The organism is Alteromonas sp. S167, assembly GCF_036864375.1.
GTDB lineage: Bacteria > Pseudomonadota > Gammaproteobacteria > Enterobacterales > Alteromonadaceae > Alteromonas.
Genome location: NZ_JAZETR010000002.1, coordinates 519,044 through 576,714, shown reverse-complemented (window position 1 = coordinate 576,714; position 57,671 = coordinate 519,044). Strand labels below are relative to the sequence as shown.

Sequence of the window (57,671 nt, the reverse complement as noted above, 5' to 3'; positions counted from 1 at the left end):
GAGTCTCTTGCTAAACCTGCTATTGAAGCGGTTGAAAGTGGCGAAATTCGCTTTGTGCCAGAGAACTGGAACAAGACGTACTATCAGTGGATGCACAACATTCAAGATTGGTGTATTTCGCGTCAGCTGTGGTGGGGACACCGCATTCCAGCGTGGTATGACGAAAACGGTAACGTTTTTGTTGGCCGTACCGAGGAAGATGTACGTGAAAAACACGGCCTTGGCAGTGATGTAACGCTTTCACAAGACGACGATGTATTAGATACGTGGTTCTCAAGCGCACTATGGCCGTTCGCGACCATGGGCTGGCCAGAAGAAACGCCAGATCTAGAAACCTTTGTACCGTCTTCAGTGCTAGTAACCGGCTTCGACATTATTTTCTTCTGGGTTGCCAGAATGATCATGATGACCAAGAAGTTCACGGGCAAAATTCCGTTTAAAGACATCTACATTACAGGTCTTATCCGCGATGAGAACGGCGATAAAATGTCAAAGTCGAAGGGCAATGTGCTTGACCCAATCGATTTGATTGACGGTATTGATATTGAATCGCTTGTGACTAAACGTACCGCCGGCATGATGCAGCCTCAGCTTGCTGAAAAGATTGCCAAGCGCACTCGCAAGCAATTCCCTGATGGTATTCAAGCTTACGGTACGGACGCACTGCGCTTTACTTTTGCAGCTATGGCGTCAACCAGCCGTGATATCAACTTTGATATGGCCCGTGTTGAAGGCTATCGCAACTTCTGCAACAAGATTTGGAACGCATCACGTTTCGTATTGATGAACACAGAAGAGCACGATACAGGTCGTGACGGTGGCGAAATGGTACTTAGCATGGCCGATCGCTGGATTTGGGCTAAGTTCCAACAAACGCTGGTTGAGTTTGAAAAAGCGCTTGAAGACTACCGATTCGATATCGCTGCACAAACGGTTTACGAGTTTACGTGGAACCAATTCTGTGACTGGTATCTAGAGCTTACTAAACCTGTGCTTAACAATGACGCCAGCACTGAAGCTGAAAAGCGTGGTACTCGTCATACGCTTATTAACGTGCTTGAAAGCCTGCTTCGCTTGTTGCACCCGCTTATGCCATTTATCACCGACACTATTTGGCAGCGTGTTGTGCCACTAAGTGCGCTTAAGATAGAAGAGGGCGCAAGCATTATGGTTCAGGCATTCCCTGAAGTTGATGCAGCGAAACAAGATAACAAAGTGCTTGCCGACATTGAGTGGGTGAAAAAGTTTATCGTGGGTATTCGTAATATCCGTGGTGAAATGGATATCTCGCCAAACAAACCGCTTAATGCGCTACTTAAAAACGTAAGCGACGAAGACGCGCGTCGTCTTGATGCGGCTAAGGCATTCCTAGATAAGCTTTCTAAGCTTGAAACCGTTACTGTATTGAAAGAAGGTGAAGAAGCGCCGGCCAGTGCGACAGCGCTTGTAGGTGAGATGGAAATTCTTATTCCAATGGCAGGGCTTATCGACAAAGACGCAGAGCTTGCTCGTATCACTAAAGCCATGGAGAAAATCGACAAAGATGTCTCTCGTACTCGTGGCAAGCTAGGAAACGAGAAGTTTGTAAGCAATGCGCCTGAAGCGGTTATTGAAAAAGAACGTGCTAAGTTAGAAGAGGGTGAAAAAGCCCTCGCTAAGCTTAAAGAGCAGTTCGAGACTATTCAGGCTCTGTAGCCATTTCTACTTACCAATAATAGCTAAAACAAAAACGCTGCCATTTGGCAGCGTTTTTTTATGCTTTGTTGTTAAGTGGTCTAGTGTGACTTGAGTCTTGTGCGCTAGGCCAATTTTGTCTCTGCAACAAATTCAGGAGAAACTTTATTTCTACCGCCTTTTTTGGCGTTGTAAAGTTCTTTATCGGCACGATCAAACAACGTATTCCAGGTATCTTCAACGTTATTGGATGAAGACATGCCAACGCTAATGGTTACGTTAATAGACTCTGAACCACTAAGAATCGACAGCGCCGATACTGATTCGCGAAGTCTATCGGCAATAGCATAAGCGTGATGAGGCTGTTGGTGAGAAATAATAACGCCAAACTCTTCGCCACCTAAGCGGCCTATAATGTCACCCTCACGCAACTGTTCTTGTAGGCACTGCGCTACGCTTTTTAGCACCTTATCGCCTTCTGGATGCCCGTAGTTGTCGTTAATGGCTTTAAAAAAATCGATATCTATAACCAGTAAAGTGAATGGGCGTCTACTTTTTGATTTTAATCTTTTCAATACCGTACGTATAAAGGCCCGACGCCCAAATACACCGGTAAGTTCATCGAAGTTTGCCATTGCCTCCCATTCGCCTTTTTCTTTTGACAAAATAATAAATGGAAGTAGTGCGGAAGTTGCCAAGCAAAGAAGGACATGTAGCCCAACACAAATCGTAATGAAAAGCTGTAAGTTAGAGGCTAAGCCGTAATGAGTCGCGCCTGTGGTCAGTCCTGCCCGTGCCATCATAATAATAAAATGAATAAATAATATGCCCCGCAGTAGTACAGAAACACCCTGAATGGTTTTCCATTGCTGCGATTGAAAGCTCTGAAAGCAAAACAAGAACATTAGCGCAATAAAAAAGGAGGTAGCCGGTTCGACCAAATCGGGATACCAAGACACCCCAACTATAAAGAGAACTGCGAATACAAAAACGCGATTTCCCGTGCGTTTAACGGTAGAACGAACACATTGAATGTTAAAACTTAAAAAGCCATGAAGCAGCAGAAAACTAGCTGTTAAGTAAAGAAGGCCTGCAACTGCGCCAAGGGCACTTATGCCTGGCGCTGATATAGCAAGCGCACTGCCAAGCAATCCTAAGCAATAAACGAAACACGAAGACGCCCAAAAGTTAAACGCAACAGGCTCGTATTGGTTTTTCGCCAAGATGCGAAAATAGCCGCCAACCGTAATATTAATAGCAAGCGATAGAAGCAGAACGATTAAAACGGAATTTGTCATCTTTACGCCAACAAAATTAGACAAAAGTAGTAATAATAATGGCGTGAAAAATAAAATTTACGTAATGATAAAGGTATTATTTTAAATAACTAAGTACTTTTTAATATACCAATGGTGTTGGCGCATTTTGAGCTAAGACCACCTAACTTTCTGTAAAAAGCGAGTATTTTCTTCTTTATATAATAATTTTAGAATGTTAACGCTAAGTTAAAAATTTACTTAAAATTGCAATGAGCGATTTCTGCTTAATAGGTTTAGTTAAATAATCATTCATACCCGAATTAATAGCATTCTGCTTATCCTCTTTCATGGCATTGGCAGACAGGCCAATTATAGGAATTTGGGTAAAGCCGTTTTCTCGAAGTTTTGTTGTCGCATCAAAACCATCCATTACCGGCATCTGAACATCCATTAAAATCAGGTCGTAATGCGGGGCGTTTTCCATTTTTTGCACGGCTTGCTTCCCATCCTCGGCGATATCAAAAGTAAGCCCCAAATTAGTAAGCATTTCGCCAGTTACTAACTGGTTAATATTATTATCTTCAACAAGTAATACGTGACCTTCTAATGCAACATTATGATGCGTTTCTTTAGGTTTAACTGTGTCATTCTCAGTGCCTCCATGAACAACGTTGTTTATGAAGCTTTCGAATTGCGCCGGTGTAAACGGGTGCATGATGAACGGGCCGTGCCACAGCGAATCGTATTTGGCCAAAAGTGCGTCACCTGCTGTTTCCATTACCAAACCAACCGAGTGCCCGTTCTTAAGCAAATGCTTAAACCACTGAATGTGTTCTCTGAATACGCTGAAATCTGGCACATCGATAATGATATGTGTGGGTAAACTTGCAATTGCCTTTGCTTCAGTAATTGACCTATGGGAGGCCGCTGAAATATTAATTTGTTCACAATAGGCGTCGGGAATAAGCGGTGAACTGGTAACGTAAATGCTTCGTTTGGGCATGCCTGTAAGCGACTCTAGCACGCCACTTTGACGTTTGAAGGTTTTAAGTGGCAGCGACACAGTAAACGTACTGCCTTTTCCCTGAGTGGAAGTGGCATTTATCGTTCCGCTCATCAGTTCGGTTAGCTGGTTTACAATGGCGAGGCCCAATCCTGTACCGCCGTACTTTCTGTTGGTTGAACCGTCTGCTTGAGTAAATGGGTTAAAAATTTTATTTAACTGTGATTCGCTCATGCCAATGCCCGAGTCTTTTATTTTCATGGTTAGCTGCAGTAAATTTCCAGGCTCTGAAACTTCGCCGTCGAACTCGATATAAATTTGCCCTTGCTCGGTAAATTTCACCGCATTGTTGCCTATATTCATAATTATTTGCGCAATACGCAGAGGATCGCCAATCACTTTAGGTGGTATTTTGGGGTTTACTATAAACCGCACCGAAAGGTTCTTTTCTTTAGCTCTTAAAGCAATAACAGCAATTAGGTTGTCGAACAGCGAGTGAAGTGAGAAGCTGACTTCTTCAATTTTCAGTTTGCCTGCTTCAATTTTCGAGAAGTCTAAAATATCGTTGATTACACTCAGCAATATCTGGCCAGAGTAAGCTGCCTTATCTAAATAACCTCTAACGGTAGGCGATACGTCATGCTGTTGAGCCAGTTCGATTAAGCCCGTGATACCATTCATCGGTGTACGAATTTCATGGCTCATATTGGCCAGAAATATACTCTTAGAGGCAGTGGCCTGTTCTGCCTTAATCTTCGACTCAGTAAGCGCTTTATTCAAGTCCTCTAATTGCGTATTCATGTTTTGAGCTTCAATTAGCAATTTCTCGGTTTGACGGTTTTTGTCACTGAAAACCAATGCTGCCTTGGCCAGTTTACCAATCTCGTCCTTACGAGTGCTGGCTGGAATATTGTCAATTTGTACGCCTTCTGACAGCTTGTTGAATACCTCGGTTATCGACCGTATAGGCTCCAAAATTCGTAGTATTGAATAAAGTGCCGCAATAAGTGCAAGTAAGATTGCAATAAAAGAAAAAATCTCACCGTTTCGCTGCGTTTGCTCTGCAAGTAGGTAGGTTTGCTTGGTGACTTCTTCGGAATTTGCCGACACTTTGTTAGCAAGCTCGCCGCTAAGATAAAGAAATTCGTTTGCAGAGCCCGCCATAACCACATTAACTAAAAATAAATTTCCCTGCGTGATTTGTGTAAGCTTGAGAAAACCGGTTTTAGAAGCAATAGCTAACCCTTCAAGAGAGCGCTGTGTTGTAAGGTCGCTTGATAACGACATTTCAAGAAAGGCGTCAATTGCTGCATTGAATGAACGAATAAGCACAACATCGGGTTTCGCAAAATACTTAAGCATGGTGTTTTCTGCTTTAAGTAAATGGGCTAACGCTTCGTTTGCGTCTTTCTGTTGAACTAAACCTTTCTCAGTACTTTTCCTTAGTAAAGCTTCTAGCTGAGTAATATCAGACAGTGAACCTGCCGTTACTAAATTGTCTCGCTCTGAGCGCGCATCGACCACCTGAGTGAAATTTTCTTGGTAAGAGCTTAAATGCTCCCGCATACGCGTAAGAATGTAGTCGTCGTTACTAATACTGACAGATGAGCCATCACCGGCTAATCTGTCCAGCTTTTCATTAATGCTTACCATTAAACGCGAAAATCGTGTAATTGCAGATTTACTCGCATTTTCTTTGAAAATCAGAACGTTTCGCTGTAAGTCTATAACGTCGCGCTCAAGCTCTTTTACCAGCCCAACTTCAATAACGGTTTTAGAGGCTGAAGCAACACCAGTATTCAAAATATCCTGATTTTCACGCGCAACGTAGCCTTGTATAAGAATTAACGCAATTAATGCAACTAATACAGAAATAAGTTGTGCACGTATTGATGAGAACATACTGGTTTTGTTTGCCTTTATTATTCAAAGAGGTTGTTGTGTGCTAACACACTGTAATTTAAGAAGTAATAAATTCATACCACTTTTGAAGGCTATACGCATAGGTTGGCATAACGGTGTTCCATACGGCCACGTTACTAAATCTCTGCTCGTAGCTACCACCAGTACGCTGTGACCCTTTTTCGACACTTATTTTCCCGTCAGTACCTTTAAGTGACTCAGACGCTACTTTTCCTTTATACCAGTAGTTCCACTCGGCTTCTGATAGGTATGATGCGGAACGTTGAGGGTTCGAAATATAATATCCCTGTCGCGCAATAAACGCGCCAGGCCAACCAGATAGCCACCAGTTCATGTATTCATAGGCCACGTCTTTATTGCGCCCTTGGCTTGCCGACGACAAGCACATAACACCATGCCAACCTCTATACCCTTCTTTTGGGGCGGCAAAAGTGACGGGAATATTTTGCCCATTGAGTGCAGAAACAGCGGGAGAGAACATACTCTCTATGGTTGCTCTACCGCTTTTCATAAATTGCACAGATTCAGGTACCGAAGTCCAAAAACCGCTGAAGTGATTGAGTTGGCTAAGCTCGATAAGCAAATTAAAAAGGTCATCGAGTTCGTCTTCGGTCATGGCACCTATGTCATTGAAGCGTATAAACCCTTTTGCTTCAGCAGCTAACGCAAGGTCGAAAAGCCCGATGGTAGGGTCGTTAACTATGGCAACTTTCCCTGAATAGCGACTGTCTAACAGCCATCCCCAGCTTTCTTCCTGACCTTGAAGCTCATTAGGTAAATGGTTTCGGTTATACCCAAAGGAATCAACATTATGTACATAGGGCAAAAAGCTAATTTCACCCGTGTGCCGTTCACCAAGTGTGCCATCTTCTTGTACATTTATGATTTTATGGGGTGCATCTCCTGCTCCCATTCTTGCGTTTTCTGTTAACTTTCCCGTCTTACACAGGTTATTCACCTCGTCCCAATACTGTAATCGCTTTTTTTCAATGGGCTGAATGGCCTGCGCTTGCCACAACACATTAATACTGTTCGACCACTGTTCATATAAGTCGAAAGACGATGGGTTCATTGACGCTTTTTGAAGTACTGTAGCGCTGCCACCTGGTTCAAAAGTAATGTTAATGCCTAAATCTTCCATGGCGCGCTGGCGTAATGATTCTTGTAACGTTACGTGTGTGCCTAACACGCGCAACGTTGGTTTTGACTTGCCAATGGCGAAAGGTGTAACGCCTGCTGTAAGTGCAAAAGCCATCCCGCCTTTAAGAAGCGTTCGTCGCTGTGTTGATGCAGATTTATGCTTTTGGGTGGTATTTTGCATTAACTCGAATCCGTGGCAAACCAAGTCTTTACATCATTTTGGCAGTTAAATGCACTTATACCAAATAAAGTTAATTTATTTGTGAAAATAAGAAAGTGTTTGTGAAATTGGACGTTATAAATAGAGCGCGTTTGGGTAAGTAATGAAGTTTACTGAACCCAAACGCTTTTGATGAAAGTCAGTAAATGCTAGTGTTTTTTTGTGGCTCTATATACCACACCGCCAAGAATGAAAAGCAATGACAAGAACGACCAGCTACCGCCATGTTCCTCAACAATAACGACCGTTTCTTCTACCACATATTCGTTATTTCTACTTTCAAGTGGAAGCAGCGTGAGGGCTACATCATCGTTTCCATCGGTAAACGCTACTAATGCTTCTGTATCAGCGTCGTAAAGCTCTAGCAGTAAGTCGTAGTCGTTTGTTGGGAAGCCAGATACCAACGTACTTTCAATGGTAAAGCTATCGGTGGCGTCTTCACCGTAGATAAAAAACTCTGATGAAACGTGAATAGCATCGTAAAGTCCGTTGTTACCTATATACAGTACAGCATAGACTGGGGCGCTGGTGAAAATAGTGTCTGCGTCGAATTCAAAAGAAAACGTAGAATGGTAGCCGTCGTAATCTATATCGTTGTCTAGCGTGACAAAGCTTTCGTAAATCCAAAATTCATTAATGCTGCTAATTGTTGTTTCACGCGCATTTTTAACGGTGCCAATGTGTTTTTGTTGGCGCTGTTGTTTGTTCAGTTTTACGTTTTGCGAACCTTTTTCTATAGCGGTCAGCTTGGCCTGAGTACGTGAATTTTCTGTAACCGTAGAAGATGGTTCTGGTGAAAAGGGCTTATCGTAACGAAATTCATTCGATTCAACCGCAATTGTGCGCTCGCTCGTATCGGCATATACGCTGTTTGGCGTAAACACTTGAATGAATGCAAGTGCAGTAAATGTAGCGAAAGAGAAAGTGGGTATGTTCATTTGTGCATCCTTTTCCAATCGGTTATGACAGTGTCATTGTCGATGGAAAAAGATGAACAAAACCTGAAGCGTTACTTAACGCGAATTATTAAGTGTTATTGAGGGCCTAGAAAGAGGCTAATTAGTCGTCTAAAAAGTCACCGTCTTGTTCAAAATCGCCGTCTTCACGTGGTTCGAAGTACGTTCCCCATCCGTCGTAGGTAACGTCGTGTTTATCTGCGATTTTCAAAAGTGTGTCAGAATCGGCATTCAGTTTTTCAATATCGAGTTTGCGTTCAACAACGGCATCAAAACAAAAAATAGTTTCACCATCATCAAGCATCAGCTCTTCGGCATCAGTTACTTCAAAACCTGCCTTAAAAGCATCTACAGCAGCTTTTTCTAATACGTCAAAGTCGGTGCTGGCGAAATGGTGTTCAATAGTGTAATCAGCATCGGCTTGGCTACCGTCTTCTAAGAGGGCATCTATGGTTTCTTGGTTAAACTCGTACCACTCTTCTCTTTCATCAAACTGGTTCATAATTAACACTCACTGTAAAATTTGCGGCAAGTTTACCTGCTTTTTTCCAGTTCATCGACCTGTGCATTCAGTTCATCAAACTTTTGTTTCATTTGTTCGTTGAAATGCGCCATCCATTCTTTTACATCGCGACCATCATTCAAAGGTACTGGCGCTGAAATGTCGATAAGCAATGTGCCGTTGTTCCAGCGGTTCCATTTTACTTTTTTGTGAAGATTACTGGCCGTTACCATGACAATAGGCTCGTTTGTGGTTTTTGCTAGTCGAAACGCGCCTTGTTTGAACGGCAATATACCGCGCCCATAGCTACGTGTGCCCTCGGGAAATAGCCATACCGATGTTTTCTTTTTAGCTATTTTATTGGCTGCGATATCCAGCGTATTTCGGGCTTTCCCAGAGTTTTTTCTATCTATTAAAATGTTACCTGACAGCCAATAAATTTGGCCGAAAATAGGGATCCAGATAAGGCTTTTCTTACCGATAGTGACCACGCCGGGCAGAGCAGCTTTACATATCGTAATAACGTCAAAGCTATTTTGATGATTCGCAATGAATACATAGGGCTCATTGTCTTTAACGGCAGGGTCTTTTCTGATGACTATTTTCAATCCAACCACTTTTGCCATTAACGAATACATTTGCCCAGCAATATGCACGTTGTCTCGGTGAAACGGGCGTAAAAGACACACCACGTAAAGCGCTATATTGATAAGTAAAAAGGCAATAAAAAGAGCGGGAACGCGGAATAAAGCTATCAAAACAACTCCTAGATATAAATGACGCGCGCAGTATAGTTGAAGTTTCAGCGTACACTTGTCCGATGAGTTTTTGTAGCAATGAATTGATTATCGCAAGGTTTGCAAATGCGCTTGCTGAATTTTAAAACAAAGTGGTGAATAAATAAGAAGTTTTTAATGGGCTACGCCACTTTATCTTCTTTAGTATGAGGAAATTTTGCCGATACCCCATTACACTTATAAAAAGCCTAAACGGATATTAACTCGGTAATTTGTATGCAAACATTTACTCCAGACGACTTAGAAGAAGATATTCTTGCCGATTTAATGGAGGAGATAAACGAGCTTTATGAGTCAAGCGAGCAGACGCTGATAGAACTAGAGCTTCGCCCGGAAGACAACGAGCTTCAGCGGGCATTATTCCGTTCAATACACACTATAAAAGGTGATCTTGGGCTAGTTAATTTTTCGCCTATGATCCCGCTTTTACAGCATGTTGAAGACTTGCTGGATTATCTACGTAAAGGCCAAGTGGCGTACACCAGCACAATGAGTGACTTGGTATTGCTTACCATGGATAGAGTTAAAGCGTTTGTCGAAAGCGTGATGAGCAATGGCAAAGCGGAGTATGACGATAATTTACATGGTCAGTTGGTGCTTGCAATAAGCCGAATTTCCCCTGATAACAGCGCAGAGCACGAAAAACGCTTAACCGAAGCGGTATTATTGCTAAATCCGGCGCTGGACGTGGTTGTTGACGATGACGACCCTGATAGTGTTCAAATAAAACCGCCTAAAATTTCAGCTACAGGTATTCCAAAATATATTAGCAGCGAGAAGAAGCAAGACATCTTGTTCTTTCGCGACCTTATGCAAACCATTGAACGCCGCTCTGACTACTGGCAGGGCAGGGGCGATCGTATAGCAAAGTTGGCTATGTATATTAACGATGTAGCTGAAAAGCCCATTGATGAAGATCAGCTTGCTGTGGCTAGTTACGTGCACGACTTCGGTATGGCTTTTATGCCATTAAAGCTGCTGCATAAGGGCGAGGAATTAACGGAAATAGAGTTCAACTTGATGCGTTCTCACGTGTATAAGAGTGCACGATTATTAGAGCATTTAGATCAGTGGGATGTTGCACGCAAAATAGTGATGCAACACCATGAAAGAACAGACGGTACAGGCTACCCCCTTGGCATTAAAGAGGACGATATATGCGAAGGGGCAAAGCTATTAGCCATTGTTGATACCTACGACGCTATGACCCATCCAAGGGCCCATAATCAAGACAACGTATTGTCAAAGAAAGACGCCGTTCTTCGCATTAATAAGATTGCGAAAGGACAATTCAGTATGAAATGGGTGCGCACCTTCAACAAAGCGATGACTGTGCTATTAACGAAAGGGCCTTAAATACCTGATTTGAGCTTGAAAGCGAATAACGCTTTTTAACAATCATAAAAAAAAGGCAGTGCTTATTATGAGCCTGCCTTTTTTGTTGGACGGTAAATTCACGCTACCTATATGACGTGACGTTACTTAACGTTAGCTAACTCCCAGTTCCTTCAACTTACGGGTCAGCGTGTTCCTTCCCCATCCTAAGCGTTTTGCTGCATCCTGCTTATGGCCGTGAGTGTGTTGCAAAGCACGCTCAAGCATTATGCGTTCAAAGGTGTGCATAGCATCATTCAATATATTGTGGTTACCATCGCGTAGCTGTTGGTCGGTCCAACTTGCTAGCAGTTCCGGCCAGCCGCCTTCTTGTGTGGCAACATTTGGGGCGCTGCTGTCGCCGTGTATTTCAGGCGGTAAGTCGCTAGGTAGTACTTCTTGACCACTTGCCATAACCGTTAGCCATCGGCACACGTTTTCCAGTTGCCTAACGTTGCCCGGCCATGGCAGTTGAGACATAACGCGTTCAGCATCTTTTGAAATACTTTTTGCTTCTACATCAAGCTCCTTCGCGGCGCGCCGCAAAAAGTGGCGGGTTAACAAAGGAATATCTTCTCGACGCTCTGCAAGTGAGGGAAGGTGTACTCGAATTACATTTAAACGGTGAAATAAATCTTCTCGGAATTTACCGTCTGCTACACGTTGTTCTAAATTTTGGTGTGTTGCCGCAATAATCCGAACGTCGACACTTACTGACTGATGGCCACCTACACGATAAAATTGGCCGTCTGCTAAGACGCGTAACAAACGTGTTTGTACATCAAGCGGCATATCACCAATTTCATCTAAGAATAGGGTACCACCATCGGCCTGTTCAAAGCGTCCTTGTCTTGCCGCTTGTGCTCCGGTAAACGCGCCTTTCTCATGACCAAAAAGCTCAGACTCAACCAAGTCGGCGGGGATTGCCGCCATGTTCAACGCAATAAATGGTTTGCTAGCGCGTGGACTGTGTCGATGTAGTGCTTGAGCTACTAGTTCTTTACCGGTACCCGACTGCCCATTAATGAGTACGCTAATTGATGAACGAGAAAGTCGGCCAATCGCGCGAAATACTTCCTGCATAGCAGGGGCTTCACCAATGATTTCGGTGACAGCATCTTCTGGCGTCACTTTTGGTACGTTAGATTGTTCTCGGGCATGCGCAATAGCGCGCTGTGTTAAAGTCACAGCTTCGTCTATATCAAAAGGCTTTGGCAAATATTCAAATGCCCCCTTTTGATAAGCGTTTACTGCACTGTCTAAATCGCTGTGCGCGGTCATTATGATAACCGGAAGCAGTGGATGTGAACTGTGCACTTCGTTAAGAAGCGTCATACCATCCATCTGAGGCATTCGAATGTCAGATATAATGACTTCCGGTGCCTGACCACTTTGCAGCTGTAGTAGCAAGTCTTCTGGGTTCTCAAAGCTAAGACAACTAATATTTGCTGCTTGCAAGGCCTTTTGCAGCACCCAACGAATTGAACTATCGTCGTCGACGATCCATACAGATTCATTCGTCATCGTCTGTCTCCTTACGATTTATTGGTATGTAAATTACGAATTCGGTGTGTCCTGGGTAGCTATCTACATCAATTTTACCGCCGTGATGATTAATCAGGGTTTGTGATATTGATAGCCCTAAACCAGAGCCGTTTTGCTTGCTGGTTACCATGGGATAGAACAAGGTGTCTTTGATTTCAGCAGGAATCCCCGGGCCGTTATCAACAATTTTAATTTTTGCTACCAAGGGGTGTCGTTTGGTTTGAATAGTCATTTGGCGCTCAATACGCGTCACTAGCCGAATTTCTGGATATGGCGTATTGCTCTCATGCAATGCTTGCACACTGTTACGCACAATATTAAGCACTGCTTGCTGAATCATGTCTGGGTCAAGCATGAGAGGCGGAATACTGGGGTCGTAGTCGCGCACAATGGTAATGGGGTTTTCAGAATCTACGCGCATAAGACTGCGTACTTTCTCTAGCGCTTGATGTACATTACTCCACTCAAAACGCGGTAGAGAGTTCGGACCTAACAGCCTATCAACTAAACTTCGTAAACGGTCTGACTGCTCGATGATCATGCGGGTGAACTCTTTATGTTCGTCGCTTAGTTCTTTTTCAAGAAGCTGTGCCGCCCCGCGAATGCCGCCAAGCGGGTTCTTAATTTCATGGGCTAAACCGCGAACTAACTCTCTTGCAGCATAGTGCTGTGCGTTTTGTAAATTCTCACGAGAAATACGCTTTTGTTGGTCAATTTTCTTTACTTCAAACAGAAGCCGTGGCGCGCCATCAATTTGAATATTGGTAACGGTTAAATCGGCAGATACATAGCGATTATCTCTAAAGGCTAATTTAATTTCGTTTTCTGTGAAATCTTCACCTTTGCGGATAGCGGCTTTCAAACGCGTTGTTTCAATAGTGCCAGGTAAGAAGAATTCAGGTAGAGGATGTCCGACAAGCTGTTTGCGCCCCGTTTCAAACAGCGCTTCACCAGCATGATTGGCGTAAACAATCACCAGCTTGCTGTCTACCATTACCAGCGCGGTATTAAGGCTATTGATAAGTTGTAATGTGTCTAACTCGGTGGATTGCATCCGAGTTTATCTCCTTTGCACCAATATTGTGCATTGTAGCGTGCAATCCTTCGAATCGCGACAAAACAGCCTATTTATTTAATGTGACTGAACTGCCATGGTGCGCCTTCGGCGCTGGTGTTGCACGCTATTAGTTATTAATTAACGCCGATGCCTGATGAAGGTAAAGGGTTTGAGTAGGAGACGATGCAAGAGTCTTGCCCGTATTGTCGGTAAGTTCAATTTTGAACGTGTGTGCACCACGATGTATACCTTCAAGCTTAAACAAGCCTGATGAATTGCTTTTGTATGGTGCACCGTCAAACACTAATCTAAAAAGCGGAGCTTTAGGCGTGCCAGTTTGTTTTGCGGATATCGTTACTTCGCCTAAGTTGTTACGAACTGTCGCTTCTGGCTGAGGGCTAACAATGGAAACGCGATATTGTGGTTTTGCTTTGTTAGGTGCTGGTGGCGGCAGCACAGGCGCTTTTGCTGCATTCACTACGTTTAACGTTTTGTCATCGAATGCCATAGGCTGTGCTTGTGATGCGGGCTTATCGGTATAGGTTACGGTGCCGTCGCTATTCACTATTTTGTATATAGCTTTGTTGCCCGCTGTGTTTTGGGCTTTGCTTTCAGTGGCTTTGGTTCCACTATTTTCGTTTTGCGTAGTCTGCGTAGTTTGCGCTAAGGATACATTGCAACACAGAACACCTAGTGAAAGTAACAGCGAAAGTAGTTGTTTTTTATTTAGCACCAGATTTACCTCTATCATGCCCATTACAACATAGTAGATAATCGCTAGGCATAAAAAAAGCCCGCTAGGCGGGCTTTCGTATGTTTCTTAATACCGCGTAAATTAAACGCTGTAGTACATGTCGAACTCAACTGGGTGAGTAGTCATGTTAAGAGTAGTCACTTCTTCAGACTTAAGGTTGATATATGCATCAATCATGTCGTCAGTCATAACGCCACCCGCTTTAAGGAAGTCACGGTCGTTATCAAGTGCTTCAAGCGCCATTTCTAGCGAGCTTGCAACCGTTGGAATTTCCGCCGCTTCTTCAGCAGGTAGGTCGTACAAGTCTTTATCCATTGCGTCGCCAGGGTGGATCTTGTTCTTAATTCCGTCAAGACCAGCCATAAGCATTGCAGTAAATGCTAGGTATGGGTTAGCTGTTGGGTCAGGGAAACGAACTTCGATACGGCGCGCTTTATCACTAGTAACGTGAGGGATACGGATTGAAGCAGAACGGTTACGTGCAGAGTAAGCAAGCATAACTGGTGCTTCGAAGCCTGGTACAAGACGCTTGTAAGAGTTTGTTGAAGCGTTAGCAAATGCGTTAATTGCGCGCGCGTGCTTAATGATACCACCAATGTAGTAAAGCGCTTCTTCAGAAAGACCAGCATACTTGTCGCCAGCAAAGATGTTAACGCCATCTTTAGAAATTGATTGGTGACAGTGCATACCAGAACCGTTGTCGCCTACAAGTGGCTTAGGCATAAACGTAGCTGTTTGGCCGTATGCGTGTGCAACGTTGTGAACAACATACTTGTAAATTTGGATTTCGTCAGCTTTGTTAACCAGCGTGTTGAATTGACATGCAATTTCGTTCTGGCCAGCAGTAGCAACTTCGTGGTGGTGCGCTTCAATTACAAGGCCCATCTCTTCCATAACAAGACACATAGCAGCACGAATATCGTGTGCAGAATCTACTGGAGGTACTGGGAAGTAGCCGCCTTTCACACCTGGACGGTGCGCCATGTTGCCGCCTTCAAACTCTTCGCCTGAATTCCACTTCGCTTCTGATGAGTCGATTTTGTAGAAAGAACCAGCCATGTCAGTATGGAAACGAACGTCGTCAAAAAGGAAGAACTCTGGCTCAGGACCGAAGAAACATGTGTCGCCGATACCTGTAGACTTAAGGTATTCTTCTGCGCGACGTGCAACAGAACGTGGGTCACGCTCGTAACCTTCCATCGTTGAAGGCTCTACGATGTCACAGCGAATGTTTACTTGAGTTTCCTCTGCAAACGGGTCTACTACAGCGCTTGCTGCATCTGGAAGAAGTACCATGTCAGACTCGTTAATGCCCTTCCAACCAGCAATTGAAGAGCCGTCAAACATTTTTCCTTCTTCGAAGAAATCTTCGTCAACTTGGCTAGCAGGAATTGATACGTGTTGCTCTTTACCTTTTGTATCGGTAAAACGTAAATCTACAAACTTCGCTTCACTTTCTTTAATCAGCTCTAATGCCTTTTCTACTGACATCGTGTCCTCCAGGTTTAATGTAAAAATGCGGAATGATCAGCTTCACCCCAACAGTGAAAAAAGTGAAAGCGATTATCATGCCATCTATATGCATACCGTTTTCTGCGGCATAGGGCAGGGCAAATCACTCTCTAGTAAAGTGTTGCGCACCATTTTGGTGCGCAAGTGCGCCAAAATGGTTCAATAGTTGCGAATTGTTGATCATTAGCCTAGATGACTTTTTGTACACTTACCACCCAAATCGGTTTTTGGCTTGTAATTAATTTGGGCAATCATCGTGATAAGAGAGGGTCTAGAATAATAGCGATAACTTTATTTCGTTTGGGATCAAAAAAAGATGCGCAAATGCCGTGTTTTTTCTGTACAATCCGCGCAAATTTTTCTATCTGCATTTTTTTGCAACAAATCTCGTGCACACTTATTTCATTGTGAAAGGGGTAGGCACCGATTTACACAGGCTCTATATAAGCATGAATACCACTGATATTAGTAAATTGCGTAACATCGCAATTATCGCTCACGTTGACCACGGTAAAACAACCCTGGTAGACAAACTGTTACAACAGTCTGGCACCCTTGAATCTCGAGGCGAGCAAGAAGACCGTGTAATGGACTCGAACGACATCGAGAAAGAACGTGGCATTACCATCCTTGCGAAAAACACGGCAATTAACTGGAATGACTACCGCATTAACATCGTAGATACTCCAGGACACGCCGACTTCGGTGGTGAAGTAGAGCGTGTTATGTCAATGGCCGACTCTGTACTTCTACTTGTAGACGCTCAAGAAGGTCCAATGCCGCAAACGCGTTTCGTAACGCAAAAAGCATTCGCACAGGGTCTTAAGCCAATTGTTGTTATCAACAAAATTGACAAGCCAGGCGCACGTCCTGATTGGGTTATGGATCAAGTGTTCGACCTTTTCGACAACCTAGGTGCAACTGATGAGCAACTAGACTTCCAAGTTGTTTACGCTTCAGCGCTTAACGGCTGGGCATCGCACGATGCAGATGAAAAGGCAGAGGATATGACTGCACTTTTCGAAACTATCGTTGAGCAGGTTTCTGCACCTGACGCCGATGTAGATGGCGCATTCCAAATGCAAATCTCACAGCTTGATTACAACTCGTATGTAGGTGTAATTGGTGTTGGTCGTGTTAAACGCGGTTCAGTTAAGCCTAACCAGCAAGTTACTGTTGTAACTGCTGACGGTCAAAAGCGTAACGGTAAAGTTGGCCTAGTATATGGCTACCTTGGTCTTGCACGTCACGAAGTTGAATCTGCACACGCTGGTGACATCATTGCAATCACAGGTCTTGGCGAGCTTAAGATTTCTGACACTATTTGTGATGTTAACACTGTTGAAGCGCTTCCTCCGCTAACGGTTGACGAGCCAACAGTTACGATGACTTTCCAAGTAAACACGTCTCCGTTTGCTGGTAAAGAAGGTAAGTACGTAACGTCGCGTAACATTCTTGAGCGCTTGAACGATGAGCTTGTTCACAACGTTGCGCTACGTGTAGAAGAAACACAAGATCCGGACAAGTTCCGCGTATCTGGCCGTGGTGAACTTCACCTTGGTATTCTTATTGAAAACATGCGTCGTGAAGGTTACGAACTTGCTGTATCTCGTCCAGAAGTAATTCTGAAAGAGGTAGACGGTGAAACACAAGAACCTTACGAAACGCTAACTATCGACTGTGAAGAGCAACACCAAGGCTCAATCATGGAACAGTTAGGTCTTCGTAAAGCTGAAATGACCGACATGTCTCCAGACGGTAAAGGTCGTGTACGTATCGACTTCGTAATTCCAAGCCGTGGTCTAATTGGTTTCCAAACAGACTTTATGACAATGACGTCGGGCTCTGGTCTTCTTTATCATACGTTCGATCACTATGGCCCTTACAAAGGCGGTATTATTGGTAAGCGTAAGAATGGTGTACTAATTGCGAACGCAAACGGTAAAGCACTAACTAACGCCCTGTTTAACTTGCAAGAGCGTGGTCGCCTATTTATCGGTCACGGTGTTGAAGTTTACGAAGGTATGGTTATTGGTATTCACAGCCGTGACAACGACCTAACGGTAAACGCGCTTAAAGGTAAGCAGCTTACTAACGTTCGTGCATCGGGGACTGATGAAGCACAAACACTTGTTCCACCAATCAAGATGTCTCTTGAGCAAGCGCTTGAGTTTATCGACGATGACGAACTAGTAGAAGTAACACCTGAGTCTATTCGTATTCGTAAGAAGCTTCTTACTGAAAACGAGCGTAAGCGTGCATCTCGCGCACCTAAGTCGTAAACGACTTAAACGCAAAAACGTTGAAAAATGCCAACCTCGTGTTGGCATTTTTTTTGTTTTATCGGCAGATTATTTGTAAGCAACTGACAGTAAAATGAAATAATACCTTTTGATAACTTATCCGAAAGGTGAGTGGAGAAATTACTTGCTACCTTCTATGCTTAGAAATAGTAAAGGTGTGTGATCTTGCACTTAGCGCCAGGTTGTTTAATGCAGTGTGTTGAGTTTCATATTTCTAATTTATAAAGAAGTTTGTAGTGAGGAAGTAAGCCGTGTTCTCAGTTGCTGTTGTTGAAGATGACCCTATTACGTTAGACCTTATTACCGATGCATTAGAGACCAAGCTTAACGCTACGGTATACCCTTTCAGTCGCAGTAAGTTTGCTCGTGACTTCCTCCTTCAACAAACGTCTAATTCTATTAGCTTAGTGATAAGCGATCAGGTAATGCCTGAATTTGACGGTCTTAGTTTACTTAAAACCATTCAAGCGAAAGGGTTGGTTATTCCCTTTCTGCTGATCACTGCCGACCCGCATAAAGACCTTGTTGTTGAGGCTAAAAAGCTCAAGGTTTCAGGGTTTCTGGCGAAACCACTTGATATGAAAGACCTCATCAACAAGTCACAAAAAGTAATGAAGGCACTGGCCTAGAAAGAACTAGCATTCCTAATTAAGTTGATTTCGATATAGTAAAACTGCATTTGCGCCTAGTTTCTTGAAAACGAAACTTCTACACTGGTATCTGAATTTTTATAGAAATGAGATACGGGACTTCACGTGAGCGCGCTATTCGATAATACCCCAGACAGAAAAGACACCTTTTCATTCAAATGGAAAAAATACCAAGGCAAAGACATTATTCCGGCCTGGGTTGCTGATACTGAATTTCGTTGTGCACAGCCTATTCTTGATGCGTTATCCTCACAGATTGAGCACGGTAATATGGGCTACATACTGCCAGCACATCACGAAGGCGCAATAAACGCTGTAGTTCGCTGGCTTAAAGATAAACACCATTGGCATATTGAACCCGAATGGTTGGTATGGACACCGGGTGTGGTGCCTGCCTTTAACGTTGCTTGCAAAGCATATTGTGAAGCGGGTGATAAAGTACTTGTACAAACGCCAAACTATCCTCCACTGTTAGCTGCCCCCAAGTTAAATGGCCTTGAGCGTGTTGATATTGGTACCGTTATTCAACCTGCTACCGACGACACACCAGAACGCTACACGCTAGATTTTGAAGCATTAGAGCGTGAGGCGGCCGACCCTAAGTGTAAGTTGTTTATAGTATGTAACCCGATGAACCCTGTTGGTTCGGTGTTAACACAAGACGAGCTAGACCGTATTGCGGACATCTGCAATAAAAACAACGTAAAGCTTTGCTCTGATGAAATTCACTGCGACCTAATATTAGAGCCAGGTAAAAAACATATTCCCGCAGGACGAGAAGCAGACCTAGCTGAAAACAGCATTACCTTAATGGCTGCCAGTAAAACCTTTAATATTGCAGGTTTAGGCACTTCGTTTGCAATCATCCCTAACCGCAAGTTACGCCAAGCATTCACCCAAGCTGCGGCAGGTATTGTGCCGTGGGTTACCGTATTAGGTCTTGCAGCCACTGAAGCTGCGTTTACTCAATGTGACGACTGGCATCAGGCCCAGTTAGCTTATTTGAAGTCAAATCGCGACAAAGTATTTAACGCCATTAATGAAATAGAAGGGTTAAGCATGATTAAAAATGATGCTACTTTCTTGGCATGGATAGATGCGAGTAAGCTAGGTGTTGAGAATGTTTTAACGTGGGCTGAAGAGAAGGGCGTTGGGCCATCACCTGGTGTCGATTTCCACAAAGCAGATCACTTTAGGATTAACTTTGGCTGTAGTAGTGCTATGTTAGATGATATTTTGTCTCGTCTAGCACGCTAATAGGTCTACAACTATTTAATTCAAGTTTAACGGCTTCTGCTTACTTTTCGCGAATCAGAAGCCGTTTTATTAAGTGAGGGGTTAAAAGAAAACCCCAGAAAGCTTGTAAAGCCCTAAACCAACCACGGTTGTTACCACAACGCCGCCAGCAATATTGCTTTTCCACGTGTTTCTAAATTCACCCAATGCATTACTTTTGTTCATAACAATGAGCAAGAATATGGCAATAATAGGCAACAGAAGGGCATTGGTGGCTTGTGCAAACAAAATTGCTGGTAAAGGTTTAAAACCCAATGCAGCCACACTTACGCCAATGATAATAATTACCAGCCACACAGCCTTGAATGGCTTGCTGTGCATATCATCAGATAGTCCTAACGCACCTGTCACTGCATAGGCTGCGGCAAGAGGTGCAGTAATGGCACTTGTTAGCCCTGCAGCGAATAAACCAAGCGCAAAGAACCATTGTGCTTTATCGCCCAATACTGGTTTAAGTTGTGCGCCCATATTACTGGCATCCATGGTGGCCGCTTGATTGAAAAACGCCATCATTGCTGTTGCCATGACCACAAGGGTTATTAATCCACCCATGCTGATTGCTTTAGCCGACTGTGCTCTGCAGGCCTTCACGGCTGCAGTTTTATCTTGTCCTTTCGATGACTTTGCCACTAGGCTGGCGTGAAGAAACAGATTGTAAGGAACAATAGTGGTACCAATAAGTGCCAGCACGGTTGTGATGGTATCGATATTTAATTGTGGAGAAAGCAGTTGGTTAAACATAGCTGCAAGGTCGGGCTTGGCAACCAGCAACGTAATAAAGAATACCCCAGCCATAATGAAGACGAGGTACACCAATACACTTTCTATCCATTTATAACTGCCAGAATAAAGTAGCGCGATGGCAAGTGCGCCTAGAACTGCCGCCCATGCGCCAATACCAATATCAATAAAGGCGTCTAAACCTATTGCGGCACCGGTTAAATTACCCGACTCGTAAGCTGCATTGCCAATACCGATAGCGCTAACAATTAGTAAAATAAACGCATTTTTAAGCCATGGTTTGTACGCCATTTCCTTCATTGCGCTGGCTAAGCCTTGGCCACTTGCAACACCTAAGCGGGCGGCCATGTCTTGCAGCACAATGGTTGCAAAAACTGAGAACAGCAATGCCCAAACTAAGTGAAAGCCAAAATTTGCCCCTGCCAAGCTAGCAGTAGTAACGGTGCCGGGCCCAATGAATGCGGCAGCGATGATATATCCTGATTTATCTTTTGCCATTGCAACGACTCTTGGTTAAGTTTTGCTATCATGACAATAGGAAAGCAAGCACGCAACAATACCGTTCAATTCTAATCAGAACGTGCTGATTTCCTCATTGTCGCGTGCCAAATTTGAAACTCACTCGTTTGACTTCGTCAGCGGTTGTTAAGTTGACGCTAAACAGGCAGTATCAGAAAAAGGGACGCGAAGCCTAACGTGTCGAGAAAAAGAACGCAAACATATACAGGATTCACCGGTGAGCGAAGCATTACCCATTACATATATACAGGACGTTGTGCAAAAGCACGCTGCTAGCAATGTGCTTCCGCCACCCATGCAAGCCGATGGAATGATATTCGCGGTTGCCGCAACTCCTGAAATTCCTATGCCTGAGCAGTGGATGCCTTGGTTTATTCAGCAAAGCGGCAGCAGGTTAATAGACAGTGATGTTGATGAGCTTGCCGATACACTTATGAATGGATTACGCGCGCATTTAGACTTTATGCGCCAGGGTAGAGGGCCACTTGATAGCGCATTGTTTGTGGCTGTTGATACTCCCTCAGGAGCAAGACCTTCTGAGTCGCTAGTGCTATGGCTGAACGGGCTTTTACAAGTGCATAAAATGGTTGAGCCAGTGTGGCAAAGTGCATGGCGACATTTAGAACAAAAGCGGGATACAAAATCAGATAAAAAGTTATATGAACAGGCAAGCGAAGATAAAGGTAGGGCTCACCAAGGCACACGCGATGATGCTCAAGAGACGCCCGAAGTACGACTGTCACGTTGTCTTAAAATGTTTTCAACACTAGCCAATGTTGAGCTGGCACTAAAACACAGAACTGACGAACAAGCAGCACAGTTAAACGATAATCTAACGCTGTTAATTAAACAACTTCCTGCTGTGCTTCAAGATTATATCAAGCTTGCCGGCGAGCTCGCAGACGCTTTACCTAATCAGTTTGAAATGTTTAATAAGGTGACTTAAGCCAATTTTTGCCTGCGCGCCAACGCAAGCATTTTAGCGCTGCCGCTGCTGGTGATGCCTTTGATCAAGCGTATGTTTTAACGATGCCGTGTAGCTATCAAGCTCAAGCTTTGCCTTTTCATACTCTTCGTTGAGATGCAACGACGATGGCTCGCGCATGAGCGCTTTGAAAGCGAGGTCAGTCTGTTTGAGCAAGTGTTTTAGGTGTTGGTTACTGTCATCCATGTGCTTATCTCGTGTTTAACAAATCAATGTAATCAAACCAAGGTCACCCCTGGCTTGGTCTCCTTTGCAGCACTTGTTCCTTGAGTGCTGTCTTTCATACTACATTGTTTTTTCTTGCTTGATAGTGCAGTTTTTGTAAATTATTACAATGGCTTCACTACAGCCAAACACACAATGGCAAGTACAACCAGAACAGGCGCTTCGTTTAGGAAGCGATAAAAACGGGATGAGTGTCTGTTCTCATCTCGCGCAAACTGCTTTAGTAACTTAAACAAATAGAAGTGGTAGCCATAAAGTGCAAGTAAAAGTAATAACTTTAGGTGTAACCACCCAGACATTTTAAACCATGTTTCTCCGTAACTAACAATAAGCGCTACGCCAAAGACAAGTGTGAGTAAGGCGAATGGCGTTACAAAGAACCATAATCGACGCTCCATTACTTTAAACTCATCTTTAACCACTTGAGACTGTGTAGATGCGTGATAGACGAACAGTCTTGGTAGATAAAAAATACCTGCCATCCATGCGAGCATGAAAAAGATGTGTAATGCCTTAAACCATAAAATGTACATGTTAATAATGCGCCTTCTGTAGGAAGCTTTGTAAGATATTCCAAGTAACTACACCCACAATATCATTTAGCTCCTGATCGTAAATATACACCGCGCCTGAACGCGAATTTTTTAAATGCTCATAAACTTCATGAAGCGTCGACTGTGCACTAATGCCTTCCATTTCATGATAAGTGAGCGCCGATGCATCATGATCTAAACTGACATTGTATTGGACCAGCTTATACTGCACATCTATTTCAAATTTTAATTTTTGAACCACAATTTTAGTTGGATTCTTTTCAAGATGATTGCGTAGAGCGATTTCTGGCGCATCGTGAAATAGTTTGTAGTCTGTGTTCATCGCTGCCAGTACGCCAGTTTTTTCTAACGCTTCTCGGATTGACGATATGGCATACGGCAGGTTTTGGTAATCAAGCTGTCTGATAAATATAGAGCGGTTACCAAAAAACTGAGTAGACGTTACATAAGCAGGCACAATAACCAGCATAGCGGGTAAAATGATTTGTGGGCTGTAGGACAGTTCCATTACAGCAGATAAAGCGGCTAAGGGCGCATGCAGCACCGCAGTTAGCATGCCGGCAATGCCGAGAAGCGCAAAACTACTAGTGAACTCGGGTACGTCGATAAAATAGGACAGTGGCAGAAGTAGCACGGCGCCAGCTAACATACCGATTACCATTACAGGGCCTATAATCCCTCCAGGTATACCTAGCCCAATAGCAAAAACCGCTAAAATTACTTTAAATACCAAAGTGGATATCAGTAACAACGTGCCTGGCGAACTTGCAAACAGATGCTCAACATCAACAAAACTTGCCCCTAGAGCCTCAGGAATCAACATGCCAATAATGCCGGTTATTGCTGCCGCTAACACCAAACGCCACACCATAGAAACTGGTCTGAACCATGTCATTACACGCATTAATTGGCTGTTAAATAACACGGCAAGTATGCCAAGCAATATACCCAACACAACTAAGTAGAAATACATCCACTGACTAATGGCGTGAAACGAAAGAAAGGACAGCTCGTTTACTTCACCAAATACAATACGTGTAAGCACTGAACCGCATGCTGCCGCTAGCATAACGGGCACGAAAATGTGTATTTTGTATTCTCTCAATACCACTTCCATCACGAAAATAACAGCAGCAAATGGGGTGTTGAATGAAGCGGAAATACCTGCGGCGATACCGCATCCAGCCAGTATTCTTATACTGTTATAAGGTAAACGCAGCCACTGACCTAAAAAACCACTTCCCGACGCGCCCAGGTGAACAGACGGGCCCTCTCGACCCACTACAAAACCACCGGCAAGGGCTAGCATGCCACCAAAGAACTGGTTTATCGTGGTGCGAAAAGGAATATGGCCGTAGTAGTACTTAACCCTGTGAATAACAAAAGGAATGCCCAACCGATAGTGCTTAAAGCCCGTAAGAAAAGCGATAAACAAAATAAGCATCACGCTTATAAACGGCATAACTAGCCATACAAGCCAGTCGTATTTAAGAAAAGACTGCAACGTTGTAATGCCGGTTTCTTGAAGCCATTCAACGCATAATCTGAAAAGTATAATAATAAACGCTGCGCTGGTGCCGCCAACAATACCTAACAGGCATAACTGCACTGATGTGCGTGGGTGAGCAACTTCCTCTCTTAAAGCCTGTATGCGCATGATGTGTTACAGTAGAATCAACATAGGATAGAAGCTTACCACAAACACTTAATTTTCATAATCTTAAGAACGTGGTGTTTAAGCATGAAAATTGACGTAGAAAATGACAGTTGATCAATTAAAAGCAGTGCTGGGAAGTCATAAATGGTCGCTTATCATGGCGTTTGTCATGATATTAATGATTGGCTTTGGTTATCAAACCGCGCGCTATTTCGATGAAGGTGACAGTAAAAAAGTACGTGCGCAGCAAGACACTATTAATGTGCTTTCTGAAGAAAATAACAAGCTCACTACAAGCGTTAATCAGCTTGAGGTTGCGCTTGAAATTGCCAAACTTGAAACCGAAAAAATGACAAACGTTGTAAATGAACAGCGTAAAGAGCTTGAGGCACAGCAAGAGCTTATTGCTTTTTACGAGCGCGTTGTGGCTCCTGAAAAGTCGGAAGATGGCTTCGCAATTGAGGGCGTAGAAGTTTTTAAACTGGCCAATAACCGTTACCAGCTTCGTTTAGTGTTGTTGCAATCTCGTAAGCAAAAAGCGGTAATAAACGGCGCACTGAACGTCACGCTTACAGGCCAAAAAGATAACTCGAAATACACAGTTTCTTCAGGCAACGAAAGCTTTATCGCACAAGACATTAAATATAGATTCCGGTTTTTCCAAGCTGTTAATGTGGCGTTTGACTTACCTGATGATGTAAAGCCTGACACTATTTCATTTTCTACCGCGTTTTATCAATACAAAACCCGAAAAGGCGACTATACGCTTTCTATACCCTGGGACGAGGCGTTAACAACGGTTATTGAGCCTCAGAAATAAATCAGTGAACGCCTTTGGCTTTGATTGCTTATATTAATGTTACGCTCCAAATAAGTGTTTGATTAATAAGTGTTCAATTGATTGCGTAAACGCACATTATTCAAGGCCAATGGAGCCTTAACAGTTGCCGTTAGAGGGAATTTTGATACAGTGACAGTCAAGTAAATAAGGGCGTGTTACTGCGCCCTTAGGCTTTTTATTCTAAGCGGTGTTAAAAGCCTTTCTAGGAAGAAAAAATGACAGAAACGTGCTTTCGCATGAAGGGTACAACGCTAACTAGCATTGTACTTGAAGTAATAGAGTTTGAATTAGATGAGTTTGAAGCGCAACTCACGCAAAAAGTAGCAAGTGCTCCACAATTTTTTACCCGTTCATCATTAATTTTGCATTTGTTGAAGCCATTGTCTGCAACTGAGTTTGAATTGCTGGTGGCCTTATGCAAGCGTCTAAATCTTCAGCCCATGGCAGTAAAGGGGCAAGTTGCCGAACTTAAACCTGTTATTAACGATTTGGGCTTAGCTGATGTTAGCCAGAGTAAGTTTACTGACAGTGCACTTAAATCGCAGCGTTCAGAGACAAATAGCGAAGAAGGCGCGGGCATCAATTCCTCTCAAAAAGAACAGAACAGCGCCGTGAAGGCAGAAAATGCCAATAACAGTACAGTGCAGTCTTTACCAACGGCACAGACGCCAAGTGTGCTTAAGCCTGCAAAAGTAGTATCACGCCCAGTGCGTTCAGGACAGCAAATTTACGCCCAGGGTAGCGACTTAGTGGTTACTGCATCGGTTAGCGAAGGCGCTGAATTATTGGCTGACGGCAATATACATGTTTACGGCACGCTTAGAGGCCGTGCGCTAGCCGGGGTGAAAGGTAACAGCAACGCGCGGGTGTTTTGCCAGTCGTTAGACGCTGAATTGGTATCTATAGCAGGCCAGTTCATTATGCATGAATCTGTGAAGGGCGATTGTTGGAAAAAGCCCGCACAAATATTTTTAGAAGAAGAAACATTACGTATTGCACCGCTTAGCTAAGTGTAAAAGCTAAGCACTATTAGCTTAAGCGTAAAAAAACTTAGCGCTAATAACCGTGTTGCAGTGCGAAAAATAGGAAAAGTATATGGCAAAGATTATCGTAGTTACGTCAGGTAAAGGTGGCGTAGGAAAAACCACATCAAGTGCAGCTATAAGCACAGGGCTTGCATTGGCTGGCAACAAAACCGTGGTAATAGATTTTGATGTGGGCTTACGTAACCTAGACCTTATTATGGGCTGTGAGCGCCGTGTGGTATACGACTTCGTTAACGTTATTAATAAAGAAGCTACGTTGAAGCAAGCACTGATTAAAGATAAGCGCACAGACAACTTATTTATACTTCCTGCGTCTCAAACGCGTGACAAAGATGCACTTACCATTGAGGGCGTTCAAGCCGTATTGGATGAGCTTAAGAAAGACTTCGATTTTATTATCTGCGATTCACCAGCTGGTATCGAGCAGGGCGCGCAAATGGCACTGTATTTTGCTGACGAAGCCATTGTAGTAACCAACCCTGAAGTGTCTTCTGTACGTGATTCAGATCGCATTTTAGGTATTTTGCAAAGTAAGTCGCTCCGCGCAGAAAAAGGCGAGTCGGTAAAGGAGCACTTGCTGCTTACACGATACAACCCTACACGTGTTGAAAGCGCAGAAATGCTAAGCGTTGCCGATGTAGAAGAAATATTAGCTATTCCATTGCTAGGTGTTATCCCAGAGTCTGAAGCAGTACTGAAAGCGTCTAACCAAGGGCAACCTGTCATTTTGGATGAAGAAGCAAATGCAGGGCAAGCCTACGCCGACGCAGTAAAACGATTGTTGGGTGAAGATATCCCACATCGCTTTCTTGAGGCAGAGAAGAAAGGATTCTTCAAGCGACTGCTAGGAGGTAAGTAATGGGCATTTTTGATTTGCTTAAGAAAAAGCAAAAACCAAGTACAGCTGCGGTAGCAAAAGAGCGTTTACAAATTATTGTAGCGCATGAGCGAAAAAAACGTTCCGAGCCCGATTATCTACCTATGATGCAGCAAGAAATTATTCAGGTGATCCGTAAATATGTCACTATTGCTGATGACCAAGTGTCGGTGCAGCTGGACAATAATGATGATTGCAGTGTTTTAGAATTAAACGTTACCCTTCCAGAACAGTAAGCAGCATAGCAATCAAGCGCTAATATAATGAAAATGCTCACAACATAACGTGTCTCTTGTGTTATTAGTCTTTTGGCTAATAACACAAGAGAAGTATTGTTGTGATTGCTTTTTGAACTAGACTGAATTTAAGGACATGCACTCAGTCTATCAAATTAAGGCGTTTATGCTTACCGAGTGCTCTGATACGGAGGGTGCTATGGGCGCACTTGATACAGTAGACACTGACTTGGTGCATACGGAATTGACTGAGCAGGACCAAGCCAATACTGCGTTGCAAAACGAAGTCGCACTGCTTAAGCGGCGACTTGAGCGTGAAAAGCAAGCACGTCATTCTGCAGAGAGTATGCTTGACGAATACGCACAGAAAACTTACCTAGCTAACGAGAAACTTCGTGAGGCTATTCTTCACAGTACCGAAAAACAAGCTGAAATAGAGTTCTTAGTTAAATCGGCACAAGAGCATAAAAATAGCGGCAGTAGACAAACCTATGTAGAATCACTACTGGGTCTGTGTTTCGAGTTCACCTCGGCCAGCTATGCCACCTGCTTATTCAGCCAAAACGGAGTATTTGAAACTAACTCGCTTGTGAAAGGGGAATTAAACCCTGACTATGGCGATATTGATATTGCTTCCCTCATTCCCGCCTCAATCGACAATATTATTAACTCTTGGTGTATTCAGGAATTACCGTTAAACGAAGAGCAGGACAGTGAAAACCGCACGGTTTGGTTTGTATACTCTAATTTCGAGTATGACAATAAAAGATTGGGTTGGATGGGACTGTTAATAGAAACCCCAACTATTGATGTTGAAATGCTTTTTATTTTAGATACGCATCTTGCTCAGCTTAGATTGGGTCTTGAAAAACTGAACATGGATAAGTCAGCAGCGCAAACATTTCAGCTTAGTAGCAAACTGCAAGAAGAACTTAGTGAGGTGAAGCGTCAGCTAGCCATAGCCGACAGAATGTCGTCTTTGGGGTTGCTTGCCAGCGGCGTGGCACACGAAATCAATAATCCTTTGGCGTTTATCTCTGCCAACAACAAATACCTCAAAAAAACACTTTCTAGCTTGTTCCTGTCGCTTACCGATTTAGCTGATGAACATGAGTTGAGTAATGACGTTGCGCTCTTGCTAGATAAGCTTTCAAAATTGGAGCTGTCTATAAACGAAGTGCTGCAAGACAATATGGAAGGTATTGAGCGCTTAAGTAACATTAGCAACAGTTTGCGTACCTTTGTGTATCGCGGTGAAACCGAATTTACGCCTGTCGATTTAAACGAGCTAGCATCTCATGCTGCTAAAATTGCTTCTTACAGCAAGCAATACAAACAGGCGCTCCAAGTTAATCTTTTTGAAGGCAAAGCTACAGTACACGCTAACCGAGGCGAAATAGAGCAGGTTGTTTTAAATATTATTATTAACGCGCTTCACGCCACATCAAAGGGTGGTGATGTGGTAGTAACGGTAGATGAAGCTGATAGTAACTACGTTGTGTCGATAAAAGACAGTGGCGTAGGTATTAGTGAAGAAAATCTACAAAAAATTTTTTCTCCTTTTTTCACTACTAAGCCTATTGGCCAAGGTACGGGCCTCGGCTTAGCTATATCAAAAAATATCATTGCGGCGCATAACGGCGCTTTAGCGGTAGAGTCGACAGTGAATGTTGGCTCCTGTTTCACAATTAGCATGCCCAAGCTAAGACCGGCCAATATGGAGCATCATGACGAAGGCCAGAAAAGTTAGATATTTTGTTGGTTAATGGAGAAAAGTGCAGTTCGGCGTACACCCGAATGTTTACCGGTATATACCGTTTACTTGTTTTGTTAACTTTTGCCCCAATAGTTGATGAAAATACTCAAGTATTAGATAATTGTGCGCAACAGTGTGTATAGGCGCACGGTAATTATTAAGAGGTAGGTATGTCTGTAGAAACGGCGTTGCCAATTGAATTTTCTGACGCAGCAGCAGCACAAGTAAAAGCCCTTGTTACAGAGGAAGAGAATCTTGACCTAAAGCTGCGTGTTTATGTTACCGGTGGTGGCTGTTCGGGTTTTCAGTACGGCTTCACATTCGACGAAAAAGTTAACGAAGGTGATATGACTATCGAAAAAGATAGCGTAACGCTGGTTGTCGACCCAATGAGCCTGCAATACTTAGTTGGCGGTGTGGTTGACTATGTAGATGGTCTAGAAGGTTCTCGTTTTCTTGTTCAAAACCCTAATGCTACAACCACATGTGGCTGCGGCGCTAGCTTCAGCGTGTAATAAAGGTTAACAATCATAAGCATACATCTTATTAATTTGTATGCTTATCGGTTGTACTTCAGCTCGCTCTTCCCATTCTTTTCATATTCCAGCTACACTCATTTCATCAAAATTTTCGCTTAAGGCATTTTGTATGAAATTGTATGGCTCCACTACTTCTCCCTATGTTCGTAGAATTCGTATTGTGCTTTCTTCCACTGAACACGAATTTTTAAATTTACAAATCTTCTCGGGTGCAGACCGCGATTTATTAGCGTCTCGTAACCCCACATTAAAGGTGCCTTGCTTAGAAGATGATGGGCGGGTCATTTTCGACTCAAGACTCATTTACCGTTATCTGGCTGAAAAGCTTGGACATACTGGCTTATCGTGGGAAGAAGAAAATCAGCTAACGCTTATCGATGCAGCAAACGATTCGTTTGTGCAGTTAATGTTGTTAAAGCGGTCTGACTTCGACATTAGTCAGGATAAAATGTATTACCGTTTGCAAAATGAAAGAATTGAAGCCGTGCTTGGTGCATTGTCAGAACAAGTAGATGCAGGTGGTTTAACTGGGTGGGCTTATCCAGAAATTTGTCTTTATACTATGATTGACTGGGTGCTTTTTAGAGAGCTGCACAACATGAAGGCGTACCCACAGCTGCTAGCTTTTCACGAAAAACATCATCATCGCATTGAAGTAACCGCTACCGATCCACGTAACTAGTAAAAGTAATTTAAAGCGGTTAAGGCTATTAGGCGCGATGCTTAATAGCCCTGCTCGAAGTTAAATGCGTAGTTAAGAGGCTTATTTGTGGCATAGCGTAATGCGTTGTTTAAAAACACATCTGCTATGTCGCTTGGTGCCGATTCAGCAGCGGTATGTGCTGTAATTGAAATGTTGGGATGTGTCCAAAACGCGTGACCGGCAGGCAGGGGCTCTTGTCTAAACACATCTAACACGGCATGCGCCAATTTTCCCTCATCTAAGCTTTTTATAAGAGCGTCTTCATCTACCGCGCTGCCGCGCCCGGCATTAATGAAAATACTGTGTGGTTTTAACTGATTCAGCAAATCATAAGACACCATATTTTGTGTATTCGGTGTATCAGGCATTAAGTTAACAACGTGATCTGCGCGTTTTGCAAAGTCAGCTATTTCATCGGGTGTGTATACTTTGTCAGTACCTTCAACATGAGAACCACTTCGCGAAAGCCCAACAACATGCATGCCAAAGGCTTTCGCCACAGGTATTAACGCTTGCCCAATACTGCCGATGCCCAATATACCTAATGTTTGCCCATTCAGAGGAAGCCTGCTTGATGCCTCCCACTTAGGCGGTGATGCTAGTTGATTCGCTTCAAAAGTAGGGATGTTTCTTGCGTGCTGTAACAAATAGGCAAATACGTATTCGCGCATCAACTTACCAAAAACACCTTTCAGTCCGGTTAGCACATAGTCTTTTTTGTTCAATTGCAGAAGTGGTGTATTGCCCGCCCATGTTGACTGACACCACGTCAAGCTTGGGCACTTTTCAATAATGCTTGCAGCAAGGTCGGGGTCGGCGAGTAAAACACTAACATTGTTTACGTCTATGTTTGTTACAGACATCGCGCACTGCACAACGTCAATCGATACGTCAGCGAACTTCGCTGCTTGGTGGTTCAATTGGGTCGTTATAGCTTGTTTAATTTCTGGAGCTTCGTCACTTAGAATAGTGAGAGCAATAGTGCTCAAATCGCTTGTTTTCATTAGCTTCTCTCTTTCCAAGTAAACATTTCTTTCCTCTTAGCATCCTACTTATCGGGCTGCGCTTTGTTCTAAAGTTGTGATTAAAGTTTTACATTTTTGTAAATGAAGAAGTGTCATATCAATAAACATTGGTATCAATACGTAATGGAATCACTATGCAGTCAAATACTAATACTCCAATCAATGTTGAGCACGCGAAAGTGCTTTCACCAAAACGAAACACAACCGATGCAAATACCACTGAAGCACTGGTTGCCGAGCAGCTCGCTCATTTTGGAATAGATGCAACAAGCGATTATGGAAAAGCGCTAGCAAGCACAGCACATCATCTTTACGGTGCGCAATCAAGCGTAATGCAATTGTGGGGCATTACCAGCAATACGCTACAAGGGCTTGATAAAGAAGACAGAGTAGCTTACTTCAATGCTAAAAAGTTTCTTTCTTTTCAAATTGCGAAAATTTTAGATACGCTACAAAACCCCTTTAGAGCAACTTATCAAAGCTTGTCAGGGGGCAATGGTTCTCAGGGGCATTACCCTTTATTCGATAATGTTACCGCGCTTTTTTCTGCAACGCCTGTGGTTGTGCGCACGGCAACCTACGTTTATGCCTGTACCGAGTGGGTCGATGACGCCTTCCAAGGTAAAGAATTCACTCACCAAATTTACTCACGCTTGCTGAACCCTACCAATATCTCACTAGCGAATGCCATTGTTGATATGGAAGCTGGTCCGTATGCCGCTGAATATCTGGCGTGGAACTTTAACTCTGGTATGGCAGCCATTGATGCTTGCTTGTCTAACGTGTTAAGTCATGGCGATGTACTTATTGTGTCGCGAAATGTGTATGGCGGTGTATACCAGCTTCTTCACGACTACTTTGCACGCAGTAATCGCATGGATATTCAGATTGCTTGGTTTGACGGTTACGACGCCCAAAGTTTTGCTGACTTCATGCAGCAAACTAAACACCAGCATGCTGATCGCTTAAACAATGGCGCTAATATGCATGTGTATTTAGAGTCACCGTGTAATCCGCACGGGTACGTACTAGATGTACCTGGAATCTGCGAACTAGCACATGCCGAGGGTGCATTGGTAATGCTAGATTCCACACTCGCAACGCCTGTGCTTCATCAACCATTACAACATAAAAACAAAGCGGCAAGACCAGACTACGTTATGCACAGCTACACCAAGGATTTATGCGGTAGCGGTGCCACTACCGCTGGGGTAGTAATTGGTGAAGGCCATAGAATGTTTCAGCCAAAAGGCAGCAGCATGAATGGTGTGGACTGGTCGCAAACTATGTTTTGGGATGTGTACTACATTAAAGGGGCTTTTTTAGATTCTGAAAAGGCGTTTGATGTTTTAAACGGCATGAAAACCCTTGAACAACGTATGATGACGAAAGTGATAAACACCGAAGTGTTTACATCGTTCTTAAATGCGCACGAGCAAATAAGAGTAAACTGTCATGCTTTGCCGGAACACAGTAATGCTGGACTTCGCGAGAAACAGCATGCGCATGGCTGGCCTTGCACGCTGTTTACGGTAGATATGGCACCCGCCAATTTACCACGTGATGTGTTTACGCGTTTCTTTGATGCACTTGAGCCCGCGTTTAGTCATCAGGTGAGCATTGGACAGAACAACACCATTATTCTTTGCCCGGCGTTAACGTCGCATTCTGAATTAAGTACCGAAGAGCAGAAGAAAGCGGGCATTGAGCTAACTACTATGCGTATAGCCATGGGAACCGATAACGTTAAACAACTCATTGCACACTTTATGCTAGCGGCGAAGCATTTTATTGAGCCTTACTCTCCCGGTTTTTGTGCCAAATTTATGGAAAACGAGCGCATAGACACGTTGTATTTAAGTACAAGCGAGCGCGTATGTGCGCAGCATTTTGGCAGTAAGGCAAGTATGGCATCGTTAATGAAAGGCCAGTAATCATTAAAGGTTAACAGAGAACTGGCAAGCCAGTATTAAGTTAATCTGCATTGCGGTCGATATAAAAACGAGAACGTTTTTTCATCCTGAGTCTTTCCTTATGCAGGCTCGGGATTTTTATTATTCAAGCTAAAAGGCTGCCCTATGCACCAATTCAAAATTGATGTTACGCTAGATGCCTCACTGTCATTTGTTTTTGCGGCATTTCACGAGCCGGAATACTTAGCCCAGTGGTTTGCACCAGGCGATTGTGTTGTGACGCAAGTGATGAGCGACTTCAAAGAAGGCGGAAGGTATCGTATTAAAATGATGGAGCCCAATGGTGCTGAAATGTCGTTAACAGGCGAGTACGTTACAATTTTGGCAAACGAACAGCTGGCTTTTTCTTGGGCATGGGAAGATGATTTAGAAGACTCGGTAATGACGTCGGTAGATATTCATTTTGAAGAGACCGACGAGAAAAACTTACGGTTGGTGCTTGTTCAAAGTGGCTTTGCGAATAAAGCTGAATGTGACCAACACAACTACGCGTGGATGTCGTGTTTAGAAAAGTTAGCCGTATTTGCCAGTGAGAAAAGTGCCTTTAGCTAACCATTAAGCACTAAGATTGGTGCGTGATTTACTGGAAGAAATGAAATCGTGAAACTATCTTTTTTGGGTAACACGTGTTTTTAACCAGTTGGATCGCGCCTAAATGCCTTTTCATTTTCTTTTCGTTTTATTGTTATTCTTTTCTTTTTTCGCAAACGCTGACCTATCAGATGAGGGTGAGCTTAAACCCATCAGCATTGTTACAGTAGAACGCCCCCCTTACACGAGTGATGTTGATAACCGCAAAGGCTTTTTAAGTGAAGTGGTAGAGTCTGCTTTTTTCTACGGTGGCTACAACGTTATTCGATACAGTATGCCGTGGACACGCGCAAAGCTACAAATAATGACGGGGGAGGCAGATGTTATTTTTCCCGCAAGTTATGAGGATGTTGTTGATATAAACGGCTCCAGAGTATTAATTCATAACACTTTGCCTGTTGTTTTAGTTAAACATAGCGAACAAAGTGATAAGTGGAATGGACGCCTTGAAAGTTTGAAGGGCCACAGTGTTGCCTCTCACAGAGGCATGTTGATTTCGGATGAATATAGTAATTTTACGGGCGCACATAAAGTAGAGATTGGCACTACTGAACAGCTATTTAATATGGTCCAAAAGCGCCGTATTGATTTCGCGATTACCGATAGACTAACAGCAGACTACATGCTCCAGATGCCAGCTTACAAAGACTTGGTTGTGGTGTCTCCCCCATACATAAGTTCATCTGAACTGTATTTAGGTATAAGCGAAGCCGACGATCAAAAAGACAGTATTAAGCAAGCTTTCGAGGAGGGCTTTGCGCATCTGAAGCGTTCTGGAACATACCAAGAAATACTCTCGCGCTATCAAATAGACGACAATATTCAAATGATACCTGATGAAACCCCCGTTGCCACTTACCTAGAGCCCAGTCGGTTACGGTCACTCAAAGGCAGCGGGCTGCCCCCCCGTACTATCAAGTCATCATCAGATAACATTAATGTCGCTATTATTGGCTTTAGCTGGGCTACCGACACCTATCAAAGTACTTACATAAAACAATTTACTGAAATGGCGGAAACACTGGGCGTTAAAGTCGCAATTCACGATGCTAAGGGCAGTATTGACCAGCAAAACAACCTGATGAAACAAGTTATCGATAGCAAGCCAGATGTCGTTGCTTTATGGCCGGTACACGGTGAGAAAGTTAAGCCTGCGCTTCAATATGCCTATGAGGCAGGCGTTCCAGTGTTTTTGGTAAATACACCTGTAGCAGAAGGTTTGTGGAAATATGTTCGGGGCTATATTGGCCCTGATAACTACAAAGAGGGCAGGCTAGCTGCCGAGATGATGGACACTGCGTTGGGTGGTAAAGGCAAAGTGGTGGAAATTCAAGGATTCCCTGGATATAAAACTGCAGTGCTAAGAAGCTTAGGGTTTCATCATTATTTACAAGAGAGACGCCAACATGACAGCGAGTTTGATATTGAAGTCATTGATGTGTCTTCAGGATATTGGTCGAGAGAGCGTTCTTACACCACAATGGAAAGAGTCATTAGACGCCATAGCGAATTCGATGGTTTATACGCTGCTGACGATAATATGGCGCTAGGCGCAATGCAGGCATTAACAGATGCAAATTGGCCAACCGACTTTAAAGTAACTTCAGCTACGCTGTTTGGTGATGGCTATGATGCTATAAAGCAAGGGAAAATTTGGGGCTCGGTGTGGCAGTCGCCAACAGAGGAAGCTAATTTGGCGGTAAAAACACTGGTTAGATTTATGCTGGGTGACGATGTGCCGCTATTAACGTTTTTACCTGTAAAGCCAATTACTAAGAGCGCGCTAGAAAGCACGGTAAGGCCTGAATTCTAGCGCGATACTATGAATTTTACGTTTCGAAAAATAGCGTTCGCAACGTCACTAAAACTTACATTCAGCTAAGCGCTTCAAGCGTGCTTTTGCCACTTTGTTCATCGAAAGTTTTAAAATCGTTGTAGCCCTCAACACTTTTGCCGTACCAGCTTGCAGGGTCATCAAACGCGGTCAAGGGGTAGTTGTGAGCAAAGCGCTCTGGAAGGTCAGGGTTAGTAATCCACGGTCTGCCAAAAGCAATCATGTCACCGTCCCCGTCACTAATACGCTTCTCAGCTTCTTCTTGGGTGTAACCACAGTTGCCGATGATTACACCGTCAAACAGCGCTCTAAACTCGGCTAATGTCATTGGCTCGCCACGCTCGTGAAAGCCAAATGCTAGACCATCCATTACGTGAAGGTAACCGATTTTTAGTTTGTTAAGCTGCTGGGCCACATAGGTGAATGTTTCTCGATAATCATCAGCGCCCATGTCGTTAAACACGCCGTTTGGTGAAAGGCGAACGCCAACTTGCTCTGCTGGCCAAATGCTAAGCACCGCGTCCATCACTTCAGATAAAAAGCGATATCTGTTAGCCAAAGAGCCACCGTATTCATCAGTACGTTGATTACTTCTGCTATCAATGAATTGGTTAATTAAATAGCCATTTGCCGCATGTACTTCTATGCCGTCAAAACCAGCCGCTTTAGCATTGGCTGCCGCTTTTTTATAGTCCTCTACGGTACGCTGAATGTCATCTACCGTCATGGCCTTAGGCACTTCATACTCTTTTTTGCCTTTTGGCGTGTGAATTTCATCACCCTCAATTTTTATCGCTGATGCTGATAAGGGCAGTTCACCATTATGAAAGTCGCTATGTGATGCACGCCCTGTATGCCAAAGCTGAAGCACCATTTTACTTCCTGCTTGGTGAACACGGCTTACCACCGAGCTCCATCCTTCTACCATAGCGTCAGAATATATTCCTGGCGACTCTACCCAACCATTGCCTTCTTCTGAAATTGATGTGGCTTCAGAAATAATCAGCCCTGCTCCAGCACGTTGTACATAGTGGTCGCCCATTATTTTATTGGGAACGCGGTTGGGACCTGCTCGTCCTCTGGTAAGTGGTGCAAGTACCATGCGGTTTTTTAGTTTGTTTCCCGCCCATTCAACGGTTTGAAATAGTACAGAGTCTGTCATTTTTAATCCTTGAAATTATGCTTTAACGCGATGTAAGTTGATAGCAAACCCAAAAGGGTTTGCGCATCGCTATGTATCAGTGAGTACAGAGATAGCTACGACTTGGATTGATTCAAGACTGGTTTTTATCGCGATTTGCTATAGAAAAGTTGATATCGTGCTAGCCAAATTAGGGAAGTTGGCTAGCACATTTACAGATTTAAACATTACAAAGCAGGTGTAAGGTATTTCTCTGCAAGCTGCTCGGCGCTAAGGGGTTTAGCATAGTGATACCCTTGGAACATATCGCAGCGCATACTTTTTAGAATAATCGATTGAGTTGCGTCTTCAATGCCCTCAGCAACCGTTTGTATGTTCATTGCCTTAGCTAAACTAATGATGCCTGAACACACAGTAGCGGCCTCTTGCTCATCCACGATATTATCAACGAACGATTTATCAATTTTAAGGAACTTAACCGGAAGGTTTTTCAAATACGACAGGCATGAATGACCCGTACCAAAATCATCAAGAGAAAAAGTTATTCCCGTTTCTTTCAAGTTTTTCATTACTGAAATAGCTGAAACGATATCTTCGAAAATAGAGCTTTCAACAATTTCAATATCCAGTATGTTTGCGGGCAGGTCGTAATGGGTTAATCGCTCCAAAATAAAGCTATGAAAGCCCATCGACAGCAGTGTTTTACCACTCACATTAATAGAAATATTGGGCACGTTGATTCCACGCGCGCGCCACACAGCGGCTTGATGCAGTGCTTTATCGAACACCCAACGCTCTAGTTTGTTAAGTAGTCTCGCCTCTTCTGCTAATTCAATAATAAGCAGTGGCGAAATAGCACCTAGAGTGGGGTGATACCACCTTAACAGCACCTCCATGCCTTCTAGCGCCAACCCCTGTGCGGTTAATTTAGGCTGATACAGCAAATGAAGCTTATCTCTAGAAATAGCATTGTTTATTTCACCCAATAACACGAAACGTTTTTGAATTTCCTCGTTTTGTTTTGCGCACAATACACGGCTGACAACTCCATCTTCATTAGAGAATGAATCAAGGTAGGCTCGCGACATTTTGCTAACTTCTTCAAGTGATTGAGTAGTATCAGACAAGTGATATACGCAAAGCGTAAGTGTTGGCGACAGGCTTACAGATGACGTATTGATAGGGTTCTCAAGACATGTTTTTAATCTTTCCGCTGTAAGATTATCATCGCTTTCAAGTGGCGACTGTAAATACACACTAAATCTATCGTTGCTCAACTTTCCAATGGAGTACATGCCAATATCCGCAGCGCAGTTTCTTAATCGCGCTATTACTTCAAGCACCATCTCGTCAGCGGTTACGCTACCAAATGCGGTAGTAACATAATCAATATTTGCGATATGCATTTGCACTATGTACTGTTTAAACGATTCTTTTGCAGACGATATTTTGGTCTCTACTTCTTTAAAAAAAGCCGAAGAGAATAGCGCATTGGTTAACGGGTCGCGGCTGCTCTGTAGCTGCTTTCTCATGCGATCGTCACTAAGCGTTTGTGGTACGTTTATCTCTTGTGATGCCAGCTTTGTGAAGTCAACAAGCATTGCTTTATCTTCCTCCGACATTGTTCTTGGCTTTGTATCAATTATGCAAAGTGTGCCAAGAGGTAAATTGTTTTTACCTCTTAGTACGACACCTGTGTAAAATCGAATATGTGGTGCTCCAGTTACCAGTCTGTTGTGGCGGAACAGAGGGTTTTCTAGGGTATCTTCAACCACTAGCATGGTCTCTTCGTGAATAGCATGCGCACAAAAAGCATCATCTCGATGGGTTTCGCTAGCATTTAATCCGCATTTCGATAAAAACCACTGTCGGTTAACGTCCACTAGAGATATCAGGCAAATAGGCACATTAAAACATTTTGCGGCAAGTCGCGTTATAGCATCAAAGCGTTCAGATGCTTCAGAGTCAAGCAAATTGGTTTGGCGAAGAGCATCTAACCTTAACTCTTCAACTGGATAGGGTTTTGCGGGGATACTGCCTTTAATCATTTCCATCGAGTGGGCCTTAAACGCTATCGATAAGCGTGTTCATGTATTACATAACCATCTTACTGCGACAGTGTCATATAAGGCTGAAACGTTTAAGGAATTCGAATAGTTTAAAAATTAATCAAAAGTTAGACTAAAGAATAAGATTTTAGTTAGATTTGAAGAGTGCGCCCAACACCGCAGGCCGTGATGCTCCCGTTACTGCGGGAACATTGCCAGGAATATTGTGTTTAAACGCATTTGCTAACCACGCAAAAGCAGTACCTTCCACGTGTTGAGGGTGAATACCAGCATTACTGCTATCTACTACGTTGAAAGCTGGCATAAGTGAACGTAGCGTTTGCATAAGCGTGTTGTTAAACGCGCCTCCACCGCACACAATAACCTCATTGGGCTCTTGGTTTCTTGGTGCGGGCAACTCACGCTTCACATCATTGGCAATGGTAATTGCTGTTAGCTGTAAAAGGGTTGCCTGCACGTCTTCTGGTGCAGTATCGGCAAAGGAAAGTAAGGTTTTCCTTAGCCATTGCAGGTTGAAATACTCTCTTCCAGTACTCTTAGGCGGTAGCTGTTGAAAGTATGGGTCTTTTACGAGGTGGTTTAACAATGCTTCGTTGACGTTACCAGACGCCGCCCAGTTGCCATTTTCGTCGAACGCTTTGTTAAGGTGCTGCTGTGCCCATTTGTCTAGTAGTGTATTGCCGGGCCCTGTATCGAAACCAAGCGGCGCGATGCCTGAATTTTCAGGCGCAAGGATAGTAATATTAGCCATGCCGCCAATATTCACTAAAGCTCGATGTTTTTCTTTGTGTGCAAATACCGCGTTGTGATAAGCCGGCACTAGCGGTGCGCCTTGCCCACCTAGCGCAATATCTTTTCGCCTAAAGTCAGCAATAACATCAATATTGGTGAGCACTGCAATGGTATTTGGATCGCCTATCTGACAGGTAAACCCGCGAGCTGATTGTGCAGAAAAGTCAGTGTTTGGTGCATCACCGTTAGGGTAGTGTCTAATGGTTTGACCGTGGGAGCCAATGGCCTCGATGTCTGAGGCACAAAGTTCGCATTTAGCAAGCAGTTCATTAACAGCAAGGGCAAATGCTTCAGCTACTAATCTATCGGCCACGGCCAGTGTATTTAATTCGTTAGGCCCTTCAGAGCATAAACGATTTAATACAGTTAGCAGCTCGTTTGAGTAGGAAAGTGTATGAGCAGCGAGTGTATTGCAGCTTTGACTAGATATATCGCATAGGACGGCGTCAACACCGTCCATGCTAGTACCTGACATTAGGCCGATATATTTCGCCATAAAGTGCTATTTCATGGCAAGCATAATACGCTTGTTGTTATTAAGCTGCTGTTGACGAAGGTTGGCAATTTCCATGAAACGCTCACGCTCTTCTTTTGCAATAGGCAGCGCCTTAGGCAACTCTACAGTACGAGGGTTGCGGTGCACGCCATCTACAAGAAATTCATAGTGCAAGTGTGCGCCAGTTACCATACCTGAGCTTCCTAAATAGCCCACCGTTTGGCCTTGCTTCACGGTCTCACCAAGCTTCACTGCGCGCTTTTTAAAGTGTAGATACTTTGTCGTGTATTTCTCACCATGCTGAATGAATACGTGGTGACCGTTGTACTTGTCATAACCCGCTTTAATTACCTTGCCGTCGCCTGCCGCCATAATTGGTGTGCCAACGGCAGCAACATAGTCGGTACCGCGGTGTGCTTTCCAGCGTTTTTGAACAGGATGAAAGCGTGCTTTAGTGAAGTTAGAGCTTACATATCTAAAGTTCACTGGTGCGCGTAAGAAGCTCTTGCGCATACTACGGCCTTCAGGCGTGTAGTAAGTGCCGTCTTCATGCAAAATCGCACTGAATGCTTCACCTTGGTTTGTGAACTCAGCAGCAACAATGTCGCCATAACCCACAAATTCGCCATCAATAAATTGCTCTTCAAATACCACGTTGAAAGTATCACCAGAGCGAATTTCCATGGCAAAATCGATATCCCAACCAAATATGCCCGCTAAGTTCATTATTTGGTTGCTGGTTAGGCCCGCATCGACTGCGGCATTCCAAAAGCTCGACGTAATTTCACCTTGTGCAAAATTATAACGAATGTCTACATCGCGCTTTTCAATTTCAGCCGTTAACGCGCTATTTTCGTCGCTGTTGTCAGGACGCACAAATAAGGTTTCTGTAGACGATAACTTGTACTTAAGTTCACCGAAACTACCGTCTTTATTCGCTTTAAACGACAGTTCATCACCAGGAAGTAAGGTAACTAATGTTTTTGAAAGCTCGCCAGACTGGGTAACGTTATAAACGTCACGCGAAGTGAAACCCGCTCGCTTAAATAGTTTCGCCAAGGTATCGCCGCTACGAACTTTAAACGTTTGCCAATGCGACTCTTCTTCGCCAGAAAATACGTCGGTAGATGGCGTGATGCTTATCTCTGCAGGGTAGCGAACTCCCGCATCAAGAATATGCGCTTCTTGATGACGACTTGCTTCTACCGGCTCAGACGGCAAAAGGATAAGCGCACCCAGAAAAAGGCTGGCTATCGCTAGCCCAGTTCGATGCTGCTTTGGTAATTTTTTGTATAAATGTAGCGCCTTAGAGGCGCCTAATGTCTTTCTCATACTACTGCCCACCTGAGAAATTTATGTGCACAACACTATTTCACATACGTTGCTTAAAAATGCAACTTTTCTCTTATTATAGTTAGCGCAAATTGGTATACCCAATGACTTTAATCAGCCAACTTAATGAGCGCTGAGATTTAAGCGAACAGGGGGGAGGGGCTGTAGCAAACCCTCCACCGCAGGGATGCGGTGGCGGAGCGCCCATGGATGGGTTTACAGCGTGTTTGCGTAAGCCCTTCCCCCCTGTTCTGCGATTTCAGTGCTTATTGGCTTGGCTAAAGCTATTGCGTTTAACAACATGACGCATTGTAATCCGGTTTTTGACGCCTAAACCTTTTAATGGTTCCCTTGTACGCGTAAAATGCCGGCCAAAATTGAAATTAGTCTTATCAAAGAGTGTGACTTACAAATGAACGATTGGCAAACAGCGCTGGCTGAGATTCAACGGGGAGTTGATGAAATTCTTCCCGAAGAGGATTTAAAAGAGAAACTTAAATCCGGTAAAACCCTTACGATTAAAGCGGGTTTCGATCCTACTGCGCCAGATCTTCACCTTGGTCACACCGTACTAATTAATAAACTGCGTACTTTTCAGCAGCTTGGTCACAAGGTTGTTTTTCTTATTGGTGACTTTACTGGCCTTATTGGCGATCCTACAGGGAAAAACGTTACACGCAAGCCTTTAAGCAAAGAGCAAGTTTTAGAAAACGCTAAGACCTATCAAGAGCAGGTGTTCAAGATTCTTGATAAAGAGAAAACTGAAATTCGCTTTAACTCTGAGTGGATGGACGGGCTTGGTGCAGCGGGTATGATTAAATTGGCGGCAAGCCAAACGGTTGCGCGTATGCTAGAGCGTGACGACTTTAAAAAGCGTTACAACAATGGTCAGCCAATTGCTATTCACGAGTTTTTGTATCCGCTAGTTCAAGGCTGGGACTCTGTAGCACTTAAAGCAGACGTTGAGCTGGGTGGCACTGACCAGCGCTTTAACTTGCTAATGGGCCGTGAGCTTCAAAAAGAGCAGGGGCTAACACAACAGTCAATTGTTATGGTTCCGCTTCTTGAAGGCCTAGACGGCGTTCAGAAAATGTCTAAGTCACTAAATAACTACATTGGTATTACTGATGCACCTAACGATATGTTTGGTAAAGTAATGTCGATTTCCGATGAACTAATGTGGCGCTACTACGACCTTCTTAGCTTCCGTCCATTAGAAGAAATTGCTGAGCTTAAAACCCGTGTAGAAAATGGTGAAAACCCTCGCGATATTAAGATCCTACTTGCGAAAGAGCTTATTGCTCGTTTCCACGACGAAGCGGCAGCAGAAGGCGCGCACCAAGACTTTATCCAGCGTTTCCAGAAAAATGCTATTCCAGATGACATGCCTGAGTTAGAAATTGCCCTTGGCGATGAAGGTATTGCAATTGGCAACTTGCTTAAAGAGGCAAAGCTTGTTGGCTCAACATCTGATGCAATGCGCATGATTAAGCAGGGCGCCGTAAAAATTAATGGTGACAAAGTAGAAGACACACGTTTGCTTATTACCGAGAAAGGCGAAAATGTTTATCAGGTTGGCAAGCGTAAATTTGCACGCATTACGTTAGCGTAAACATTGTTTAAACGTTATTTTTGAAAGCCCGCAATAGTTGCGGGCTTTTATGTTTTTATAGTTCAAGAATGGTTTCAAAGCCGCCATAAATTAAACGCTTGCCGTCAAAAGGCATGGGGTTTTCATCGCTTTGCATTCTTGGGTCTTCCATTATTTTCTTCCATGCCTCATCACGTACCGCTTTACTGGGCCAAAAAGCAATTGAAAACACTACGGTTTCATCGTCTTTTGCCTTCACCGCTTTTATAAACGACGTGGTTTCACCGTCGGGAACATCGTCTCCCCATGCTTCAATTAATTTTAGTGCACCATATTCTTTGAAAATATCGCCAGCTAGCTTGGCGTGGGCAATATAAGCTTCTTTGTTAGAGCTTGGTACGGCAACGGCAAATCCATCAATGTAAGACATAGTGATAATCCTTGTGCTTTCCTTTTGGGCGTTATCACTAGAGTAGTACGAAGTGTGAGCAGGTGGCTAGCAGTTATTGATAAGGTGCGAAGTTGTTTTTTAAGGCATGTGCGAGAGCGCTGACAACGCTTTGGCCTCTGCTAGCGCTCTGACTTGTGTTAATGCTCTGGACTTTTTCAGCGCTCTGCGACCTTTGCCCACTGGTATAGGCCATGCAGCGCCATCCTTCGAAATGCTGGAAATGGAAATGACGGTAGCGATGAAGAATATAGCGGTAGGGTAGTGTCGAAATTTTCTTGGCCCATCATACGCTGTGCTAGGCGCATGCCAGCAAATGCCGCAAACGATACACCAGAACCACAATAACCCATTGCGTACCCAAGTTTATTGGTGCTTTGAGTATCTGCAAATATCCGCGGCATATCGTCAAACGACACGCTTACCCAACCGCTCCAAAAGTAATCCATACCAATGCCTTTAAGGGTCGGAAAGCTTTTCACCATAGCCTTGTATAAGCGCTGTTTCTCACTGTTGCTGTCACTGCCTTTTGCGCTTACTGCCCCGCGTCCACCAAACAGCAGTCGGCCGTCGGGTAATACGCGGTAATAGTATTTCATCATACGCGTATCCATGAAGCTCATTGGCGAGGTTAGGCCGCAGGCATTTTTTTGGCTTTTTGAAAGAGGGGCAGTAACAAAAATACTCGATTGTACCGGAAACTGTTTATTGTCCACTTTTTCGTGAAAGCGCTTTGGCGTATAAGCATTACTAGCAATAACTACGTGTTTAGCGGTAATGATGGCGTTCGGTGTGCTAACTTCGAACCCGTTGTGCGTTTTTTCTATTTCCAGTGCAGGCGTGCTGTAGTAAAGCGCCGCACCTAAGTTATCGGCTACTCTGGCATAATCATCAATAAGCTTTAAAGGGTGTAAACAAGCGCCGTCCACTTTTACGCCACCGTATGCGTGCCCAATCGCAAATCTGTCTTGTATATCCGCTTGGCTTAAACATGTACTTTTAACACCATAGTCTGCGGCCTGCTTTTGTGCAGCATGGTGAAGTGTAGTTGCACTTTTTTTGCTGTGGGCAAGCTTGTAGTAAGCACCGTCGCACCAGTCAACCTGCATGTCATATTTATTTATTCGCTGCTTCACCAGTGCTACCGCGCCGTCAAACTCGGCCTGCATACCTTTTGCAGTCTTCTGATCCCATTTTTCTTCTATAGCACTTAAAGAAAGCCGTCCACTGCCAGAAAGCACAAAGCCACCATTACGGCCTGCACAGCCAAACCCTATCGTGTTAGCGTCGATTACCGTGGTGTTTTTATCAGCTTCCGCGAATGTGATTGCAGCGGATAAACCGGTGTAACCACCGCCAATTATCAAGTAATCGGTTGATATGTTTTGTTTAAGTGACTCAAACTTACGGCACGTGTGAGTATGGTGCCAGTAACTGTTGGGTTGTGGGTCAAATGGCGATACGCCTTTGGATTTTAGCGGGTCGTACATAGCTTATTTATACAACATAAAATTGAGATCTTAGCACTGAAAAAAAACTGCATGTGGGCTAGTGTTCATTACTCGTTATTCGTTGAAGCGGAGCATCATTTCTGCGCCTTCACATTCACAATACCCCTCACAAACGGGGCAGTCGTACCCTTCATGAACAGACGCATAGCGCCACTTGTTCGGGTGCTTTTTTATAAGCTCGCCACCGTTTTTGGTGAAGTATTTGAACGCACTGTTGCCTGGGCTTGCTAACCATATGTGTGCAAGACCAGCAAGGGCACCTTGTTCAGTTGCTTTTTCGATAGACTTTTTCAGTAACGTACTGCCAATACCAAGACCTTGCATGCTCGGCGACACCGTATTGCACTTGAAATAACACACATACTTAGCATCTACAGGCCAAAGGTCGGTAGAGCACCATTTGTCTGCTTGCCATTGGCTGTGAGCAAACGTAAGCCTGAATCCAACAACAATATTGTTGTGTAGCGCTACCCAGCTGGCGTTTACGTGGTTGTGAAAACTTCTATTGTAGTAGTCGTTTATAAGTTCATCGGTAAGATAATTGTCGCCGTGTACGGCGTTGCCAAGTTCAATGACTCCAGCGAAATGAGATGGTGCCAGCGGGGTGTAGGAGATATCAGATTGGTGCATTTTTATTTGTTTATCTACTTGCATTAAAAAGCTTCTTTAATCTTCGTTATCATTATCGTGAGCATGTTTGATGCCATTTAAATGTACATCTAATGCTTCAACAGAAATCAGAATTTCTCTGACTGACGTCCACAGCGAATAAAGTAGCGATACAAGACTAGCCGCAAATACCCAATTACCTACCTGTTGATAGGTAAGGTAGATAGCGAGCATAGACACCACACAAAGAAAAAAGGCGCTTACCCCCGCTATTTGCATGCGTTTTATTAACTGAATTCGCTTACGAAGGTTTTTAATCTGCGCTAGCGTGCTTTCGTCGCGCTCTTCTTTAGAAAAGTTTCTGATGATTGTGGCTAACGTTAAGAAGCGATTGGTGTACGCTAACAGCAACAGTGAAATTGCGGGAAATAGCATAGCTGGCGTAACAATATCAATTTTCACTATGGAAACTCTTTATCAATATTAAAAAGTTAAATACAGACCAAGGTGAAAAGTGTATCACTACATACGATCGACAGCCATGCCAGCAGCACTCCATCCAAGCATATCGCCTTCAAGGTGCATAACTTCTGAAAAATCGAGTTTTTGAAGTACTTTCATTGCTAGCTTTGCCCGGCGTCCAGACTGGCAGTAAATAATAATGGGCTTGTCTTTATGGCCTTCAAGCTCACTGATGTAGTCGTTTATATTTTCGTGGGGCATATTTACTGCGCCAGGAATATGGCCTTGCGCAAACTCTTGCGGAGAGCGTACATCGATTAGAAGCCAATCGTTATTAGCTACACGTTCTATAAGGTAAGGCGAGGCAGCAACAGATGCTTGTGAGCTGGCTTTGGCAGAATAATGTAAAGTAAAAAACAGAGCGATGCTTGAGACAATTAATATAACCGCAATCGCTGCTTTCATTCGAACCTTACTCTCTATGTATTAAATTAAACTTTAGTATAACGCTTATGCGATTTAGTTTATACCATTGCACAAGTTTTTTAGTTCATTAATTAACCGAAGTGAAAATCGGCTTGTGATATCTGGATTAACAGTAACGAGTGGTGCTTGCAAAAAATCGCGATGAGGAGCCCAGAAGTAAGCCAGTTCCTCAGGTGTGCTTTTGCTTGCTGCAATTAAAGCTGTTGGCTGCTTTGTAAGTACTTCTTTTACCGATACTTGAGGGTAATCTACTGGGCTATCTTCAAATGCCGTTTTTGCACCGCATACGTTAAGTAATTTATTTGGCCAAGCATTAGGGCCAATAGTCATAAGTGGTGCCGTCCAGGAGTAATAGAAAACTGACTTGCGTGGTGCTACGTCATACTGTTGCTCTAGCGCACTAATATCGGCCTGAAACTGGTGCGCTAACCTTATGGCAGCTGTTTCTTTATCCGTAAGCTTGCCAAGTTTAATCAGTTCACTTGCGATATCGCTTAAGTTGGTAATGCGGCTGCTAAATACGTTAATGCCAAGCGCTTGAAGTTTATTTATGTCTTGGGGTTTATTGCCGCCATCCCATGCAAGCACAAGTGTAGGTTTTAAAGCCACGATAGCTGCAATATCTGCACCTTGGTAGTCGGCTACGCGGGGCAATGAAGTGGCCTCAGAGGGATAGTCGCTATAATCACTAACGGCGACCAAATGTTGCTCTAGGCCTAGGCTGTAAACCCACTCTGTGAGGTGAGGTGCAAGACTAATAATAGTGAGCTCAGGGCTTGCTTTAACGATCTGATCTTCACTACTTTCGGCGTCTGCAAAAGCGCTTGTCATTGCCAAAAAAGCAAAAACAGCGATAAACGACTTCTGCGAGCTCATCATAACACTCCCTTCGCGAGCAAAACCAATGAAGCCACCGCACAAACAACGGCCATGGCGTAATGCACCGTTTGGCGAGTATGATGCATCGATGAATATTTAACATCGTTTACACCACCTACTCGGGCATGGCGGTATTTTTTGTCTGCGTACATTGCAGGGCCGCCCAGTTTAATATTTAAAGCGCCGCCCAATAAAGCAAGAAGCAGTGAGGTTTTGTCTTTTTGACGCGCTTTGTGCATTGCAGCAATACCTTTTATCGGATTAGTAACTACCAGCGTGGCAAAAGCGCCGAAGATAGCAGGAGGAAGCACTAATACCGACACTAGCTTTCTGACGGGCAAAGCAAAGTGATGCATACCTATTTCGCGGTAGTGCCATTGCCATGAGGTAAGTAGTAATAGCCGGTAAACAAGCGCTGCAATTGGGCCAAACACCACAAAATAGAAAATAACACCACAGTATAAATAGAGGAATTTTAGATAAAGCGACTCAATGGCCGCCTTTGCAATTCCAATATCGGTAAGTGCGTGGCATTGCCTTGCGGTGATGGTTTTTACCATTTCACGAGCAAGAGATTTCTTGTTGCGCCCTACACATGCCATTACTTTTTTGTACTGTTGACGTTGATAGCCAAAATCTAATAACGAAACCATGATGACAGCTTCGAAAAAGACGGGGTATTCCGCCATGTACACCAGCACAGCCAAACAAACGACAAGCGGTGAAAGTAAAACAATGGCAGCTAATGCTCCAGATATATAGTGCTGACCCGCGGCATAGTTGTCTGATGGCAGTACTTTCTGACCCATTTGCCTAATGAGGTAGCGCATGAAAGTGAGCGGGTGGGTGCTTTGTGGCCATCGCCATAGTGCATCTACAGCGACAGCTAACCAAAGTACTAACAGCGACGGGAAATAAAGGTCGCTTGCAAATAAGGTCATTTATTTGGCAAGTGTTTTAATCATTGCCATCACAAGCTGCGCTGAATGTTTTGCGGCTGTTTCTAAATACTCTTTAAAGCTCACCGAAGACGTTTTACCGGCAATGTCTGATAGCGAGCGGATAACTAGAAAGGGTGTACCAAGCATGTGGCAGGTCTGGCCTATTGCGGCACCTTCCATTTCTACTGCTTTCATTTCTGGGAAGTTGGTGCGAAGTTCTGCTACCGCTTCGTCACTACCAATAAATGCATCGCCCGTGCAAATAAGGCCGGTAGTTGATTGCAGCGTATCAATTTCACTGGCAGCAGACGCGGCAGCCTGCATTAAAGCTTCATTACAACGGTAGTCTTCTGGCATACCAGCACACTGGCCCAGCTTATAGCCGAAATGTGTAAGATCGGCATCGTGGTGAATTACATGGCTGGCAATAACCAAATCGCCAATATTGAGGTTCTTATCAAACCCGCCCGCTGAACCGGTATTTACGACAGCATCTGGCGCGTATTGTTCTATCATAACGGTAGTAGCAATAGCTGCTGCAACTTTACCGATACCGCATTTTACAAGCACCACTTCCATATCGTTAAGTGTGCCTTCGTAAAAAGTCAGGTGTTTCCACTGCGTTTCTTTTACATCCCAAAGAGAAGCTTTAAGAAGCGCAACTTCTTCATCCATTGCACCTAAAATACCAATTTTTTTCATAGTGTTACCGATATGCGTTGAAAGGGGGTTACGCGCTAGTGAAGCGCACTTACGATGTAATTGTATAAGGAATATTGGGAAACTGACAGAAAAATGCCTTTGTTACCGCTATTTTGAGAGTAAGAAAAATAGCAAAGCAACAAAGGCTAGGGGAAGAGGTACTACAATTTGTTACGCGGCTGCTGGACGACTTGAGCGAATAGGGCGCGTGGGGCGCTTTGGTGGCTCTGGGTTGTGTGTTGGCAGTTGTGCCATTTTCTGCTGAATACGGCGATAAGGAATAAGCTTATTTTCAAGGCATTCGCGAATATCGTCAACGCTGTAACCCGACTTCACCTTAATGCGAGCATGTGGTAAACCTGCAGCATCTAATGCGCCAGTTACAAACCAGTCTTTTTGTGATTTGTATCCGTCTTTACCTTGGTTGTGTACTAGGTCAATCGCAAGTACAGGGCTCATGTCTGTTTTATCAACCAATACAAAATCAAGCTGTCGGCTTGACGCTCTGCTTATCGCTTGGCTTGCTGTTTTCTTGTTTGTGGTTTGACGTACCGATACTAAGTCGTTTAAACGCACACGACACACAATGCGAAACTCTCTACCCATCGCTTGCTCAATAAGGTTAAGGAAAGAGTGCTCAACAGGAGTAAAAAGCTGTGGCTTTCTACGAAACGGAAATGCAACGCCACCATCAGACAGTTTTATGGCGCCTAGTGCAACGACAATAAGTAACATCATCAAAATAATTGCCAATTCCATTGTTATCCTCACAAAAATCAGTAAATAGCCATGTCAGAAAAATGACGCTTAGTTAAACCATTCAAGATGTATTACTGATTTTGCAAGGCAGATGCCAAAAATGATCTAACAACAAATATTTGTGATGTAATAAGCCCAATAAAGGTCCAAGTAAGAGCTATGTATTTAATTTTTAGAGGTTTTAATTTTGGGGAACCACAAGGATATCTACTTGCGATCCTGCGTTATCAGGTGAAATGACAATGCGCGTTTGATTATTTTCTGACGTTAAAAGGGTACGTTGGTTTACTGGCGCATGCACTTTCAGCGATGGTATACCTTGCTGGTAGAAAGCGACAACTTGGTCGTTTTTCTGCTTAGTGTGGTACACCATAGCCGCAGGTATCTGGGTCTCAAACTGCTGACATTGTGTAGCGTCGTCGGTAATTGAAACATCGTGAAATGATGAAGGGCACGACACAGTGTCAGGCTGCGATAATGATTGTGTAGCGTCAGGTTTGTCGCTATCTGTATGGCTGTTAAGTGCGAGTGTGTCTGCCTTTACTGGCGCTGAAACCACTGATGCAACCAATGCCAAAGAAAACAAAGGCTTTAAAAGTAATAATGTAGTTCTGTGTTTCAGCATAGGGGTACTCGTTATTAACCTGTTGCCAGCAAAGATTTGCTGATAGCCGCGCTTGTTTAATGAAAATAGTAGAGCGGAACCACAAACACTTCAACTACTACAATGGCTAAATAGCGGGTTATTTTGCCATTTTTAGGTATACACTTGGACACGATGGTATAAGCCGACTATTTGCCCTGTCCCACACCTTCAACTTTTTTCTTCAAACGTTCGACGTTTTTCACAAAATAGTCGTAATATGGATGTGCTTTGTCGGCAACTTCTAATGCTTTTTCAGCGAAATTCAGCGCTTGGGCTAGCTGATTTTGACCTTCATATCCATATACCACACCCGTTATCGCATCGGGGTTTTTGGGGTGGTGAGACATATTGTGTTTGAAAAGTGTCATGGCCAATTCGGGTTGTTGTTGCCAGTTAAAGTAATAACCCAATTGACGAACTACGTTCTCGGGCGGTGTGTCGTCTACTCCCCATTGTTTACCTAGCTGCTTGTAATAGTTATCAATGGTTTGCATGTCAGGCGTAACGTTTTCAGGCGCAAAGACTTTACTCATAAAAAACGATTGATAGGCGTGAAAGATGCCCGCGGTTGATGTTAAACCATGCGACACCCCGTCGTGTTGGTCAATAACCGTTTGAATTTTCGGATTTTCAGAGCTCTCAAAGCTAGCAAGAAGATTATCGTAATAAGGGCGCATAGGAAGCCCTTCATTACCCATATTCATGTACAGATAGGTATTTGTGGTGGGCTTAGAAGAAAGCCATTGCTTGGTTCGTTCAACCATGGCGCCTGTATTCCACCAAACCGCTGGGCTGTAAGCAATATGCGCATCAAACAGTGCTGGGCGTTCTTGCATAGCATATAAACTAAACACCCCTGCTGCTGAGGCGCCGGCAATAATTCGCGTCGAATGGGTGCGATAACGCTTTTCAACATCAGGGATCAATTCATTTTCTATAAATGATAGAAACTTATCAGCGCCACCACCAAGGCCAACCGGACCATTGGGATCCTCATTTACGGTAGGATACATATCGCGTAGTCTGTCGGTATTTTCAATAGCAACAATAATGACCTGTGGTGCAGCATCATTTTCCTGTAGCCTGCCTAGTACCGCCTCCATTAAGGGGATATTTTGGGCGCCGTCTAAACGATAAATAACGGGGTAATGCTGCTCAGTGTTAGCATAGTCTTTTGGTAAAGAAACCGAATACTGTCGCTGTTCGTCGAGTACTTCTGATTGAAGTTGTATTGTGTCGTAATCCTTTGCTTGCGCGGTGAACACTATAGAAAAATAGCTGGTGAGCGCTAACAACCATTTGAAATACTTCATATTTATCCCTGTTTTTTTCTCCCACTCTAGCAACTTTTAAAAGAATTGTATGCTTCTTATTTCGGTATTGTTTTTGTATAACGCTGTGCGCTTAGCTTTTATGGGTAGTTGAGCCAACACACTCCCTTAGACATGTTTTCTGCGGACCACGGCTTTAAAGCGTGACGCATTTATTGGTTTTTCGCCTTTTGTAAAGTGGTATGAACTTATCTGTCTTCCTATTCGTTAACATTTTACGTCGACGTGAAAACTAGCCTCAAAGGGAATGAACGTGAAGCATTATGCAATAAACACAGAAGTTGAGTGGGAATGGGGTAACGATAGTGCCGCTGGCAATATAAGAGAAAAATTCACCAGCGATGTAGAACGCACGCTGAAAGGCTCTTCAGTAAAGCGTGAAGCTAGTGAAAACGATCCCGCTTACCTTATTGAACAAGATGACGGTAGCAAAGTTTTAAAATCTCATAGCGAGCTTAAAAAATCATCTTAGTATAAAGTTCAATATTTTATCTTGAAGATAACTAACTTCGAAATGATGAGGTACTGCCGCTACTTGCGAGAGCAGTACCTAGAACAATTAAATAATTCGCTCTTTTAACAAAGCGCAACTTTCCTTATGTTTAGAGTAGGCTTGGCATTTATCTAAGGTGGCAATTGCATCATCGTTTTTCCCTATATTAGATAGAGCAATGCTTTTCTGAATAATGAATTTACTTTCATTACCAAATGTTTTTTCGGCGAGAGTAATGGCGGTAAGCGCATCTTCAAATTGCTGTTGTTGCATCAGATATTCGATCCTACGCTCAAATAATGCAGGTGATGCGTCTTGCCAGCGTTCAATGTAAGAAAGATTCTTCATGGCTCGTGTTTTATCTCCCTGTGCTAATCGCACATCAAATAAAACTTCTCTCATGTAAGGATGTGATTTAGTTGAACGTGAAAGGGAAGCCAAGGCCAGTCTCTCGGCCTGCGCTATATCACCTGCACTTAGTGCATTGGAAGCTTGAAAAGCAAGTTTATAACTTTCTAATGTTTCACGAATTTCTGTCTGCGATTTTACATCGCTCCAAGACTTTTTATCAACACGACGACGAATCTCTGGCTTGTATACTCGCAAAGCATAACCCTTCATATTTTCATCGCGGACTTCAGGGGCCATATGGCGTTTTTGAAAATAATCAGTTACAGCTCCCAACGAAGTCATTAAACCCTCTGCTAGAAATGAATCGATCTCCTCTCCTAGTCCATTAAAGTCGCCGGCAGTAAGTGCGCTGCTAAGCGCATTTTGCTTCTTTTCCCAAAACGCACTTAACATACCTTCTTGCTTACCCTGATAATTCTCGAGTCTCTCCAAAACATGTGAGTTTGCGCGCGGCGAGTATCCAGCGGCAATCGCTAAATCAAACCCTAGTAAATCGGCTTCGTCTTCTTGTGTACGCTTCCAAGCGGTATTCCAGACGCTGTCTGAAATAGTTTGAATAACGGCATTGTATACCATGGCTTTTGATATATTGTCGCTACCTTGCTCGCTAGGGTTGTACTTCAAGGTACGTTTACCACCTTGTTTTACAAAGTCTGTGTCTTTAGCAACGTTGGCCATCACTATTGCACTAGCAAGCATATTAACGTTGTCTTTATTTTCTTGCACGACTTTATCTCTATCGTGATGGCGAAGTAATATATGGCTGGCTTCATGCGCTATAAGAAGAGCAATCTCATCTTCACTCTCAATATTATTGAGTGTCCCAATAGGAATACTGATCATGCCGAAAGAATCAGCATAAGGCGCAAATGATTGTGAGTGCACAACCTGAATTTGTATGTTTACCGGGTTTCCGTCCCACTGGCTGAGAATTTTATCAAGCACGCCGTTTAAGTAGTTGTCTAGTGCTGGCGATTTTACAACATGATTTTGACGAATATGCCCCTCGGGAATGTCTTTACCGGAATAACTGATTACACCACCACTGCCACTAAGTTCATCTTCTCGTACTTTATATTCAGCAATGCTGGATTGGGTAATGTATTTACCCTCAAAGTTGTTGTGAATGCTGTCACCCGTTAAATTACCCACCGCATCAGTCATCCCCTCAAGTGTACTTTGACATGCGGTTAAACTAGTAAGTGCTGTCGCTAGTAGTGTCGCTTTTAAGGTATCTGTATTAATTAGCATCTTCACAAGTACCTCCAAAGCCCATTGTGCCAGTTTCTCTTCGGTCTTGTGCTCCCGTTGTGCCAATCTTGTAGCAAGGGAGGTCTACAACCTTTCCTTGATTAAGTTTTACATAGTAGGTGTCCAACCATACAACGTCACCATTAGTATCTTTAATTGCAATTAGATCAAGTTCTTCATTTTTCTCAATAACCACAATTGCAGTATCTGGAAGAGAAGAGACTGGTACATTGGCAATGACCTTTCCTTCAGAGTCTAAGGTTTCAATAGTTTCAACACTGAAGTCAATAATAGCCAACGGCTCAGCATGAATGTGGCCAAACACACCACACGTTAACAACATCACGAGTAACTTCTTAATCATAGTTTTTCTCCTTGGTAGAACCCTTTTAGATAAAAAAGTAGTTTTTTTAATGGGGCAAAAAGCCTTATTTTTATTGCGACAATTGAGAGGATGAGAGTGAGTTGCGCGACCCAATTAATAGGTTGGAAGTTAAAAACATAGGAAAACAATACGACAGTTGTGAATAGCAGCGCTAACAGCGCAAGAGCGGAATAAAAAATAAAGCGCTTTCGTGGTGCGTGGGCATGGGGAGCTTTTGGATTAGTAGAAACTTTTTCACGCCACATGAAAACCAGTAAAAACAGGACGCAGTCAGTAATATCGGCGAGGTCAATATTGCGCCATATTGTAGGAGCGGGTCTAAAATATTCGTCGTGATATGTGAGAAGATTATCTAGTGCCATAGCGTGCAGATAAACACCTGCTATTTGGCCGTGAACAGGCGAATAAACTTCATCTCTTGCTCCTTGAATAAGTGCTCCTAGCATTACGTACTTGTCTTTGAATATTGTTGAAAGAAGTGCTCTTTCGTCTTTGGATGTAGCGCTAAGATAAGAGGGCGGAACGGTAATTGAGTATGCACAAGGCTGTCGCCACTCAGGCACCAGTTTCCAAAAAACTTCCGATAACAATACTTTCGAAGCCATGATTATGGGATTTTCGTTCCCCAAACATTCATTATTATTTGTTAGCAATTTTTGTTGCTTTGACAATTGCATACCCCACTGAACAGCAATTGGCGGCATACTGTTAGGCTGGTTGCAGTTACCATTTTGCTCACAGAACTGGCGATGCATAGCAAACGCCGGCGTATCAATATTTCCAATTCGGGAAGGATAATAGTGTTCGTGCCCCTGCCACTGAACCACGACTGGGCGAGTCTTTGCGAAAAATCTCTGTTTTGAAAAAGCTGATTCTTTTATTTGAGGGACATAAATTGGTATACGCTTCCCATAGCGCTCAAATACGTTTATTAACGGCCGAGGTGTGTCCTCTTTGGTTGACCTGTCGTGAGTGTAGAGCAAATCAATAAAGAGAGCTTTGGGCTCGTACCTCAAGATTTGACGCATGAGGACTGATTGTTGGCTATATGACAATGGCCAACTTAATTGATTGCTACTTAAATAATGGTCGTCAATTAATACAACAACGATTTCACTCTGAGCCTTAGAGCTGTAGTATTGGGAATTCACACGATTGAGAATATCCGCTGAAGCATCGTCTGTCGCGGTTGTGATTTTGAAAGGGTCAAGTAGTAATAAAGTTACTAGTGATAAAGAGCGGACCCAGAGTCCTATCCGACCCCAATGTTTACTTTCTACAAAGGCAATGAAATAAAAGATGAGTGCTTTGATGATTACATTCCATGTCTATCATTCTAAATTCTATTGTTAGCGCTTATATTAGTTTTTGTCAAACATTGTGATATGCAAAGCATCCAAGGAATTAAGAGTATTTGTTTATATAGCGCCACAAAAAAGCCCAGTGATTTACTGGGCTTTTTTAGCTGCTAGCAGCTTAACTACTACAGATTGATGTTACTACACGCCAATATAATCCATTATCCCTTCGGCAGCTTTACGGCCTTCATCGATAGCCGTAACTACCAAGTCACTACCGCGCACCATATCGCCACCTGCAAATACTTGCGGGTGTGATGTTTGGAATGCAAATTTACCTGCAGACGGTGCACGTACTCGACCTTTTTCGTCAAGCATAATGCCAAAGTCAGCAAACCACGGCGCAGGACTTGGCTGGAAACCAAATGCAATAATTACCGCGTCGGCTTCAAGAATATGCTCAGAGCCTTCTACTTCAACAGGACGTCGACGACCATTGGCATCAGGCGGTCCCATCTCAGTTTTGACTAACTTAACGCCACACGCTTTGCCGTTTTCATCAACGGCAATATCTAGCGGCTGTAAGTTAAACTTAAACTCTACGCCTTCTTCTTTTGCGTTAACCACTTCACGACGTGAACCAGGCATGCTTTCTTCATCACGACGGTACGCACAAGTTACTTGTGCCGCGCCTTGGCGAATTGACGTTCTTACGCAGTCCATGGTGGTATCACCACCGCCAAGCACTACAACGCGCTTGCCTTTCATGTCGATGTAGTCTTCAGGGCTTTTTTCAAGGCCCATAACACGGTTGGTATTTGCTACAAGGAAAGGTAGCGCTTCATGCACACCCTCTACCTGTTCGTTATCAAAACCACCTTGCATGGCTTTATAAGTACCCATGCCTAAGAAAACGGCATCGTACTTATCAAGCAAGTCTTGGAATTGAATATCTTTGCCAATCTCGGTGTTAAGTACAAACTCAACGCCCATTTCAGTAAAGATTTGGCGGCGAAGCTTAATGACATCTTTTTCCAGTTTGAATGACGGAATACCGAAAGTTAGCAAACCACCAATTTCTTCATACTTGTCATAAACAACTGGTTTTACGCCGTTACGTACCAGAATGTCGGCACATGCAAGACCAGCGGGGCCTGCACCAACAATAGCGACTTTTTTGTCGGTCCATACAACGTCTGACATATCAGGGCGCCAGCCCATTTTAAATGCTGTATCGGTGATGTATTTTTCAATACTACCGATAGTTACCGCACCAAAATCGTCATTTAGCGTACATGCACCTTCACACAGTCTGTCTTGAGGACAAACGCGGCCACATACCTCTGGGAGGCTATTGGTTTTGTGCGAAAGCTCAGCAGCTTCTAAAATGCGACCTTCGTTTGCCAAGCTTAACCACTGCGGAATGTAGTTGTGAACTGGGCACTTCCACTCACAGTACGGGTTACCGCAGTCCAAGCAGCGATCTGCTTGGCCTTCGGTTTGAGATTGGCTCAGCGGTTGATAAATTTCCGCGAACTCTTGTTTACGTACCATAATCGGCTTTTTCGGCG

At 43.6% G+C, this 57,671-nt stretch carries 52 protein-coding genes (2 of these 52 running past the window's edge); 18 read left to right on the top strand and 34 right to left on the bottom strand.

Annotated elements, in window-relative coordinates; translation table 11 throughout:
- Nucleotides 1-1,695: the 3' portion of a valine--tRNA ligase gene (locus V7R35_RS05760; RefSeq protein WP_334013760.1), read on the top strand. Its footprint begins 1,080 nt before the window's first position; only the last 1,695 of its 2,775 coding nucleotides appear in the window; its start codon lies beyond the left edge, outside the window; its stop codon occupies nt 1,693-1,695.
- A 104-nt stretch (nt 1,696-1,799) separates the two neighbouring features.
- Here the strand turns inward: V7R35_RS05760 and V7R35_RS05755 are convergent, their stop codons facing one another.
- From V7R35_RS05755 to V7R35_RS05730, 6 genes are all read right to left on the bottom strand, one after another.
- Entirely contained in the window at nt 1,800-2,972 is a 1,173-nt protein-coding gene (locus V7R35_RS05755) for a GGDEF domain-containing protein (RefSeq protein WP_334013759.1), read from the bottom strand.
- Nucleotides 2,973-3,174: 202 nt separating this feature from the next.
- Nucleotides 3,175-5,838, bottom strand: coding sequence for a hybrid sensor histidine kinase/response regulator (locus V7R35_RS05750; RefSeq protein WP_334013758.1), 2,664 nt, complete (start codon nt 5,836-5,838; stop codon nt 3,175-3,177).
- A 58-nt stretch (nt 5,839-5,896) separates the two neighbouring features.
- The gene (locus tag V7R35_RS05745; RefSeq protein ID WP_334013757.1) at nt 5,897-7,180 is read right to left on the bottom strand and encodes an ABC transporter substrate-binding protein; all 1,284 of its coding nucleotides are present in this window, start codon (nt 7,178-7,180) and stop codon (nt 5,897-5,899) included.
- 188 nt (nt 7,181-7,368) lie between these two features.
- Nucleotides 7,369-8,157 carry a choice-of-anchor H family protein gene (locus V7R35_RS05740; protein WP_334013756.1) on the bottom strand — a complete coding sequence of 263 codons (789 nt, stop codon included), beginning with the start codon at nt 8,155-8,157 and terminating at the stop codon, nt 7,369-7,371.
- A 121-nt stretch (nt 8,158-8,278) separates the two neighbouring features.
- A complete protein-coding gene (rraB, locus tag V7R35_RS05735; protein ID WP_334013755.1) occupies nt 8,279-8,677 on the bottom strand; it encodes a ribonuclease E inhibitor RraB in 399 nt (132 codons plus the stop codon).
- A gap of 32 nt (nt 8,678-8,709) precedes the next feature.
- Entirely contained in the window at nt 8,710-9,435 is a 726-nt protein-coding gene (locus tag V7R35_RS05730) for a 1-acylglycerol-3-phosphate O-acyltransferase (protein WP_334013754.1), read from the bottom strand.
- Between the two features lie 255 nt (nt 9,436-9,690).
- On the opposite strand from V7R35_RS05730, the gene V7R35_RS05725 reads away from it, so the two are divergent.
- Entirely contained in the window at nt 9,691-10,830 is a 1,140-nt protein-coding gene (locus V7R35_RS05725; protein WP_334013753.1) for an HD-GYP domain-containing protein, read from the top strand.
- 132 nt (nt 10,831-10,962) lie between these two features.
- Here V7R35_RS05725 and glnG read toward each other — a convergent pair whose 3' ends face one another.
- The 4 genes from glnG to glnA all read right to left on the bottom strand — a co-directional run bounded on the left by glnG (nt 10,963) and on the right by glnA (nt 15,695).
- Nucleotides 10,963-12,372, bottom strand: coding sequence for a nitrogen regulation protein NR(I) (glnG, locus tag V7R35_RS05720; protein ID WP_334013752.1), 1,410 nt, complete (start codon nt 12,370-12,372; stop codon nt 10,963-10,965).
- Nucleotides 12,362-13,447, bottom strand: a complete 1,086-nt coding sequence (gene glnL / locus V7R35_RS05715; protein ID WP_334013751.1) for a nitrogen regulation protein NR(II) — start codon at nt 13,445-13,447, stop codon at nt 12,362-12,364. The genes glnG and glnL overlap by 11 nt, the downstream gene beginning before the upstream one ends.
- Nucleotides 13,448-13,577: 130 nt before the next feature.
- Entirely contained in the window at nt 13,578-14,183 is a 606-nt protein-coding gene (locus V7R35_RS05710; protein WP_334013750.1) for a DUF4124 domain-containing protein, read from the bottom strand.
- Nucleotides 14,184-14,285: 102 nt separating this feature from the next.
- On the bottom strand, nt 14,286-15,695 hold the full coding sequence (gene glnA / locus V7R35_RS05705; RefSeq protein WP_334013749.1) for a glutamate--ammonia ligase: 1,410 nt from the start codon (nt 15,693-15,695) through the stop codon (nt 14,286-14,288).
- A 470-nt stretch (nt 15,696-16,165) separates the two neighbouring features.
- Here glnA and typA point away from each other — a divergent pair, with 470 nt between their 5' ends.
- The 3 genes from typA (at nt 16,166) to V7R35_RS05690 (ending at nt 19,926) form a co-directional block, all read left to right on the top strand.
- On the top strand, nt 16,166-17,998 hold the full coding sequence (gene typA, locus V7R35_RS05700; RefSeq protein ID WP_334013748.1) for a translational GTPase TypA: 1,833 nt from the start codon (nt 16,166-16,168) through the stop codon (nt 17,996-17,998).
- Nucleotides 17,999-18,270: 272 nt separating this feature from the next.
- Entirely contained in the window at nt 18,271-18,648 is a 378-nt protein-coding gene (locus V7R35_RS05695) for a response regulator (protein ID WP_334013747.1), read from the top strand.
- Between the two features lie 126 nt (nt 18,649-18,774).
- Entirely contained in the window at nt 18,775-19,926 is a 1,152-nt protein-coding gene (locus tag V7R35_RS05690; RefSeq protein ID WP_334013746.1) for a MalY/PatB family protein, read from the top strand.
- 81 nt (nt 19,927-20,007) lie between these two features.
- Here the strand turns inward: V7R35_RS05690 and V7R35_RS05685 are convergent, their stop codons facing one another.
- Entirely contained in the window at nt 20,008-21,204 is a 1,197-nt protein-coding gene (locus V7R35_RS05685) for an Nramp family divalent metal transporter (RefSeq protein ID WP_334013744.1), read from the bottom strand.
- A gap of 238 nt (nt 21,205-21,442) precedes the next feature.
- Here V7R35_RS05685 and V7R35_RS05680 point away from each other — a divergent pair, with 238 nt between their 5' ends.
- A complete protein-coding gene (locus tag V7R35_RS05680; protein WP_334013743.1) occupies nt 21,443-22,171 on the top strand; it encodes a UPF0149 family protein in 729 nt (242 codons plus the stop codon).
- 33 nt (nt 22,172-22,204) lie between these two features.
- Here the strand turns inward: V7R35_RS05680 and V7R35_RS05675 are convergent, their stop codons facing one another.
- The 3 genes from V7R35_RS05675 to V7R35_RS05665 all read right to left on the bottom strand — a co-directional run bounded on the left by V7R35_RS05675 (nt 22,205) and on the right by V7R35_RS05665 (nt 24,646).
- On the bottom strand, nt 22,205-22,396 hold the full coding sequence (locus V7R35_RS05675) for a hypothetical protein (RefSeq protein WP_334013742.1): 192 nt from the start codon (nt 22,394-22,396) through the stop codon (nt 22,205-22,207).
- Between the two features lie 143 nt (nt 22,397-22,539).
- Nucleotides 22,540-22,968 (bottom strand): CopD family protein, encoded by a 429-nt coding sequence (locus V7R35_RS05670; RefSeq protein WP_334013741.1) that lies wholly within the window; start codon nt 22,966-22,968, stop codon nt 22,540-22,542.
- A gap of 1 nt (nt 22,969) precedes the next feature.
- Nucleotides 22,970-24,646 (bottom strand): chloride channel protein, encoded by a 1,677-nt coding sequence (locus tag V7R35_RS05665; protein ID WP_334013740.1) that lies wholly within the window; start codon nt 24,644-24,646, stop codon nt 22,970-22,972.
- 103 nt (nt 24,647-24,749) lie between these two features.
- Here V7R35_RS05665 and V7R35_RS05660 point away from each other — a divergent pair, with 103 nt between their 5' ends.
- The 7 genes from V7R35_RS05660 (at nt 24,750) to V7R35_RS05630 (ending at nt 30,623) form a co-directional block, all read left to right on the top strand.
- Nucleotides 24,750-25,466 (top strand): DUF6776 family protein, encoded by a 717-nt coding sequence (locus V7R35_RS05660; RefSeq protein ID WP_334013739.1) that lies wholly within the window; start codon nt 24,750-24,752, stop codon nt 25,464-25,466.
- A gap of 236 nt (nt 25,467-25,702) precedes the next feature.
- On the top strand, nt 25,703-26,497 hold the full coding sequence (gene minC / locus V7R35_RS05655; RefSeq protein ID WP_334013738.1) for a septum site-determining protein MinC: 795 nt from the start codon (nt 25,703-25,705) through the stop codon (nt 26,495-26,497).
- An 85-nt stretch (nt 26,498-26,582) separates the two neighbouring features.
- Nucleotides 26,583-27,392 (top strand): septum site-determining protein MinD, encoded by an 810-nt coding sequence (minD, locus tag V7R35_RS05650; protein WP_334013737.1) that lies wholly within the window; start codon nt 26,583-26,585, stop codon nt 27,390-27,392.
- The gene (gene minE / locus V7R35_RS05645) at nt 27,392-27,646 is read left to right on the top strand and encodes a cell division topological specificity factor MinE (RefSeq protein WP_334013736.1); all 255 of its coding nucleotides are present in this window, start codon (nt 27,392-27,394) and stop codon (nt 27,644-27,646) included. Before minD ends, minE begins: the two co-directional genes overlap by 1 nt.
- Before the next feature lie 199 nt (nt 27,647-27,845).
- Nucleotides 27,846-29,396, top strand: coding sequence for a sensor histidine kinase (locus tag V7R35_RS05640; protein ID WP_334013735.1), 1,551 nt, complete (start codon nt 27,846-27,848; stop codon nt 29,394-29,396).
- 176 nt (nt 29,397-29,572) lie between these two features.
- Nucleotides 29,573-29,917, top strand: coding sequence for an iron-sulfur cluster insertion protein ErpA (erpA, locus tag V7R35_RS05635; protein ID WP_334013734.1), 345 nt, complete (start codon nt 29,573-29,575; stop codon nt 29,915-29,917).
- Nucleotides 29,918-30,050: 133 nt separating this feature from the next.
- Nucleotides 30,051-30,623 (top strand): glutathione S-transferase family protein, encoded by a 573-nt coding sequence (locus tag V7R35_RS05630; RefSeq protein WP_334013733.1) that lies wholly within the window; start codon nt 30,051-30,053, stop codon nt 30,621-30,623.
- A gap of 41 nt (nt 30,624-30,664) precedes the next feature.
- On the opposite strand, the gene V7R35_RS05625 is transcribed toward V7R35_RS05630, so the two are convergent.
- Nucleotides 30,665-31,648: a D-2-hydroxyacid dehydrogenase gene (locus V7R35_RS05625; RefSeq protein ID WP_334013732.1), complete on the bottom strand. Its 984-nt coding sequence runs from the start codon at nt 31,646-31,648 to the stop codon at nt 30,665-30,667.
- A gap of 155 nt (nt 31,649-31,803) precedes the next feature.
- On the opposite strand from V7R35_RS05625, the gene V7R35_RS05620 reads away from it, so the two are divergent.
- The 3 genes from V7R35_RS05620 (at nt 31,804) to V7R35_RS05610 (ending at nt 36,046) form a co-directional block, all read left to right on the top strand.
- On the top strand, nt 31,804-33,603 hold the full coding sequence (locus V7R35_RS05620) for a trans-sulfuration enzyme family protein (protein WP_334013731.1): 1,800 nt from the start codon (nt 31,804-31,806) through the stop codon (nt 33,601-33,603).
- 144 nt (nt 33,604-33,747) lie between these two features.
- A complete protein-coding gene (locus tag V7R35_RS05615; RefSeq protein WP_334013730.1) occupies nt 33,748-34,194 on the top strand; it encodes an SRPBCC family protein in 447 nt (148 codons plus the stop codon).
- A gap of 103 nt (nt 34,195-34,297) precedes the next feature.
- Nucleotides 34,298-36,046 (top strand): substrate-binding domain-containing protein, encoded by a 1,749-nt coding sequence (locus V7R35_RS05610; RefSeq protein WP_334013729.1) that lies wholly within the window; start codon nt 34,298-34,300, stop codon nt 36,044-36,046.
- Nucleotides 36,047-36,107: 61 nt separating this feature from the next.
- Here V7R35_RS05610 and V7R35_RS05605 read toward each other — a convergent pair whose 3' ends face one another.
- The 4 genes from V7R35_RS05605 to V7R35_RS05590 form a co-directional block, all read right to left on the bottom strand.
- Entirely contained in the window at nt 36,108-37,229 is a 1,122-nt protein-coding gene (locus tag V7R35_RS05605) for an alkene reductase (protein ID WP_334013728.1), read from the bottom strand.
- Between the two features lie 206 nt (nt 37,230-37,435).
- Nucleotides 37,436-39,262 (bottom strand): sensor domain-containing diguanylate cyclase, encoded by a 1,827-nt coding sequence (locus V7R35_RS05600; protein WP_334013727.1) that lies wholly within the window; start codon nt 39,260-39,262, stop codon nt 37,436-37,438.
- Between the two features lie 142 nt (nt 39,263-39,404).
- Nucleotides 39,405-40,565, bottom strand: coding sequence for an anhydro-N-acetylmuramic acid kinase (locus V7R35_RS05595; protein ID WP_334013726.1), 1,161 nt, complete (start codon nt 40,563-40,565; stop codon nt 39,405-39,407).
- Nucleotides 40,566-40,571: 6 nt separating this feature from the next.
- On the bottom strand, nt 40,572-41,897 hold the full coding sequence (locus tag V7R35_RS05590; RefSeq protein ID WP_334013725.1) for an OapA family protein: 1,326 nt from the start codon (nt 41,895-41,897) through the stop codon (nt 40,572-40,574).
- A gap of 412 nt (nt 41,898-42,309) precedes the next feature.
- On the opposite strand from V7R35_RS05590, the gene tyrS reads away from it, so the two are divergent.
- Nucleotides 42,310-43,509, top strand: a complete 1,200-nt coding sequence (tyrS, locus tag V7R35_RS05585) for a tyrosine--tRNA ligase (RefSeq protein WP_334013815.1) — start codon at nt 42,310-42,312, stop codon at nt 43,507-43,509.
- A gap of 55 nt (nt 43,510-43,564) precedes the next feature.
- Here tyrS and V7R35_RS05580 read toward each other — a convergent pair whose 3' ends face one another.
- The 11 genes from V7R35_RS05580 to V7R35_RS05530 form a co-directional block, all read right to left on the bottom strand.
- Nucleotides 43,565-43,918 carry a DUF1428 domain-containing protein gene (locus tag V7R35_RS05580; RefSeq protein ID WP_334013724.1) on the bottom strand — a complete coding sequence of 118 codons (354 nt, stop codon included), beginning with the start codon at nt 43,916-43,918 and terminating at the stop codon, nt 43,565-43,567.
- A gap of 176 nt (nt 43,919-44,094) precedes the next feature.
- On the bottom strand, nt 44,095-45,426 hold the full coding sequence (locus V7R35_RS05575) for an NAD(P)/FAD-dependent oxidoreductase (protein WP_334013723.1): 1,332 nt from the start codon (nt 45,424-45,426) through the stop codon (nt 44,095-44,097).
- Nucleotides 45,427-45,501: 75 nt separating this feature from the next.
- The gene (locus tag V7R35_RS05570) at nt 45,502-46,101 is read right to left on the bottom strand and encodes a GNAT family N-acetyltransferase (protein ID WP_334013722.1); all 600 of its coding nucleotides are present in this window, start codon (nt 46,099-46,101) and stop codon (nt 45,502-45,504) included.
- A gap of 12 nt (nt 46,102-46,113) precedes the next feature.
- Nucleotides 46,114-46,518 (bottom strand): DUF2721 domain-containing protein, encoded by a 405-nt coding sequence (locus V7R35_RS05565; RefSeq protein ID WP_334013721.1) that lies wholly within the window; start codon nt 46,516-46,518, stop codon nt 46,114-46,116.
- Between the two features lie 60 nt (nt 46,519-46,578).
- Nucleotides 46,579-46,983: a rhodanese-like domain-containing protein gene (locus V7R35_RS05560; protein WP_334013720.1), complete on the bottom strand. Its 405-nt coding sequence runs from the start codon at nt 46,981-46,983 to the stop codon at nt 46,579-46,581.
- Nucleotides 46,984-47,037: 54 nt separating this feature from the next.
- On the bottom strand, nt 47,038-47,883 hold the full coding sequence (locus V7R35_RS05555) for a cobalamin-binding protein (RefSeq protein WP_334013719.1): 846 nt from the start codon (nt 47,881-47,883) through the stop codon (nt 47,038-47,040).
- Nucleotides 47,880-48,824 (bottom strand): cobalamin biosynthesis protein, encoded by a 945-nt coding sequence (locus tag V7R35_RS05550; protein ID WP_334013718.1) that lies wholly within the window; start codon nt 48,822-48,824, stop codon nt 47,880-47,882. The genes V7R35_RS05555 and V7R35_RS05550 overlap by 4 nt, the downstream gene beginning before the upstream one ends.
- Entirely contained in the window at nt 48,825-49,526 is a 702-nt protein-coding gene (locus V7R35_RS05545) for a 5'-methylthioadenosine/adenosylhomocysteine nucleosidase (RefSeq protein WP_334013717.1), read from the bottom strand. It abuts the gene before it with no gap.
- 171 nt (nt 49,527-49,697) lie between these two features.
- Entirely contained in the window at nt 49,698-50,285 is a 588-nt protein-coding gene (locus V7R35_RS05540) for a DUF2726 domain-containing protein (RefSeq protein ID WP_334013716.1), read from the bottom strand.
- 181 nt (nt 50,286-50,466) lie between these two features.
- The gene (locus V7R35_RS05535; protein WP_334013715.1) at nt 50,467-50,910 is read right to left on the bottom strand and encodes a hypothetical protein; all 444 of its coding nucleotides are present in this window, start codon (nt 50,908-50,910) and stop codon (nt 50,467-50,469) included.
- Between the two features lie 167 nt (nt 50,911-51,077).
- Nucleotides 51,078-52,244 (bottom strand): alpha/beta hydrolase-fold protein, encoded by a 1,167-nt coding sequence (locus V7R35_RS05530; protein WP_334013714.1) that lies wholly within the window; start codon nt 52,242-52,244, stop codon nt 51,078-51,080.
- A 271-nt stretch (nt 52,245-52,515) separates the two neighbouring features.
- Here V7R35_RS05530 and V7R35_RS05525 point away from each other — a divergent pair, with 271 nt between their 5' ends.
- Complete coding sequence (locus V7R35_RS05525) at nt 52,516-52,734, top strand: DUF2945 domain-containing protein (RefSeq protein ID WP_334013713.1); 219 nt, start codon at nt 52,516-52,518, stop codon at nt 52,732-52,734.
- An 87-nt stretch (nt 52,735-52,821) separates the two neighbouring features.
- Here V7R35_RS05525 and V7R35_RS05520 read toward each other — a convergent pair whose 3' ends face one another.
- The 4 genes from V7R35_RS05520 to V7R35_RS05505 form a co-directional block, all read right to left on the bottom strand.
- Nucleotides 52,822-54,417 (bottom strand): M48 family metalloprotease, encoded by a 1,596-nt coding sequence (locus V7R35_RS05520; protein ID WP_334013814.1) that lies wholly within the window; start codon nt 54,415-54,417, stop codon nt 52,822-52,824.
- Nucleotides 54,407-54,781, bottom strand: a complete 375-nt coding sequence (locus V7R35_RS05515; RefSeq protein ID WP_334013712.1) for a hypothetical protein — start codon at nt 54,779-54,781, stop codon at nt 54,407-54,409. The genes V7R35_RS05520 and V7R35_RS05515 overlap by 11 nt, the downstream gene beginning before the upstream one ends.
- A complete protein-coding gene (locus V7R35_RS05510) occupies nt 54,778-56,058 on the bottom strand; it encodes a CHASE2 domain-containing protein (protein WP_334013813.1) in 1,281 nt (426 codons plus the stop codon). The genes V7R35_RS05515 and V7R35_RS05510 overlap by 4 nt, the downstream gene beginning before the upstream one ends.
- A gap of 243 nt (nt 56,059-56,301) precedes the next feature.
- Nucleotides 56,302-57,671, bottom strand: partial view of an FAD-dependent oxidoreductase gene (locus V7R35_RS05505; RefSeq protein WP_334013711.1) — the 3' portion only. Its footprint extends 46 nt past the window's final position; only the last 1,370 of its 1,416 coding nucleotides appear in the window; the start codon falls outside the window, past its right edge; the stop codon is at nt 56,302-56,304.

Excerpts from the sequence above, each read along its gene's own strand:
- V7R35_RS05755 (WP_334013759.1), bottom strand. The coding sequence starts at position 2,972 with ATGACAAATTCCGTTTTAATCGTTCTGCTTCTATCGCTTGCTATTAAT.
- V7R35_RS05750 (WP_334013758.1), bottom strand. The coding sequence starts at position 5,838 with ATGTTCTCATCAATACGTGCACAACTTATTTCTGTATTAGTTGCATTA.
- V7R35_RS05745 (WP_334013757.1), bottom strand. The coding sequence starts at position 7,180 with ATGCAAAATACCACCCAAAAGCATAAATCTGCATCAACACAGCGACGA.
- V7R35_RS05740 (WP_334013756.1), bottom strand. The coding sequence starts at position 8,157 with ATGAACATACCCACTTTCTCTTTCGCTACATTTACTGCACTTGCATTC.
- rraB (WP_334013755.1), bottom strand. The coding sequence starts at position 8,677 with ATGAACCAGTTTGATGAAAGAGAAGAGTGGTACGAGTTTAACCAAGAA.
- V7R35_RS05725 (WP_334013753.1), top strand. The coding sequence starts at position 9,691 with ATGCAAACATTTACTCCAGACGACTTAGAAGAAGATATTCTTGCCGAT.
- glnG (WP_334013752.1), bottom strand. The coding sequence starts at position 12,372 with ATGACGAATGAATCTGTATGGATCGTCGACGACGATAGTTCAATTCGT.
- glnL (WP_334013751.1), bottom strand. The coding sequence starts at position 13,447 with ATGCAATCCACCGAGTTAGACACATTACAACTTATCAATAGCCTTAAT.
- glnA (WP_334013749.1), bottom strand. The coding sequence starts at position 15,695 with ATGTCAGTAGAAAAGGCATTAGAGCTGATTAAAGAAAGTGAAGCGAAG.
- typA (WP_334013748.1), top strand. The coding sequence starts at position 16,166 with ATGAATACCACTGATATTAGTAAATTGCGTAACATCGCAATTATCGCT.
- V7R35_RS05685 (WP_334013744.1), bottom strand. The coding sequence starts at position 21,204 with ATGGCAAAAGATAAATCAGGATATATCATCGCTGCCGCATTCATTGGG.
- V7R35_RS05675 (WP_334013742.1), bottom strand. The coding sequence starts at position 22,396 with ATGGATGACAGTAACCAACACCTAAAACACTTGCTCAAACAGACTGAC.
- V7R35_RS05670 (WP_334013741.1), bottom strand. The coding sequence starts at position 22,968 with ATGTACATTTTATGGTTTAAGGCATTACACATCTTTTTCATGCTCGCA.
- V7R35_RS05665 (WP_334013740.1), bottom strand. The coding sequence starts at position 24,646 with ATGCGCATACAGGCTTTAAGAGAGGAAGTTGCTCACCCACGCACATCA.
- V7R35_RS05660 (WP_334013739.1), top strand. The coding sequence starts at position 24,750 with ATGACAGTTGATCAATTAAAAGCAGTGCTGGGAAGTCATAAATGGTCG.
- minC (WP_334013738.1), top strand. The coding sequence starts at position 25,703 with ATGACAGAAACGTGCTTTCGCATGAAGGGTACAACGCTAACTAGCATT.
- minD (WP_334013737.1), top strand. The coding sequence starts at position 26,583 with ATGGCAAAGATTATCGTAGTTACGTCAGGTAAAGGTGGCGTAGGAAAA.
- minE (WP_334013736.1), top strand. The coding sequence starts at position 27,392 with ATGGGCATTTTTGATTTGCTTAAGAAAAAGCAAAAACCAAGTACAGCT.
- V7R35_RS05640 (WP_334013735.1), top strand. The coding sequence starts at position 27,846 with ATGGGCGCACTTGATACAGTAGACACTGACTTGGTGCATACGGAATTG.
- erpA (WP_334013734.1), top strand. The coding sequence starts at position 29,573 with ATGTCTGTAGAAACGGCGTTGCCAATTGAATTTTCTGACGCAGCAGCA.
- V7R35_RS05630 (WP_334013733.1), top strand. The coding sequence starts at position 30,051 with ATGAAATTGTATGGCTCCACTACTTCTCCCTATGTTCGTAGAATTCGT.
- V7R35_RS05625 (WP_334013732.1), bottom strand. The coding sequence starts at position 31,648 with ATGAAAACAAGCGATTTGAGCACTATTGCTCTCACTATTCTAAGTGAC.
- V7R35_RS05620 (WP_334013731.1), top strand. The coding sequence starts at position 31,804 with ATGCAGTCAAATACTAATACTCCAATCAATGTTGAGCACGCGAAAGTG.
- V7R35_RS05615 (WP_334013730.1), top strand. The coding sequence starts at position 33,748 with ATGCACCAATTCAAAATTGATGTTACGCTAGATGCCTCACTGTCATTT.
- V7R35_RS05610 (WP_334013729.1), top strand. The coding sequence starts at position 34,298 with ATGCCTTTTCATTTTCTTTTCGTTTTATTGTTATTCTTTTCTTTTTTC.
- V7R35_RS05605 (WP_334013728.1), bottom strand. The coding sequence starts at position 37,229 with ATGACAGACTCTGTACTATTTCAAACCGTTGAATGGGCGGGAAACAAA.
- V7R35_RS05600 (WP_334013727.1), bottom strand. The coding sequence starts at position 39,262 with ATGGAAATGATTAAAGGCAGTATCCCCGCAAAACCCTATCCAGTTGAA.
- V7R35_RS05595 (WP_334013726.1), bottom strand. The coding sequence starts at position 40,565 with ATGGCGAAATATATCGGCCTAATGTCAGGTACTAGCATGGACGGTGTT.
- V7R35_RS05590 (WP_334013725.1), bottom strand. The coding sequence starts at position 41,897 with ATGAGAAAGACATTAGGCGCCTCTAAGGCGCTACATTTATACAAAAAA.
- tyrS (WP_334013815.1), top strand. The coding sequence starts at position 42,310 with ATGAACGATTGGCAAACAGCGCTGGCTGAGATTCAACGGGGAGTTGAT.
- V7R35_RS05580 (WP_334013724.1), bottom strand. The coding sequence starts at position 43,918 with ATGTCTTACATTGATGGATTTGCCGTTGCCGTACCAAGCTCTAACAAA.
- V7R35_RS05575 (WP_334013723.1), bottom strand. The coding sequence starts at position 45,426 with ATGTACGACCCGCTAAAATCCAAAGGCGTATCGCCATTTGACCCACAA.
- V7R35_RS05570 (WP_334013722.1), bottom strand. The coding sequence starts at position 46,101 with ATGCAAGTAGATAAACAAATAAAAATGCACCAATCTGATATCTCCTAC.
- V7R35_RS05560 (WP_334013720.1), bottom strand. The coding sequence starts at position 46,983 with ATGAAAGCAGCGATTGCGGTTATATTAATTGTCTCAAGCATCGCTCTG.
- V7R35_RS05555 (WP_334013719.1), bottom strand. The coding sequence starts at position 47,883 with ATGATGAGCTCGCAGAAGTCGTTTATCGCTGTTTTTGCTTTTTTGGCA.
- V7R35_RS05550 (WP_334013718.1), bottom strand. The coding sequence starts at position 48,824 with ATGACCTTATTTGCAAGCGACCTTTATTTCCCGTCGCTGTTAGTACTT.
- V7R35_RS05545 (WP_334013717.1), bottom strand. The coding sequence starts at position 49,526 with ATGAAAAAAATTGGTATTTTAGGTGCAATGGATGAAGAAGTTGCGCTT.
- V7R35_RS05540 (WP_334013716.1), bottom strand. The coding sequence starts at position 50,285 with ATGGAATTGGCAATTATTTTGATGATGTTACTTATTGTCGTTGCACTA.
- V7R35_RS05535 (WP_334013715.1), bottom strand. The coding sequence starts at position 50,910 with ATGCTGAAACACAGAACTACATTATTACTTTTAAAGCCTTTGTTTTCT.
- V7R35_RS05530 (WP_334013714.1), bottom strand. The coding sequence starts at position 52,244 with ATGAAGTATTTCAAATGGTTGTTAGCGCTCACCAGCTATTTTTCTATA.
- V7R35_RS05520 (WP_334013814.1), bottom strand. The coding sequence starts at position 54,417 with ATGCTAATTAATACAGATACCTTAAAAGCGACACTACTAGCGACAGCA.
- V7R35_RS05515 (WP_334013712.1), bottom strand. The coding sequence starts at position 54,781 with ATGATTAAGAAGTTACTCGTGATGTTGTTAACGTGTGGTGTGTTTGGC.